The following is a 57,671-nucleotide window of genomic DNA, read 5'->3' as shown; positions in this document are numbered from 1 at the left end:
CCCACATGATTTAAATCTTAAATGTAAATCTTCTGATTGAACTGCTTTAACTTCTGAGTCTAATTGAATGTCATTTGAATCATGTATTAAAATTAACTTGCTTAATTTTTGTCTACCTGCAAATGAAATACTTTCATAAGAAACACCTTCTTGTAAATCTCCATCTCCACATAATACAAATGTATTATGGTTAATTAAATCAGTATTTTTATTAAAAATACTTGCTAAATGCGCTTCAGCCACTGCAAAACCAACTCCCATCGCTATTCCCTGCCCTAATGGACCAGTTGTTACTTCAACACCTTGTGTTAAATGAGATTCAGGATGACCAGGAGTTTTTGAATTTAACTGTCTAAATTGTTTAAGATCATCAATACTCAGATCATAACCAGCTAAATGTAAAGCAGAATATAATAATCCACTACCATGACCAGCTGATAAAATAAATCTATCACGATCAAATCAATTGGGGTTTTTTGGGTTGTGTTTCATAATTTTATTGAACAATGTATAAACTATAGGTGCTGCTCCCAAAACTATACCAGGATGACCTGAATTTGCTTTATTAATAGATTCAATACCTAAAATTCTTAAAGCATTTAAATTATGATTATTTTTATTTATGTTCATTTCTTACCTCTTTAATTTTTTCTGGAGTTATATCTTCTCCTTTTTTATTTACAACTTTAGTATTTAATATTTGTTGTTCTAATCCTGCTCTAAAATTGCTTATATAAACCCTTTTTAAAGCTTCTCTAAAAATATTTTCTTCTTTTGTTAATTCTCTAGACTTTTTTATTGCTGCTAATTCATTAATATTGGCTATAATTTCACTCATTGACATGCTATTTGTATCTTTCATTTAAACCCCCTAATATAAGTATTTTAACCTATTAAATGATGGACCTTCTTAATACAACATCAACTTTATTGTTATCTGTTGGAATATTAATCACGATTTTAAATTCTTTAGTTACTTTAAAACTAATTCAACCTAGTCCTGAAATCACAATATCATATTCTTTATTAAATGATTTTTTATCAAATAAAAATTCATACTTACTAATATTTTTATTTTTTATATTTAAATCTAGTAAAAATTTATTTTTTTCATAATAGTTTAAACTATTTTTTAAACTAGTTCTATGTGTTTTAATATCTTTATTTGTATAAACATGAAAACTATTTTCTATTTCCTTTTCTGATAAAAAGTCAAATCAACATAAAGCTTCATAAAATATTGAATTATTACTGTTTAATTGATATGTTATTTGCTTTAATTCTTTTGTAAAATACATATGTTTTTGTTGTTTATTAGTTGTTAAGTTAGCTATAGAATTTTGCCTGCTTATTCCTGGTGTATCAATTAGTTTAGTCTGACTATCTAACTTAATATCTATAAATTCTAATGTTGTATTAAAATAATTAGAAACTAAAACTTGAGGAATTAAATTATTAGCAGTCATTATAGCGTTAATGATTGATGATTTACCAACATTTGAAGAACCTATAAAATATTTAACTGTTTGTGTTTTTTTCACTTTATTTAAAAGTGAATTAACAAAAATCTTTTTAGTTGTGGTCATTAAAATAATGTCACATTTTTTTAAACTTGTTTTTGCAAAAAGTTCAGTTATATATTTTCTTATTTTACTTAATTTTACAGATTTGGGTAATAGATCAATTTTATTTATAATAATAATTACTTTAAATTTGCTCAACAATTCTTCTAATTCAATAATTCTTGAAGCATTTAAGTCATAAATGTCTAGTATATAGTAAAACTCTGTTGTTGGTTTTTCTGATTTAATAACTTCTTTTAATTTTTCAATAAAATCACTTGCTTTTATTTCTTGAGCAATAAGTTCGTTGTAGTTTTTAATTTTAAAGCATCTTAAACAATAAAGATTATCTATTTTAGCAGCATAACCTGGGTTATTTTGATCTTCTATTTGTTTATAAATTCCACATCCTATGCAATTATTCATCTTTTTTCTCCACAATCTTTCAATATATGTAATTAATAAATTTTATCAACAATAAAATTTTTAAAACATCATTATAACAATGTTTTTTGACATCTTTTATAAATTTTGATAAATATGCATGTTGTTTTTCATCCAACTTTTTTAATGAATAAAACTTTAAGGCTTTTGTACATAAAAATGATATATCTTCTTCTTCAAAATCAACATTAGTATGCAATGTTTTGGTGTAATTAAAAAATTTTTTTAAACTACGAAGAGCTATGGTTTGTTCCTTTTGACCGTTTTTTAAATTGTTTTCATTATAGAATTTATTACCTTCACTGTCAAAGTTAGTGAAACTTAAGGTTTGTTCTAATAAGTCATAAATATCAAAACTATTTAATTTATAAGTATTTGTTTCTTTATTCAAAATAAATAAATCACTTTTTCTATTATGAAATAATGATTTATGTGAATTAATTCAATTCTCTAATATTTTTTTGTCATTATCTTGTCCTGCAAAAATTATTGTTTTAATATTTTTATTAAAACACATGCTCATAAAACTTGCAAACATTGAGTCATGTTGTTTTTTAAAATCATAATTAAGATCATTTGGTTTTCTTTTAATGGATAAATTGTTTATAGATTTAAAATTATTTCTAATTTCTATTTCTTTAAAAGATTTAGCGAATGAATAATTTATTAAATAAACTTGGTCTTTATTTTGTTCATCATATAAATGTGGTTCTGTTTTTTCTAAGTCATGACTTCTGTTAAAAAATTCTGTATCAACAATCAAAACAGGAAATTTAATTTCTGAAATATTTTTTTGAATATTGTTAGTATCAAAAAAAATACTTTGATTATTATTTAAAATAACTTTTTGACCATCAATTTTTAAGTCTTTATATCTCATCACAAATCATTTCTATTAATATAATTTTACTATAATGTTAATTATTATTAATATAAGTTTTTGAAATAAAAAAAATAATAGACTTGTAGGGATACCAAAAAAGTAAGTATTAAATAAAAATTAACAATATTGATAAAAGCACAGTCATAAAATTGAGTTTTTATTATTTATTTAAAATATTTTTGCAAATTTATTGTTCTATATCATTGAGATGATTTTCTTCCTAGAAGAACGGTGTGAAAAAAAGGTTAAATAATATATTGTTTTTCAAGAATAAAAAATTAATATTTTATAAGAAATCTTAATACCGTGATCTTGAATTAATTTTTCTCAAAAATGTAAATAACTAAAATCATAGTAAATTTAAAATCTTAGTTTTAAAATTTTCTTAACTACAAAAATAAGTGTTGGTTATTAGGTTTTTTATTATATTTTTTATGAATAAACCTTTTATGCCATTTTTTTATCTTATTATTTTTGTATTAATCTTTCATATTGTGCAATTAAGTATGATTGCTGATTTTATTTTGTAATCTTGCTCTTCACTATTTGTTCAATAGCTTCGAATACATTCGTCTAACTTTGTTCTCATTTCATAACCTCAATTATAAATTTGAGGCTTTAAGACATTTTACTTTCTAATTAATTGAGGCATTATCACTTAGAATTATGCATTTTGACCATCGATGTAAGTACCTTTTTCTTTTAGTGTTGGTTGTTTTAAAATATCATGTAATATTAAGGTTATAAAGGTGATTAAATGAAATCCTTGATGAGTTAAGCTTTTTAAAAAGTTACTTCTATTTGACATAATTAAAATAATTTTTTAAAGATATTAGTTGTTTTGAAATTTGCTGGTTCTTAATTATTAATATAAAATATTAGTAAATAATTAAATTAAATTAGTAATAAATATTTCGGTATTAGTCAAAATGAAAAAAAGATGAAATACATTTTATCAAAAAACTTATTTGTATATAAAATAAAAAAATATATGACAATTTAAAATTTTAAGACTTTAAAATTTTAAAAATGAATTATAATTTAATAATTTTGTTGAACTTAATTAAGTGCTCCTTTTCAATATGATGAGCAACCATAATAATAGTGAAAGCTTTTTTATCTAATAAATAATTCATTATTAAGCCTGAAGTTTTTTTATCTAATGCAGAGTTAACTTCATCCAAAAACAACCAAGGTTTTTTTGCAACCAAACCTCTCAAAATTGCAAAACGCTGTCTTTCTCCGCCACTCAAATTTTGCATGTTATCTAGAATAATTGTTTCAAGACCAAATTCTAATCTATCAATTAAATGGTTTAATTGCAAAAAATTTAAATAATAATCAACTTCTTCCTTGTTGATTTCAGGATTTGCCAATGTAATATTGTTTCAAATTGTGTCCTTACTTAAAAAAATATCTTGATCAATGTAAACTGCTTGTTTACGAATGTCATAATTTTCACAACTCATATCATTTATGAATATTTCACTTTTTTCTTCAAATAATCTTGGATAAAATAATTGCTTTAGCAAAGTGGATTTACCAACTCCTGATTTTCCCAAAATTAAAACTTTATCACCGTTAATTATTTTTAAATTTATTTTATCCAAAATTGTTGTTTCATCATATTTAAATGTGAAATTTTTAAATATTATTGAATCTAATTTTTCATCAATGACTTTAGTCTTTGTGAAATTTTCTAATTCTTTGATATAGGGTTCATTAATCTCATTATTTGTTTTGCGTAAGTTTAAATATTTAATAAAATGATTTAGAATTATTCCAAATGATTGAATATATTGTGATGTTACTTGTGACAAAGTTACAACAATTGCAACTGTAAAAATATTTTTAAATAAAAAAAATGAAATTAAAGTTATTAAAATAATTTGAATTAAATAAATTGTTATTGTACTTAACATAACTTGCAATCCTTGAAAGTTTTTATTTATCTTATTTTCTTTTTCATAATTATTTGATATTTTCATTAAATCGGACTTAAGTTTATTCGTTTTATTTAAGCTTCAATAATTTCAATATGATTTAACACTATCTTTGCTAAACTGTAAAAAATCATCGTTTGCTTGATTAGAAATTTGTATTTTTTTTTGGGATTTTTTAGTTGTTAAAAAAGGAACTAAAAACACTAAAATTGAAAAAAAAGTTGTTATTATAAAAATTAATCAATTGTAATAAATAACCATAACTATTGATAAAATTAAAAAACAAATTCCATTAAAAATTGAAAAAACACTTTCATAATAAAATATTTCTAATTGAGATATTTTGTTTGATGAATTATTTATAAATTTTCCAGTGTCTATATTACTATTAAATTGATCAGATAAAATTTTGTCATAATATTTTTTACGTAATTCTTGGTTAATTTCCTTAATTATTTTATTTTGAATTAACACTGACAAGTAATCAGAAACAATAGCGATGGTAGTTGTTAGCAAAGCAACAATTATATAAAAAATAAAGCTTTGCAAATCTTTAGAAATTGCAAACTCAATAACTTTACCAAAAAAGTAAGCAAAGAAAAGTGTCCCAATAGATCCAACAATTGTCAAAAATATATTAATTAAAAAAAGTCAAAAATGGTGTTTAATAATTATTTTCATAAACATTTCTCCATCTCTTTTAAATTATAAACTAAAAATATTATTTAACAAATATTAGTTGTTTTTTTATCATAAAAAATAAATTGTATCTAAAATAAAATATGATAAAACTATTAAAGTTATCTATGAAAAATAATGAACAATTGATATTAAAAATGCTAGACAACTTTATAGCAAAAAAAAGGAAGTAAAAGAGAAAACTCTAAACTTTCTCTTTTACTTCCTTTTTGGTATTTATTTTAACTTGCTATTATTCTATTTCTTCTAAAAATTCTGTTAAATCTTCTTCTTCATCTAAAATTTCACTATATTTATTGTTCATTTTATCTAAAAAATCTAAAGCTTCCATTGTATTTGTTGATTTAGTTTTAAACTCTTGTGAATCTTGAAGTGTATTATTAATGTCTTCAGAATCAACTTCTAATAATGTTGAATACTTATCTTCTAGTTGATTTAAAAACTCTAATGCTCCAAGTGTTGAATTCTGATTTTCAGCAAATGTTTGTAGTGTTGAGTCTTCAAACATTGATTGATCAACTGTCTCTTCATCTTCAGAAGTTGTTTCAAATAATGTCTTTTCTTCAGCGTTCAAAATAAACTCTTCTAAAGGCAAATCATCATACTTTCTAATTGTTAAATATGTTTCTTCTTTATCAACCAATATTTGTGATGAAGAATCACTAATTATTGTATCTAAAGCATTTTGTTCAAGTTCAAATTCAGCATAATCTTGACTTTCAATTGATGCTTTTTTTATCTCATTTTCTGTTAAACTTTCAGTTTTTGCTTGTAAGGAAAATTCAACTTTATCATTAGTAGTATTTTGATTATCCAAACTTTTTTCATTTGAATTATAAAGTATGTTTTCATTATTATTAGCCAAAGCTTCAGGAGTTTTTAAACTTGAATCAAAACCTTCTTCTACCAATTGTGATTTATCAATAATAATATCTGAAAATTCTTCTTCAAAACTTCTCAATTCTTCTAGATTAGTTTTAGAAGTGTAATCATCAACAATTATAAAATCTTCATTTGATTCTTCTTGATTTTCTTCTTCAATCATAATTGTGTTACCATCAATTAAATCTTGATTATATGAAATTTCTGGTTCAATTGATGAGTCTTTTGAAATAACATCTTCAAACATAAAATAATCAGATGTTGATATGTCTTCGTCTTTAACATCATCTTCGTTTAGTCTAAATAATTCGCTGTTATTGTTATCAAGTCTTAAATTAATTTCATTTAATATCTCATCAACTGATTTATTAGAACTAAATTGTTTAAATTCTTCTTCCTGTTCTTCGTCTTCTAAGTCAATAATTGGAAGAGCTCTAAATGTTTTTCCGAATGTAGAAGTTTTCTGATCATTTTTTTCGAGTTCATGTAATAAATCTAAAGTTAAAATATCAGTTGATTGAGTTTCTACTTTTGATAAATCTTCTAATTGATCTTCAATTAATTCTTCTGACTCTTTCATTAAATTATTTAAAAGCATTTCATCTAAAGAAGCATTATCTTGAACTGCATTTTCATTTTCTGCAATTTGAATAATATCTTCAAGTTTTGTATCTTCAAGTTTATCTTCAGTTAAAATTGTGTTTAATTCATCATCAAAAATAATTGTTTGATTTAAATCCTCATTAGTTCCCTCGTCCAAAACCAATGATTCTTCAATTAAAGTAGCAATAAAAGTTTCCCCATTAGATAATATAACTTCTTCAAAAGCCATTTGAATATCTTCTTGATCACTAATATGGTCTTTTCATAATTCTTTTGATATTGATTCTAATCTTTTATTATTTTCACGCTTTTGTTTTAAAAGTTTTTCTTGTTCTTCAAAATCTTGAACGATTCTTTGCATTCTTGATTTATTACTTTGTGATGGTAATGAATCTTTAGAGTTTTGTTCTTCTAATCATTCAACACGATTTATATATTTATCTCAAGCATTTTTAGTATCTTTTTGATTATCGTCTAATCACAATAAATACTTTATATACTTTTTAATATGTTCTTGAATGTCATGAGGATACAATTTTATTTCATGATTAATTAAAATTAAAACAGCATCATTTGAAACTTTTTGAATTAAAACATAGTTATTTATTTTTTTAATTAAATCTAAAGAAACTTTTCTCATAAAAACCTTTCAAATTACATTCTTATTTAAATTATAACTTTATTTATTAAATCTTGTTTAGTTTATTGTTGATTAATTCTAATTGAATTTTGTATTGCTCATACTTAGCTTTTTCTTCAACTATTTTATCTGGATTAGCTTTAGCAATAAAGTTAATGTTATTTAACATTTTTTCAGATCTTAAAAGCTCTTGTTCAAGACTCTGTTTTTGAATTATCATTTCTTTTAGCATTTTTTCATTATCAATAAATTCATCATTATTTATTTCAATTGTAAAGTCTTGAATAGGAATAATTGTTTTTTTATTATCATCATTTATATCTAAAATAATTTTGGAATTAACAAATGATAATAAAAATTCATTTATTTGATTTAAATTTTTGTTAATAATTTTATTTTTATCAAAAGTTAAGTTATTAATTTGAAAGACTAAGTGAGTTTTGTTATTTAAATTATTAATTGCCTTAAATTCTCTAATTGAACCAATTAAATCTATAACAATATTAAGATAATCAGTTTCATAACAGTGATTTATTTTTAATCAGTTTTCTTCTAAAATAGAGTCTTTCATATTTAAATTTTGGTATATATGTTCAGTCACAAATGGAATAAATGGATGTAGCATAACTAAAATATTTTTTAAAACATAAACAAGCGTTTGGTTAGATGCTGCTTTTTTAACTGAATCATTTAAATTCACTTTTGACAATTCTATATATCAACTACAATATGTATTTCAAACAAAATCATAAAGTATTTTACCAACAAGAGCAAATTCATATTTATCCATTAATTCACTAACTGATTTTTCAACAATGCTCAATTGTGTAAGAATTCATTTATCAGCATCACTTAGTTTTAATTCATTGTAAAAATTTTTGTTTAAAACAAATGAATCATCAATGTTGATCATTACATATCTGGAAGCATTTCAAAGTTTGTTAATAAAGTTTCAAGCCGAGGTAATTTTTATTTCACTGAATTTAAAATCTAAACCTGGAGTCGAACCATTTAGTAAAAAAAACCTTAAAGCGTCAGCTCCTTTTTCTTCAATAATTTGCATAGGATCAACACCATTCCCAGCAGACTTGCTCATTTTAGCACCATCTTCAGCTCTAACCAAACCATGAATCAAAACATTTTTAAATGGTATTTTATTTGTATATTCTTTAGTTTGAAATATCATCCTTGCAACTCAAAAAAATATAATATCAAATCCAGTTACCATAACACTAATTGGAAAGTATTTTTTAAAGTAAACTGATTGTTCATTTTCGCTGCGCATAGTTGTTACAAAAGGTCATAAACCAGATGAAAATCATGTATCTAAAACGTCTTGATCTTGCACTCAATTTTCAATATCAATTGGAGGTTTTGTTCCTACATAAATTTTTGATTTGTCATCAATATGGTATCAAGCAGGAATTTGATGTCCCCATCATAACTGTCTTGAAATTGTTCAATCATGAACATTCTCCATTCATTTAATCAATACATCATTAAATCTTTTTGGATAAAAAACAATTTCTGGATCATTTTGTTGCATTTCAAGAATCATTTGTTGAAATGGTTTCATATCCACAAATCATTGATCAGACAAGTAAGGTTCTATGATTGCATTACTTCTCTCACTATATCCAACTTGGTGAACTATTTTTTCAGACTTTATAAAAGTATTATCTTTTTTAGTTTGTTCAATAATTTTTTTTCTAGCAGTAAATCTATCTAATCCAGCATAAAGTTCTCCACCCATTTGATTAATCGTTGCATCTTCATTCATACAAATAGGTTTTGCTAAATTATGTCTTTCGCCAATCTCAAAGTCATTTAAGTCATGAGCTGGTGTACATTTCATAACACCAGTTCCAAATTCTATTTCAACATATTCATCAGCAATAATTGGAATAATTTCTTTATTAACTGGATTTATAACATTCTTCCCAATAAACTTAGCATATCTTTGATCATTTGGGTTAACTACAATACATTGGTCAGCAAACATAGTTTCAGGTCTGGTTGTAGCAACTGATAAAAAATTATCTTTTGATTCTAAGAAATATTTAAAATAAAACATTTCTCCTTCAACTTCTTTGTAAATAACTTCAATATTAGAAACAGCTGTTTTTTGAATTGGATCTCAGTTTACAATTCTTTTACCCTTATAAATTAATTTTTTATTATAAAATTCTACAAAAATTTCTTGGACTTTTGCGTTAACATCAGCGTCAAGTGTAAACTTTTCTAAATCATAGTCAAAACCAAGCCCCATTTTAGATCATTGATTTCTTATTGTTAATGCATACTCTTCTTTTCAATCTCAAACATGTTTTAAAAACTCTTCTTTTGAAATATCAAAGCGACTAATTCCTAGTTCTTTTAATTTTGCTTCAACTTTTACTTGAGTACTTATTCCAGCATGATCCATCCCTGGGATAAAAACAGTGTCAAAACCTTTAAATTTTTTGTATCTAATTAATGCATCTTGAATACTAACTCCAAATGCGTGACCAATATGTAATTTACCAGTAACATTTGGTGGTGGCAATATAATTGAAAATGGTTTTTTATTTGAATTAGGATTAGCTTTAAAATATTTTTTATCCATTCATAATTGATACTTATTTTTTTCTACTTCTGCATTGTTATATTTACTCGCTAGCTCTTTTTTTGCCATTATTTCTCCTATTTTACTTATGATAAAGTTTTTAATTATATATATTATATATTATCTAGGATATAAAATTAAACCATTTTAAGATTTGATTTTTTATTCTTTTTTAAATTAGTATAAACTTTAAAGCAAAAATAATTATGACCACTGTTGTTTAAAAAAATGTTGATGATAAAGCTAACTATTAATTAAACTTTTTAAATGTAATAATCAAAAACTTTTTATCATTTTGTAATATTAGATTAAAACGTCAATTAAATGACTATGAACCAATTAAAAAATTTTGTAAAATCATTTTAGCTCTATAAAACATCATAACTAAGTTTAACTTTAATCTCTTTTTTTGATTACAAAAAAAACTAACATTTGTTAGTTTTAAAATTAATTTTTATTTTTTCTAAAAATTTTTCTAGATTTTTTTGATTCTTTTTTAGAAATTTTGTCTTTGATACTTTCAAGTTTTTTTGCAGATATTAATTCTGTTTCATTTTCGAATAAACCCTCTTCTTTAGCAACAAGTGTTGCTGCAAAAACACCACCAGTAACATTTGTAGCTGTTCTACCCATATCAAATAATCCATCAATAGCTCCAAATATTGCATAGACTGGTGCAAAATATGGCCCAAATCCAATTCCGTTTAGCACAGCAGAAGTAACAACTGTAGCTGTTCCAGGAACTCCAGCAATCCCAATGCTTGCAACAACTGTTGTAAATAAACCCATTATAAAGTAAGCAAATATATTCATTTGACTAACTGAATCAGATCCTGTATATAAAACTGACATAATTAAACCAGCTTGAACCCCAGCACAAGCAACTAATCCTAATGAAGTTGAAAGTGGGGCTACTATGCTGACTACTTTATCACTGACTTTCATTTCACTATTCAAAGTTTGCATTGTAATTGGTAAAGTTGCATTTGATGATTGAGTTGAAAAACCTTGTATTAAAGGTCTTCATGCATACTTTCACCATGCTTTTATATTGATACCTGAAACAAATAAGATTAATGTCATAAAACCAAGCATCACAAATAAACCAATGTACCCAACAGCTAAAATTAATCCTATTGATCCAAGAGCACCAATTGCTCTTGTTGTAATTGAAGTTGCCAACATGGACATAACTGCTAATGGCATTATTTTCATAAATATCATTAAGACTGACATTATAATGTCTCATGCTCTATTCATGAAATTCATTAAATTATTCATTGATTCAGGATGTTTTTTTCTAACAAATTTTGTTGCTGTGCCAAATAAAATTGCTAAGACAATTATTGGAAGAACAGCAGCAGCAGAAAACGCTGATACAAAATTTGAAGGGACATAACCTCAAATAATTGAGGGTAAAGATTTAGAATCAGTTGTTCCTGAACCACCCTGTAATTGATTATCAAAATTTAAACCATTTCCTATTTTCAAAAAATATCCCAATCAAAAAGTTATTGTAAATGCAATTGCAACATTTATTAATAATATTGCTACTGCTTTGCCAGATATTCTTCCCAACCCTTTTGTTCCAGGTGTAGCTACAACTTTAAATATAGCAATAAAAACAACAGGCACAGTAATTAATAATATACCATTTATAAAAACTTGCTTTAATAAAGAAGCTCATACATTGAACTCTATAACTCAGTGTACCCCTTGTTTAATTGACTGATCTGATACTATAGCATTAACAAACGCTTCAGTACCATTATTATCAGAAAATATTGTTCCTTTAATTAAATCAGCTGCATTTTCTAAATCAACAATAGAAGAAATTGAAACAAAATCTTCTTCATTAGAAACATAATATTTAGAAATATCTATTCAATTACCATCAATCATTGCTCATGCTGAATTACCACTGTGAGAGAATCATGATCCACCAGGAAAACCTATTATTATTTGTATTGTTATTCCAACAATGAATCCTATAAGCATTCCTATTAAAATTCTGTAAACAAATTTTATTTTAATTTTTTTTAGTCCATATCAAAATCCGCTCATTAAACCAAAAAAGATTAAAATAGCTAATAATGATTGTCATGTGCTGATACTTAAAAACTTTTCTAAAAAAGTTTCTCTAAAACTACTTAATAACATATTTATTACCTTTCTTTACATAACTTACTTAAAGCTATATGTATTATATCTGTTGTTCTTGAAAACGGTGGAGAATATGGTAAATCTATTTGTTCTAAAGAATGATCAACTTTAACTCTTGATCAAATTAAACTAACTAATCCATATATTCTCAAAACAGATTTATTTTTACCTGCTAGTTGAACATTTATAATTTCATTTGTATTATTATCAACTATTATTTTTAGTCATAAATCTTTTTGGTTACTAACATAATTAGTATGATCTTTATCTTTGATTAAAATTTCTCTTGTTTTAATTTTTTGGTTTTCCATAAAAGTTCTGTTTTCTCCACTTCGAGCTAACTCAAGATCAAAAAATCTAATTATAGTTGTACCTAATCCGCCCATAAACTGATTTGACTTTGATTGATTTATATTATCAGCTATTATTTTTGCTTGTTTGTGTGCTATTGTAGCTAAGTAAAAAGTTTTTGTGTTTTTATACAAGAAACTTAAACTACTGCAACAATCACCCCCAGCAAAAACATCTGCTATATTAGTTTCACAATATTGATTAATTTTAATAGCACCATTTAATTCCATTTCTAAATTTGTTTTTTTAAACAATTGCGTATTTGGTAAAACACCAATACTTAAAATAACGCTGTCACATTCAATAGTTTCACCATTTCGTGTCTTAGCATGAGTTACATTGTTTTTATTATCCACTAAAAATTCAATAACTTCATCATTTTTTATAAGAGTAATATTTTTATCGTGAATTTTATTTTCAACTAAATCACTAAACTCCTCATCAAAAATATTTTTAAGAATTTTATCCGCTTTTTCTATAATGGTTATCTTTGAATGCTTACTATTATAAATATTTTCAACCATCTCTAAACCTATTAATCCAGAACCTATAATTAAAACTTTGCTTTCTTTTGTTATTTTATTTTTAATTATTATTCCATCTTCTTTTGAGTTAACAGTGAATATGTTATTTGCATTAACATTTTTAGTGGACGGTATTATAGGTTTGGAACCAACAGCTATAACTAATTTATCATACTTTAAAGATTCATTATTAAAAAATACTTCTTTGTTTTTAAAATTAACATTATCTACTTTAGTATTTTTTATAACCTTAACTCCGGTTTCTTCAAATTTTTCCACTGTTCTAGCAATTAAGGTTTCAGGGTTAGAAAAATTATCACCCACAAAATAAGGTATTCCACAAGCTCCCAGTGATACATATTCTTTGTCTTGAATAACAATAATTTCATTTTTTGGGTCTAATCTTTTAAGTTTTGCAGCAACTCCCATCCCTGTGGCAGATCCTCCAATTATTATGGTTTTCATAAGACTCCTTTTTTTCACGAATATTAACTTATTATAATATTAATACTTTAACCTTACTTTAATGCAATTAAAATGCAAAAAATATAAAAAAACAACAAATTAAATTCGTTGTTTAAAAAATTTATTTTTTCTTTTTGTTATGAAATTCTTTTGTGTCTATTTCAACTAACTCTGCTACAAGTTTTTGATTTTTGTCTCAATTAGCAATTGATAAGTGGTATGAATAAAAAACTATAATGTCAATTAATAAAATACTTATAAATGGTAAAAATGCAATTCCTAAAGCTGAAAATAAAACTCAAACATTATTTGCATTTCATCCTTCACTAGTTCCAAATCCCATTAACTTGAAAACTTTGTCATTAATTAAAGGAATAAACATTACAGCTAAAGATAATACTAAAGCTATTAAAGAAGCATTTATTAAAGGTTTTGAAATTAATAAACTTACTTTTTTATCAGCTTTTCAATTTGACAATTTTATTAAATGAGCAAATAGTAATGGTGAAATCACCATAGTAATAAACATACTTGTTCTACCCGTTATTATATAATCGTCTAATTGTTGAAGTGAATTAATGAGTTTAATTTGTTGTCATCATGATTGCTCTGCTGATAATTCAGTTATTTTTTTTGCTCAATAAACAGTGTCTGTTGCCATCATTCCTATAAAGAAAGATAAAACTGTGAAAACAGCAGATACAATCCCTATTTTTAAAATAGAGAATGCTAGACCTTTTAACAAACCATTTTTACCAACTACTGGTTTTTGCTTCATTAAAGAATTGTCTAATGGACCCATACCAATTGCGATTGCTAAACATGATTCTACAATTAAATTAATAAATAAAATATTTGTAGCTTCTAGAGGAGAAACCTTAATTATTAATGAAATTATTAATATCGATAACACGTTAGCTAAATTAAATCCCATTAATAACGTTATTGATCTTTTTATTTTTTGATAAACATTTCTTCCTTCGTTTACACCAAACATAATTGTTACAAAATTATCATCAGTCAATATTACATCACTTGCTTGTTTGGCAACATCAGTACCTGTAATACCCATAGCAACCCCAATTTCAGCTTTTGATAATGAAGGCGCATCATTAACTCCATCTCCAGTCATAGAGACTATAAAACCTTTATTTTGTAAACAAGATACAATTCTTACTTTATGTTCTGGATTAACTCTTGCAAATACTCTAACATTGACAATTTTATCAGTTAATTCTTCATCACTCATTTTTTCCAATTCATCAGAACTAATAACTTGTGATTTTTCGAATGCCAAACCTAAGTCTCTAGCAATTGCAAGTGCAGTAATAGCATGATCACCTGTAATCATGCAAACATCTATTCCAGCTGACTTAGCTTGTTCAATAGCTCAAACAGCTTCTTTTCTAACTGGATCAATCATAGCAACACCGCCAATAAAAACTAAATCTTCTTCTTTGGCTAAATCATTATTAGTTTCTTTGTAGGCAAAAGCTAAAACTCTAAGAGCATCACTTGATAAATTCATACTTGATTTCAATATTTCGTTTTTGTGTGATTCAGATATAGGTACAATTTTATCTTCAATAATAATTTTTTTACATACTTTCAATAATTGATCAATCGCACCTTTAGTAAAAATTATTTTTTTATCATCTACTTGGTTTAAAGTACTCATTAATTTTCTTTCACTACTAAAAGGTAACTCATGAATTCTTTGATACATTTTTCTATATTTTTGTTCATCAATATTCATTAATTCAGCATAGTCAACTAAAGCTAACTCAGTTGGGTCACCAATTCTTTCTTCACCTTCAGTAACTCCATCATTTGGTAATACAAGTGCTTTTAATAATAAATCTTTTTGCAATTTATTATTTTCTGCAATATACTCTTTAGCATTGACTATTTTATTATTGTAAATAACTTTTTGAACTGTCATTTTATTTTGGGTTAATGTTCCTGTTTTATCAGTACATATAACATTAACTGAACCTAAAGTTTCAACACTAGATAATTTTTTAACAATAACATTATTCTTAGCCATTCTTTTTGTTGAAAAAGATAATGTAATAGAAACAACAGCTGCTAATGATTCAGGAATAACACCAATTGCTAAAGTAATAGAAACCATTAAATAGCTAATTCATGCTCCATTCTCACTTTTACCAGTTGCAAATAAAGAAACAAATACTATAATCCCAATAATCCCAGCAATACATGAAATTCAATAACTAAATTTTGTAAGTTTTTTTTCTAAAGGTGTTTGTTCTTGATCATTATCATTAATAGCTTTAGAAATTTTTCCAATTTCACTTTCTTTTGCTGTTTTAATTACAACACCGATTGCTCTACCAGCTGTTGTAAAAGTAGACATAAAAGCAATATTTTTCATGTCAGCTAACATATTAGTTTCTTTAATTGGATTATGAGTTTTTTCCACAGGAACTGATTCACCAGTTAAAATAGATTCATCAATCATAAAATCAACTGATTCAATGATTCTCAACTCAGCTGGCACATATTTACCAGCTTCTAAAATAACAATATCACCAACGACTAAGTCACTAGCAGCAATTTCTTTTTGATTTCCATTTCTTAAAACTACTGCTCTTGGTTTAGAAAGTGACTTTAAAGCATCAACGCTTTTTCTTGCTTTAACCGTTTGAACAGTTTCTAAAATAGCATCAGCAATAACAATTAACATAATAACTATAAAATCAACAAAATCATGTAATGAAACTTTTCAATTATTAACAGCAGCAGGCGCAATTATAGAAACAATAGCAGCTAGCATTAAAATAACTTGAAGCGGTTCTATAAAAGAATGTAATAAAATCACTCATCATGGAGTTATTTTTTTAACTTCTAATTCATTTTTGCCATCTTTTTCCAGTCTGGATTGCGCTTCTTGTTCTGTTAATCCATTTTTAAAATCACTTTTAAAATGGACTTCAACTTCTTTTATTTTATAACTCTCTATTTTTTTCATTTTAGTTTTCCTTTATTAATCTTATTAAAACTTCAAAACTTTCTTCTAACCCAACTTTGTTTTCATTTGAAACTTTTATGAACGTATGATTTGGATTAAAATTTAAAGTTTCTTTTATTAATTTTTCATTTCTAATAATTTCATTTCTTTTTAACTTATCTAATTTAGTTCCTATTATTAAAACTCTTTTATTAGATGATTTTAAAAAGTGATACATTTCTTGGTCATCATTTGTTGGTTTATGACGCAAGTCAACTAACATGACAATTGCTTTCAAATTTTCTCTTTCATCAAAATACTCTTCCATCATTTCAGCAAATCTCATTTTTGCATCTTTTGCTATTTTTGCATACCCATAACCTGGTGCATCAACCAATCTAAAAAGACTATTGTTTATATCAAAAAAATTTAACAGCCTAGTTTTACCTGGAGTGTTTGCTACTTTTGCTAATTTTTTATTATTTGCTAATGAATTTATAAAACTTGATTTACCAACATTACTTCTACCTACAAAAAGTATCTCAGGAATTTCATCTTCAATTCAACCGCTTTTATCAGCTGCTGATTTAATAAAAACACTTTGTTTAAACATTAAGCTCCTTTTAAATAAAATGATTATTAATTTTATTTTCTATAATAAGATCTTTTAGTTCTCAATTATATTTAATAGTTATTATTGTACCTTTTTTTTCTGTATTAATATAGTGAATTATAATGTTTTTTCTTTTTTCATCATTTGTGATGCTATGTATATCTTCAAATTTTATAACTTGATCATCCACAATAATTTCATCATTTACAATAATAAAATAAATAGATTTGGATCAAATTCTTCAAATAAAATAAGTCATTATTAAACAAATAAAATAAACTGATGTAATAATTGAATTAATAAAAAACATTATTTTAAATTCAATTAAAAACATTAATCCTGCGCTTAATAAAACAAAAACAAAAACAAAAGTAGAAATAAAAACACTTATCAAACAAAACAAAAAAGCTTTTTTGTTAAAAAAATGAATGGCTTTTTGCTGCTCAAATTTATGCAATGTTCATTGTTTTTTAAATTGAATTAAAACACTGTATAGTATAACCCCACTAATACCTATAACTGAAGCTAATAATGCAATTAAATTATATATATCTTTTTTGTCCATTGCTACCACCTAACATTTTGTTTATCATTATTCCTATTGTTAATTCTTCAACTATAAATATAAGTTTTTCTTCTTGTGTTTCAATTAATAGTGTTTTAAAGAGTTCACCAATATGTTGCAATGTATAAAAACTACAAATCAAAACTTTATCTAAAGAAATTATTTTATAATCATCTCTTATTTTAATAACTAATCTTTTATTACTTAAAAAAACGCTGCATTCATCAAAAAAGATTTTTTTAGGTTTATTAAATAATTTATAACTGCTTTTCATAACATTAAAAATATTATTATCAATATCCTTTTGACTTTTTTTTATTTCTTTTTTTGATTTTTGTAATATTTCAACTTTCATTTTCTGAACTAATAAAATGTCTTCACCTATTTTCGTTTCAAAAATACCCTCAACAGGCGTTAGATTATTTTTTAGAACAAAATCATTAAAAGTCTTTATCACTTCATTATGAAACTTTTTATTAAAATTCATAAATGGTTTATGCTTTACATGATACATAAAAGCTAATATTCCAGATATTAAAAGAACTATAAGGTATAAAGATATAACAAAAATCACCATTAAATGCTTGTTTGACATATTAATTTTCTTCTAATTCAAATTCACTTCATAAATCAATTAAAGAAATTAACACATCAGCTTTAACCAAACTTATTAATAATTCTTCTGATTTTAAATCATCATATTTAAAAATAATTTTTAAAATACCAATCAAAAGTTTGCTTGCTTCTCTTAAGTCATTAAGATTTGTTTCTTCTTGAGCTATTTTTAAAATCTTTAAAATTTCATTATCTTGTTTTGGCTGTTGTTCAAAAATAATTAAAGCTTTTGCATATAATTCATTTATTTTAGCAATGATAATAGTTTTATAGTTTTCAAATATTTCATAATCATCATTTACAACTTTACTTTCAATAAGTTTTTGAACTTCTTCAATATGATTAAACAAAAATTCATTTTCATGCAAAAATTCAGAAGTTAGGGTTGCTGAATACAATGAAATTAAAGTTTCGTACTTATCTTCAATTTCAAGTTTTGATATAGTTTTTTTAATTTCAGGTGCTTGTTTTTTTAATTCATCAAATAAATTACGTAGTTCAGACAATTCTTCAACTTCATTGAATTTATCTATTAAATTTATAAAGTCTTTATTAATAGAACTACTTTTTTCTAATTCGTATTCAATTTCTTCTAAGTTTGAAATTATTATTGACAAACTTGGCTCTAAAAAATCTATTTCAACTTCTTTATTCATGATGTACCTCTTTATATTTAAATTATATATAATTATACCAAACAAAACTTTTAAATATTTTAAAGGAGTATTATGATTCAATATTATAAACTGCAAATAACTGATAAAAATGTTTTAGATAATCTTGATAAAGTAACACCGTGATGAACTAGAAAAGTTGATAATAAATTAAAAAAGTCAAGAAATATGATTCTTAAATTTGGGTTAAATCCAAATGACTTTATAAAATTTTCAAAATCTTCTGAAACTGATTATGAAGGTTTAATAGCTGGTGTTAATAATTATTTAAACTTTTATATTCCAAAAATAAAAATAATTGTAAGTAATAGAGTTGCTTTCAAAAAGTTTGATAACTCTATTATTAATTACATGAATTTGAATGGATATGTAAGTGCAATTCAAACAATAGCTGAGTTCTACTATTCAAATAAAGATGACGAATTTAACCAAATAACTAAAATAAATGCTGTTAAGTTTGCAAATAATAAAAATTTTGAAAAATGAAAACGTTATCAAAAAGAAGTTATATCAAATTTTGGTGGAAATGATGAAATTAAAAATAATCTTAAAAAGATTTTTAGTGAGGTTATTGAGTTTAAAAAAGATTTATTTGATCCAAGAGTTATTATTGGTGTTATTGTTAAATATTCTTCAAGACTGTTTAAAGCTAATGAAATTACAGAACAACAATTTTTAAACTTAATGTATTTTTCTTATTTACAATTAAGCTACATTGAAGGTTTTATTGATATTTACATTGTATTTTTAAATAACTTAAAATAATCAAAAAATTAAATTAATTTATTATTATTAAAAAAATCAAAGAGGGAAATTAAAATGTTGCAAAGAAATTTTTTTCATTCATTTTTAGGTTGAGTGATTTTATATTTCTTAACAGAATTTATTTTTTGTTCTATTACATCTTATTTAATATTGCACAGTTTTGAAGAAGGAAAATATAATAAAATGTAATATGATTTTTTAAACCACCTATTTTAGCAATGATTTATGCCATTCCATTGATCTTTTTATTATTTTCATATTTAAAAGTTTTTAAATTAAAAAAGAAAAGCATAATAACTGAATAAATAATAACAAAACAAAAAGTTTTCCTAAATATTGGAAAACTTTTTTAATTTAATTACTTGAATTTACGGTTTTGTTTTTGCTTGTAGATTCTTTTTTCTTTTTTATTCATGTGGTATTCACGTTTTCTAGCTTCAGCTTTTTGAGCAGATGCTACTTTTTGAAAACGCTTAAGTGCTTTTTCAATTGATTCACCTTCATGTACTTTAATACTTGCCATTTAATTATTCACCCGCTTTTCAATAGATTATTAAAATTATATCTTAAATTTTAAAAAAAATTCAAGATATAAAAGTTATTTTTAATTTTATTATATAAATCAAAGTAACTTTTTGTTTTGTTTTTTTCTAACTAATAAAATTGGAATTGTAATTACAAACCCAATTATTAAAAGAATAGTAAAAAAGAAAATCATACAAAACTTATTGGCTTCTTTTCTTAACAATAATTGTTGTTCAATAGTTACTATTTCATAACCATAATAAGCATCAATATTACCTTTTCTTTTGTAATTAAAAATTAGAGCTAAAATGTGAAAAACTATTGTAACTCCCAAGATAACTAAACATATTATCACAGTTGTATTAATGTTTGGTGACTTGATGGCTTGATTAATTCCAAATAAAACACCAGCAATGATACTTGAATATAAATATATTGTTATACATATTCAATTTAAGTAAATGTAATTTTTAATTATTTTTTTATATGTATTTAATAAAAACAAAGGAATTCTTTCTCTTCCCATGATCAATTCAGCTCTATATCTTTTGATATCAGAAGTTAAATGACTCAAGCGAATAAGATTAACAATAATTACAATAATTGGCAGCGCTATGCCTGTAATAGTTATGCCCGGGTGTGGCATTGAACTTTTATTAATGCCTAAAGCAACATCTTTTGTTGCAAAATATAGCGCTAAAAAGAAGGTTGATAAAAATAAAACTATTATGCTTAATAAAATAGAAAGAGTTAACTTATATTTTTCCATTCTAATTTCTTTTGCAATACTTGAATGAATTTCAACACTATCAAGTTCCTCTTTAGAAAAATCTGGTACAACATTTACGTAACGTTCATTTTGATTTTTATTCAAATTAATGTTTTGATCTACAGAATCTTTAAATTGTTTTCCAACTTCCAATGGATTAGATTCTTTATTATCTATGTTCATAAGTTCTTTATCCATTGTCTACCTCTTTTTCTTCTATATTTTTAATTCTATATTTTTTTACAATAGAATTTATTTCTTCATCAATTTTATTTATTTCTAAATCATTTCTACTGCTATCATTAATTCCTTTTTTCTTTTTGAAGATTAAGTTTAAAATAAATATTACTAAAGATAAAACCAACAAACTCATAAAGATAATAAATATTGTTAAAAATGAAATATTTGTTCCGAATATTGTAATAGGTTTAAAGAAATTATTCATGTTACCTCCTTATCATAATTATTTTTTTTGTATTATTTTTAAATAAAGCTCATCGAGTTGTTGTTGTGCAACATTACCTGGGGCATGGTTCATTAAATCATGTGCTTTTGAATTTTTTGGAAAAGCAATTACATCCCTAATTGAGTCAGTATGAGCTAAAATCATAGTTAATCTATCAATTCCAAGTCCAAAACCTGCATGAATTGGAGCCCCATATTTATAAGCATTTATAAATCAACCAAAATTATTGTCGATTGTTTTTTGATCTAGTCCAATAGCTTCAAACATTCTAGTTTGAACTTCAGGATTTGTAATTCGAACAGAGCCACTGCCTAATTCAAATCCATTTAAAACTAAATCATAAGAATCAGCAATTGCATTTTGCTTATCGCTTTCGAAGTTTTCAATAGATGAACTGTGTGGCATTGTAAACGGATTATGAGCTGCTACAAATTTTTGTTCTTCTTCACTTCATTCAAATAAAGGAAAGTCGATAACTCACAAAAATTTATAATCATTTTTGTTAGTTAATCCTAATATTTCTGCTGCTTTATTTCTAACCACACCTAGCATCTCAGATACTTTTTGATATTTACCAAAATTCAACAAAATAGTTGCTTGATCTTTTATTTCAAATACCTTAATTAATTCTTCTTTTTCTTGATCACTTAAACTTGAAGCTAATGACCCAGATCAATTACCATTATCATGCTTAATAAAAGCAAGTGAATTAAATCCTTTTTGGTTAGCTGCTTCATTTAGTATTTCTAAATCTTTTTTAGACAATAAACTTTCAACCATAATTCCTCTAATAGAGTCAATAGATTTTATATTAGAAAAAAAATGAATATTAGTTGATTTGAATATTTCAGTTAAAGTTTTAAGATGTAAATTAAATCTTAAATCAGGCTTATCAACTCCATATACATCAATAGCTTCTTTGTAAGTCATTTTTAAAAACGCTTCATTGATATCAACATTAACTGTATTTTTAATAACTTTTTTAACAACCTTTTCAATAATTTCTTGAACTTGTGATGCACTTGAAAACGACATTTCCATATCTAATTGAGAAAATTCTGGTTGTCTATCAATTCTTAAATCTTCATCTCTAAAACATCTAGCAATTTGATAATATTTATCAAAACCACCAATCATCAATAGTTGTTTGTATAGCTGAGGTGATTGGGGTAAAGCATAAAAATTATTTGGATTAAGTCTTGAAGGAACTAAAAAATCTCTTGCACCCTCTGGAGTAGATTTACCAAATATAGGTGTCTCAACTTCTATAAAGCCAAGATTGTCAAATTCATTTCTAATAGTCTTATTTACTGTAGATCTTAAAATTAAATTTTTTTGAATAACAGGTCTTCTTAAATCTAAATATCTGTAAGACATTCTTGTATCTTCATTAACTTGAACTTCATCTTCAATAAGAAATGGTGTAATTTCACTCTTATTTATAATTTCTAATTCTTTTAATTCTATTTCAATTTCACCAGTGCTTAAGTTTAAATTTTTTGATTTTCTTTCAATTACAGTTCCAATGATTTTAATAACATACTCTGATTTTAAATCACTAAGCAAATCTTTTTTATGATCACTAACTAATATTTGAGTAACACCATACATGTCCTTTAAATCAATAAATGCCACTTGTCCAATATTACGAACTTTTTTAACTCATCCTTGAAGAATAACTTCTTCACCTTTATTTTTTATGCTAAGTTCACCACAATTGTGTGTTCGGTTCATTATTATTTACACCCTTTCTCTAATTTTAAATATGAGATTATTTCATCATATTTTACTTTTACAATTTTGTCTGATACTTTTGATTTTATTTCATATGAATTAGTACATATGCTTTCATCACCAATTATTATAAGATTTTTTGTTAAAACTTTTTCTGAAGCTTTAAATCCATTTTTAAGTTTAGAAATATTTCAGTTAGTATCAACAATTATACTTTCATCTCTCATTTCATTCATTAATTTATTAGTTATGATTCTTCCTTTATCTGAAATAGGAATAATAAAAACATCTAATTCATTATCCTCTATTTTTAAAGTTTGATTTTCTTCAATTAAAATCAGCATTCTTTCTCAACCAACTGCAAATCCAATAGCAGGGATTGAAGGTCCACCCATGTTTTCTACTAAATTATTATATCTTCCACCAGCAATAACTGCTTGACTAGTTTTGACATTTGTTACTTCAAAAACAATACCTGTATAATAGTCTAAACCTCGAACTAATTTTTCATTTATTTTGACGTTTACATTTAATGCTTTTAATTGGCTAACTATTTGTTCAAATCTTAACTTGTCTGTTTCATTAATGTACTTAGACATTTTAGGCAACTGTTTGTATTTGTAACCATCTATTTTACAATCTAAAACTCTTAAAATATTTTTTTCTTTTCTAGCTTCACAATCAGCACAAATTTCTTTAATTTTATTTACTTCGTCTAACAATGCGATTTCATATTTTTTTCTAGCATCACCACTAATCAAATAATTTATTTCAATAGATAATAATTGATCAACTTTACAAGTTTTAATGAATTTATTTGCTAATAAAATAATTTCAATATCTTGTTCTAGTGAATCATTGCCAAAAACTTCAATCCCAAATTGATTGAATTGCCTGTATCTTCCAGCTTGAGGTCTTTCATATCTAAAAGCTGGACCATTATAAAAGAATTTCAAAGGTAAATTTTCATTAGCATACATTTTGTTTTCAATAAAAGACCTAACAACTGGGGCTGTTAATTCAGGTCTTAAAACATTGATTCTTTTAGACTTATCTTCAAATTCAAACATTTCTTTTTGTACAACATCAGTTTCACTCCCAACACCACGAACAAAAACTTCTTTTGATTCAAAAATAGGAGTTATTATTTCATTAAAATTGTATTTTTTTAATACATCAATAAATTCATTGGATAATCATCTTCATTTTTTTGCTTCTTTTAAAAAAATATCTTGTGTCCCTTTTGGTTTTTGCATGAAAACTCCTTTTTAACTTACATTATTATAACATGGAGCTCTTTTAAAACAAAGATACTATATAAACGAATTTAGCCAAAATTAAAAATTATTCATGTTTTTAATAAATAAGTATTCAGCTATGTTTTCTTTATCAATATTTTGATTAATAATTCCTTTTTGTATTGTGTAAATTAACTTAATTTTTTCATTTAAAGATGCAACATTTAGATTGTTTGATAAAGCCAACTTAACTCTAAATGGGTGAGCCTTTAAACTAGATATTATTTCTTCTTTTGATAATAATTTTTCTTTTAAAATTTTTACATCTCTGAAAAAAACTAAATTAGTGTGTATCAAAGCAATTAAACCGATAATATCATCATTGATTAATAAATAATCTTTATACAAATTAATGAATTTTTTATTATCATTTTTAACAAAACTTTCTGCAAGTTCAAAAACATCATTTTCAATATATTTGCTAATATTAGCGTTTATTGTTTGCTTATTTATTTCAATCACTTCTAAATTTGATAGTTTATTTAATTCGTTAGAAAGACTCTGCATATCATTTGGGACTTTATTGTAAAGATAAGTTGCATTTTCTAAATCAATTTGTTTACCTTGTTTGAATAAAAACGTTTTAATATATTGAATAACTTGTGAATCATCCATCTTCTTAATGTGCATTAATTCTGCTTTTTGTTCAATATATTTACTTAATTTTAATCTTTTAGATATCTTATCAGTATTAAGTGTAAAAATTACAATATTGTCTGTAATGCTATCAATTATTTGATATATAAATTCTTCAGAATATGATTTATTTAAAGTTACTTTTTCTTCTGTAAAACATCATGCATCTTCAATTATTATTATTTTTTTATAACCAAATAAAGAAATCGTAACTAAACTATTGTAGATTTCATTTAAATTGTTGTAAATCAAAGAAAACTTTTCAACTTCATAACTTTGATCATTGTTTAATTGCTTAAGTAGTTTATTAAGAGTTTTTGATAACAAAAAGTGATCACTAGAATAAATGAAATGCATAACCCCTCCTTATATAAAATTATTTTAACTTATTATCATCATTTAATAATATAAAAAAATCATTTTGAGTTATTTTTCTCTATTTCATTTATGAATTTGTTATACTTTATATTGACTTAAAATAAAAATATTGAAAAGGAGTTGAAACTATGCCAAATATTAAATCACAAAAAAAACGTGTTTTAACTAATGAAAAATCAAGAGTAGAAAATAAAGCTATTAGATCAGAAATTAGAAGAGCAATTAAACATGCTAAACACGCTAAAAGTGAAGGAGCAGCTGATGCTCAAACTAAAATTACTCATGCTGTAAGCCTAATTGACAAAGGTTTAAAAAAAGGGATTTTAAAAGACAATAAAGCTGCTAGAGAAAAATCACGTTTAATGTCTGCTTAATTTTATAAGCATTTTATTTAAATTTAAAAAATAAGGTTAGTTCCTTATTTTTTTGTTATAGATTTACTTAAAATATTGAAAAATCAATTATTTTTACTTTGTGTAATAAAATAAGGAATTTTTAAAAAATTAAGATTATCAATAGTTTGCTTATGAGGAAAAATTTTATTTCCACCTTCATCAGTTCCACTTATAAATGCATTTTTTGGATTTATAAATTTTAAAAATTCTAAAGATGATGATGTTTTACTTCCGTGATGTCCAACTTGTAGTAAATCCACTCTTTTTAAATTTAAATAATTTATAAAATCTATTCTGTGCATTAAATGGTTTTCAGTGGGTTGTTCTGCATCACCCATAAATAAAGCTCTAAAGTTACCAACGTCTATAAAAGGAATGATGCTTTGATTATTTTCACTACTAGCTGATGGGTCATTAAAAAACCTTATAATAACATTTTTAATTTTATAAACTTCTTTGAAATTATCCTTATTTACAAATAAATTTATTTTGAAATTTTCTTGCAAACTAAATAAATTATTGTAATGGTCTTCGTGATAATGGGATATAGCAATCATATCTATTTTATTGATTCCATAATATTTTAAAAAACTTGTAACAAGTTCTGTACTTTTATTTTTTCCTGTCCCTGCATCAAAAATAATGGTCACATTATTTCATTTATTGTGATATACAAAAGAATTAGCGTTACCAACATTTAACATCGCAAGATTATGATTAGGTTTTAATAAATAAAGCAAAGATATTGCTAAAATGATTGTTATAAAGCTTATTATATTTGTTTTTAAATCTAGCAATTGTTTGTTGAATAAAACAGTCAAAACAATCATATAAGTTAATATAAATCAAATTTCTATTTTTCCAATATTAAAATTAATACCAAATTTTGTAATTCAACTAACAAGTCTGAATAAACTCAAATATAAGGCATTGTTGTTTACACCTATACCATCAAAAATTAAACTACAAACTCCAAAGATATTAAATATTGGTATTAGAATTAAAGCTATAAAGTTAGTCATGGGATTAATATTATAGTTAAAATACATATTTAAACCCATAAATAAAAAATAGAAAAAAATAAAGTTTAAATACTTTTTGTTTTTTTTAGGTAAAAAGCAAGATAAAGTATAAATAACACTTATATAGATAAAACCTGTTGAAAAAATATAATTTGGTTTTAAACAAATCATTAAATATATAGTTAGCAAATTTAAAATTTTATTACTTTTATTTTTATAGAGTGATTTTAAGATTCAAAATATTAAAATTCTTAACAATAACAAATTTTCTAATTGTAAATAAATTACAAGAGCTATAACTGTTAATATAATATTTTTAAAGTTAAATAATTTGTTTTTAGTTTTTTTAAAGCTAAGATTAATTAAAGGAATAAGTAATAAAATACAGGAATTTGAAATATAAGAAATATTATTTTCTATTAATAAGTTATTTAATTCTTTGGATTTAAATTTTTCTGGTAACCAAAAAAATCTAGTTAGATCTGAAAAACTAACTCTATTAAAAAGTCAAAAAATTACAGTTTTTAAATTTTTGCTTTCCACTTTTTTTATATCAGAAACTTTTAATTCATAAAAAACAAATTTTTTATTTAAAAATTTTACGAAATCAAATTCATAATAGTTGCTATTAGAAACAAGTTTTTTTACAAAACCATCAAATTTAAATTGATCGCCTATTTTTAAATCAACTGCTTTTGGTTTAGATAAATAAAAGTCAAAACTATTTCAACCAATAACAATGTAAGATTCTTTTACTTGTTTGATTTTGCATATACCTTCTATTTTTGTGTTATCTACATAATTAACGCTTTTTATTTTGAATAAAATAAAAAAAATAAATACAGGTAATAAAAAAACTAATAATGATTTAATTTTATTTTCCCCAATTGTTAAGTAGCCAATAAAAGTCACAATTCAAATTACCAAAAAATAAAAAGAATTATTAAATATAAAGCTATTAAAACAAAAAACTGAAATTAATAAAAAAATAGCCTTTCACACATTAGAATGAAATAATTTTACTAATTCCTTTTTCAAACAAAAATGGGTAGTTTTTTTCATCACAAAATTCCTTTACTTTATTTTTGATTTCATCACTTTGAATTTTTAATTTTAAAATTTGAAAAAGCTGATATTGCTCATAACTTGATAATAAAAAAATACTTAAGTGCTTCATTTCTAGTGAATCTAATCTTTTTTTAATTACAAATTTACTTTTGATGTCTAAATATATAGAATTAGTATTTAAATCAATTTTTAAAGGCTCAAATCAAGTTAAACTACTTTTGTGTTCAGCAAAATCTAGTCAATAAAATTTATATCTTTTTTTTAAAAGCTTTTCAGGGTACGAAAAATTTCTTATATTATGATTAAACTTATATCGCAATTCAAAGTAGTTGTAAGAATTATTTTTTACATAAATTTGAAATGGTAAAAATGAAAACATAATTAAAAGGGTAACAATGATCAATAAATTTTTTTTTCATATAGAATTATTAAAGAAATAAAAAAAATAACTACAACTAAGCAATTATTTTTTAATAATTTATTTTGATATTTTTGGAATAAATTAAGATTATTAAAAGAAAAAATATAAAATAAGTTTACAAATAATGCAAAAATGCATTGTCATACTGATTAAAGCAATTTTATTTTTGCAAACATTTTTTCTACATTTACAAAATTGATCATTTGAAAACTCTTTATTTTATTTATATTAATTTAGACAAAGTAGAAAGCTTTAAAAATATTTAAATTTTTAATTTCACTATTTAAAAATTCTTATTAAATTGTTTTGATTTAAAACATTAATAAGGTTTATAATTAATTTATAAAAGGAGATTTATGAGCAAAATTTATGAAGCAGAAATAAAAAATACAGGTGGTAGAACTGGTGAAGTATCATCACCTGATAATAAATTTAATTTAAAAGTTTCTTCACCAACTTTAAATGTCGAAGGCACAACTAACCCAGAACAATTATTTGCAGCTGGCTATAGTGCTTGTTTCAACGGGGCTTTACAAGCAGTTATGAATAAAAATAATTCAGTTTTTCCAAGCAATGTAACTGCTAAAGTATCATTACATCATAACGGAGATTTAAACTTCAATTTATCAGTTGAAATTATTGTTGAAATTGTGGGTATAGATCAAGAAATTGGGGAGAGATTAATGCATGAAGCAGATTTAGTTTGTCCTTATTCCAAAGCATTAAGAAATAATGTTGAAGTTAAATTACAATTAAAATAAAAAAGTTTCAAAGAAGAGAGTGCTATTAAAATAGTAAGAAAAAAATCATTACATTTTTATGTGAATACATTTTCCCAGTATACAAAGCATTTTTTTTAATAATAATTTATTCCATTTGTAAAATAGCTTTTTGTTTCGTTTAAGTAGCTGTAAGTTTGACAGTTGGATTTAGATTTAATTATAATGTAGTTGTAGTAATTTATATAGTTTTCACCAATTTGCTTAATTACATTCAAATCTTTTTATTGAAATACTTATGGTATTTCTTTTTAAGATCTAAAAGAACTTTTCAGAAGCTGTATTTTATTTATTGTTAGTTTTTGTTATTAACTCACTAAATAATAAAACTTTTTTCAGGTATGGGCTAAATATTTTCTGTTTAAGTTGCTTTTGAAAAATAGCTTTAACTTATATTTTGTACCAAGAGATCTAGATAAAGACTTTACTTGTTTACCATTTTGTTTTGTTGTTTAACTTTCTAGGGCAAAAAGTACATATATTCAAGATCTCAGCATCATAATCTAATTGCTTGAATAAGAAACTTTGTATTTATTTGATAACTACGAAAAAGATAATTTTATTTTCAAAATTTTCTTTTACTATATTTTTTTGTCTAGTTGATAAGATAAATGACTTACTTCGTTTAATATTTTAGATAAAAAAATCTCTTTATATACATTTTTAATGATAATGTTTTCTTTTATCATTTTGTATACTTAGAGAAATATATTCATATTTATTTATTAACACCTTTATTTCATTGTTGAATTAGTAATTATATTTTGTATTTATACCAGCAAAATTAATTTTACCTATTGTTCCTTTTTTATACTTTGGTTGAATTCCAATAAAAATGTTTTCTTCATCTGATTCATCCAACTCTCTTATATAATATCTATTTTGAGTTGTCTGACCAACTCTATATCAACTATTTTTATCAGTCGAATAATAAACTTGATAGTAATCAACTGCATCTTGGTTTTTATCTTCTCAATTAAATCTAATATTTACATTATTTTTTACTGATTCTCTCTTTACAACATATTCATTTTCGATAAAACTAATTCCATCATTAATAACATTATCAGTTTTGTTGGAATTTTTGTCAATTTTAAATCCACCTACATTAAAAATAAATTGATTCTCTGAACCTGTTGTGCCTGGATTAATTTGTATTCCTAATTTTGCAATTCTTTTGTCCTTTGAAATATTTTGTAGTTGAGATAGATTAGATGATATTTTAAATCAGCCATTTTTTTCCTCTTCAACTGTTGTTTCTAATACTAATGGTTTAGCATCATTATTTTCAGTAGTAGGATCAGATGTAATCGCAGTTATTTTAGTATTTTTGGCAATATTTTTAATATCTTCATTTGATGAACTTTCATTTGAGTCTTTATCAGTTGCTTTAACATAAAAACAAACTGTATAATCGTTTTTTTGTAAGTTTGTACCCATTATATTTCAATAATAAGGATTATTGATTCAATTTCCTGGTTTTACTGTTCCTTCTTTATCAAAATCATAACCATATCCAATTGCAAGTGAATTTCCTTTTTGGTATGCATCATAATAATCATAATATCCTGTTAATTGACCTGAATCAGTTATTTTACTTACATTTTTATCTCCGTCTGAGGTTGATATTTTAGTTGTGTCATCATTTTTTTCACTTGATCAAAAATCCCACTGATAAGTTGGCGCAACATCAGCTAATCGTGAATTAGTTCATGGGTAAATTTCTTGATTCATTATAGAACCATTAAGATCTCTATTAATAAATTGAATACCTGACCCAGTTGAAAAATAAGTTTCCAAAGTAGGGTCATTTTCAACTTCTTTTGTTTTTTCTTTATCTAGTTCACTATAATCATTTGGGATTATAGAATCTGCTATAACTGTTTTTTCTCAAAAAGCATTCCCTACACCATAACTATTGATTTTTTTACCTTCATTGCCTTTTTCTTTTTCACCCAAAGAAAACTCAGGTCGAGTTATTTTGTTTTTATCTTTTGCAAACTTAGTATATGAAAGTCTAGGATCATTTTGATAGATTCCTGCCACAGATTGCACACTTTGTGAAATTAATGTGTCATATCCATCAGCATCATTTTCTAAATAACTGTTACTTCCAAAAAATTGATACCCAGAGTATAGGTTAGCAACTTCTTGTTGCATTAAAAAAACTTTGTATTCATCAGTTTTGTTTTCAGAAGCATTTAAGTAGTAGTTTTTGAAATCTTTTGCATATTCATTGGCTCCACCTGAACCAAAAATTGAAAACGAGTTATTAGCTTTACCAAAACCAACATCATTTCCATTGGCATCTTTTGATTTTTGAAAGACTAAATTTCTTACATCATAATTACCTACACCTGGAATATTGGTGCTTTCATTTAAAAGTGAATAAATTGTTTTTCTTTTTGACTGATCACCATTTCAAACATTTGTTAAATATGCGTCATAATCAGAAACTAGATTATCATGATTAAAATCAAGCTGAATTTCACTTGCATACCTTGCTGCGTCAACAGTTTTTTTAGAAGTTGGTTTATTGTTTAAATGATCATAATCTAAAGAACCACTATTAGTATAGTGTACAATATTTAGTCTTTTGTTTAATTGAGGTTCTAAATCAATCGCTGTTTTATTGAAATCATCCATTATTTCATTAATTTCTGAGTTTTTAATAACATATCCATCACCTTGAGAACCATTTGCTTCATTATTAATCATTCATCCATCAAAATTGTATTTTAAACATTGTTCAATTAAGATATCAACTATTTTAAAATGTCCTGTAGAATCTTTTTCCAGTAAGTTTTTTAGAGATTCACGAGTTAAATCTTCTCAACCTGACATATATCAAAGACCTAATACAGGTATACCATTTTTATGCATATAATCTGTGTAATCAGCAAACGAAGCTGTTATTCAACCTTTATTTGTAATTGCAGGTCATGTGTACATTTCGTGAATGTATGAAAGGTTAGTTAGATTACCACCAAATGGGTTCTTAGTACCAACTATTGAACTTGAAGCATTTGAAGGATCATGAAACATATTAAAGAAGGTTTCTTTTTGTTGTGATTTAACGCTACTTTTTGCTACATAATTTCTCCCACGCAAACCATAAGAAGCTTGATTATATGATAAATCTAAATCTGAACCATCATTTCAGTTTAAAATAGAATTTATATATGAATGTTTTCTAGATTTTGAACTTAAACCAAAGTCTGATCACTTATTACCATTAGGTCTATATGATTTAATAACAGGTGCTCCTGTTGTTGCCTGTTTTTTAACAAAATTTGCTCCCTTATATGATGTTGAATATTTATCATAATTAAAAATTTTGTCAACAGGCCCTTGAATTGACGAAACTTCATTAATTTGCGAATTTTCCAGTTTCATTCCGTTTTTAATAAAATCATCATATTTTCAATTATACCCATCACCATCTTGAGTTTGACCTTTTGACCAATCAAAATCATCAAAGGCCTCTAGATAATTTCTTGTTGATGAATCCCCTATATCACATGCAAGAACATTAAGGGCAGTACTTGATATAATAAAAGTTGCTGTAATTAAAGAAAGTAGTTTTTTCATTATTCTTTACCTTTCTTATTAGAATTTTGAATTAGCAAGAAAAAAGCTAAAGTTCAAATTGTAGAAAAAATTGATGTCACAGGTAGGATCATTCATGTTTTATTAGTTAAAAATGTATAAGGAACTTCAAGGTTTGGGCTAACTATTGTTTCTAATAAATTGTAGCCTGCAAATGTAGTATTAGTAAATAATGAAATGAATAATCATTGAAAAGATTTAGTTGGTGTTAAATAACCAAAAATATTATAAATCATTTGTGCATATTTATTTGTCACTAAATTTACATCTAATACGACATCACCTAAAGCAAAGAATAATATTATTATAATAAAATTTATAGCTTGTATTAAAACTATTGATTTTATTTTTAGTGAACTAATATAACAGATATTAAATATTAAAAACAAATACAATGTAAAAAAGACTATCAATAATGTTATAGCAAATATTAGGTTTAAATATTCAATAAATTTCCCTTTTATTATGTAAAATCCTGCCATGTTTCAAAAAGTCATTGAAAAATTTTTGATTTCTAAAAAGCTATCAACTGTAAATAATGCCAATATTGAGCAAATAAGCGAAATTAATGTAAGTGTTGATATTGAAATAAAAATTGAAAAATAAATTTTAATCTTGCTTATTGAAAATATTTTTGATTGTTTTACTAAAACACTTTCTTTTCAATTGACTAAAGTTGAAGAAAAAGCAAATAAAGAAAAAGTAAAAGGTATTATTAACAGATTGTATATTTGGCCAGACTTTTCTCTATAATCACTTTGTCCAAAAGAAGTCTTTATTAGATAGATGGCTAAAATAATAAAAACTGGCAATATTATTGAAAATAAATAATTTCTAAAAGACTTAAAAGTTGATTTAAAAGTATAACGTAATACATTTTGAAATGGTATTTTATCTTTCATGTTTTTTCCTCTCTTATTTTCATTTGAAAAATTTCACTGATAAGTAATAAGTTGCAAGTATAAATATTATTGAAACTGTTAACAGAATTCATAAATTTGAAACAAATAGAGTTGTTTCACTATGAGATTCATCAAAAATTATTTGTTGTATTCCACCACTAAAATCAACAAAAGAATATGATGAAACAATTAATAAACTTCAAACTACATATTTTGAAATAAAAGCATACCCAAAATAATTAAATGTACCTCATCTAGCTGAAATAAATGAAGGGATAATTGTATCTGACATCACCAAGAACAGCAGAAAAATTATTAATGGTACTGATGTTCTAACATTTTTACTTTTAAATAAATCCGCTATTGCTGAAGAAAATAAAAATGAAGAACAAACACAAAGAAAAGATAAAGAAAAGAATCATATTCACATTCATCAATTTAAATCTATGATGTAGTAAAATTTTATTCTTATAAATATTAAGGATAATAAAAAAGTTGTAAATATTACAATAATTTCAGAAATAAATGCAAAGAAAACAGCACATAACATAAACGAAAATATTATTGATCACTTTTTAATACCTAAGAATTTGATTCTTTTTAAAAGTGAAGTGTCTTTTCACTCAATTAAAAATATAACAAAATATGCTGCCGAAACAAAAGAAGGAATGATAAATATCGCTAACATTTGAGGTGGTAATAATTCATATGTTCTAGAAAAAGTTGAATACCCTACAAAGCAAATAATTGTAATTATTAGTGAGCCAAGAATTATGAAAACTCATGCTCTTTCATTTTTAATTGAAGAAATAAAACTAGCTCTAAATACTTTTCTAAAGTTGTTAGAACTGCTCTTAAAAAATTCACTATAACTTGCTTTAGTCATTTATCTTTCCCTCAAAATATAAAGTTAAGAAATTTCTAATTGATCCATATTGCTTTTTTATTTCATTTACCGTTTTATCGATAAATATAGTTCCTTTATTTAGTACAACTATTCTTTTACAGATTTGTTCTATTTCTTCTGGAATATGAGATATAACTATTAAAGTAATTTTTTCATTTTTTCTCATTTTATCAAAGAAATTAATTAATTTAATTTGCATTTTTAAATCTAAACCTGTAATCAATTCGTCTAATATGAGCACACTTGGTTTATTAATAATGGATAGCATTGAATTAAATCTTTGTTGCTCCCCACTTGAACAATAAGATATTCTTTTTTTAATAATTGTAGTAACTTCGAATATATCTAATAAATTTTCAATATATTTATCTTTCTTTCAATTTTTACCAACAAAAAGATTTAATAAGTCAACTCCTCTAGTGTTGAAAGGCCAACTGCCACTTTGAAATTGCATACCGATTTTTTCTTGTAGTGAGTTATCTTTTTCGTTTTCTGAATTGTAGAAATTAATTTCTCCATTTGAAAAGTCACTAACTCCAGAAATTATTTCAACTAATGTTGTTTTACCTGCTCCATTAGCTCCTAAAATACCAATAGATTCTCCATCCTTAATATTTAAGTTAATTCCATCAAGAACAACATTTTGTCCATATTTTTTAGTAAGATTTTTTATTTCTATCATACTAGCTCATTTCCTCCATCGTAAACATTAATAAGTCTCAAGTTTTTTCAACAAAAGCACGCATTGATTTATTTAAATCAATTCAAGGATTAAACGATAGTCTTTCTCTATTTTCTATATTATTTTTTGTATCTTTTAAGTGTTCATCAACAATAGGTTTATTACTACTTTTGTCATATTCAATTTCATTATTTTGATCATAGCTTATATAAACTATTCTTTGATTATTATTTGCAACTGTAAAAACAAATATTCTTAAATCATAATATGCATTATATTTGTATGCATAATATAAAAGCGAACCGGGTGTTGTTCCTGAATATTTAAATGGATCATTAGCATCAGTTAAAGGACTACCTTTTTGATGATAGTTTGGAGATAGCGGATCAATAAAATCAATGTAATTTAAAGCGATTTCACAATAAATCTTAATAAAGTTATTTGCTATGTAGCAATTTAAATCAAGATCATTTGAATTATATTGATTTCAATCTCATAATTTATATTGAATATATTCCTCAGAATCAGATGATCTTACTTGAATTTCCAATTTATTTCTTCCATAGAATGGGTCATATAAATCAAGTATCTCATTATCTTTTTTTGCTTTAAAATATACTGGAATGTCACTATTTGGCTGGTTTACTACATTTTCACTTGTTATTAATTCTGTGGTTTTAAAGAAAATATTATCCGTTCCCTTTTTATTATTTAACTTAACATAATTTCTATTTTCGCCATCGGTGAAAGTATCATTTTCATCTGTGTATAAAATTTCAAGTCTCTTATCACTGTTACTTACATAAATAGTATAACCTGCATTTTCAAGTGCCGTAAAGTTGGCTATTTCATATCTACCAATTTCATGCATCTCTGTAGCTGTTGGTTTATTATGGCCCATAACTTGTAAACCTAAATAAACAGCATCAGTTAATTTTGTTTTTGTTGAAATCGGTTTTTTCTTAAAGTCGGCATTCATTATATTAATATCCTTATTTAAGATTCGATTTAATAATGATTCCATTTTTAGTTTGTATTTTCAATCATAAATAGCAGAAAATGAATCAGAATCACTTATCAATTTTTCTCAACTTTTCCTGTATAAAGGTGATAAAGGAATATCATTAAAATTTAAAAGGTTTTTCAACTGATTACCTGAAAATTTTCCTTCTTTTTTCACTGAGTTTTGTATTATAAAGTATATTGAATATATAGGTGAAGAACTTAAAATAAAAAATGCAGCCATAGTTGTTATTAAAAATTTATTTTTAAACATTTTATTTCCACCTTTTTAATAATTTTTAAGTTTAATTTTAACCATTAAAGATTATACAAAAAAAGTGATTAAAAATGGTAAGTATGATATAAAAAATTAAAAAGCGCTAGATTTTACTATTCAACTCTTAAACTTAACATTTTCTTAAGTCTTTGAAAAGGGTTGGGGTTTCCAACCATAAGTACAGAATTTATAAGTGTGAAGTGGAAATGATTTTTGGGTTTAAACCATTTAAAATGAAGTTATTTTGTTTTAAATACTCTATAAAAAAAGGATTTCTTTATGAAAAGCCAGCTTTTTAGATATTATAATAATTTTTTGGTACATGCAGTATTTACTTTTTTATTATCTTTTTGAAAGACTAAAAGAGAATTTATAAAAAACCAAAATCAAGAGATAAATAAAGATTTTTGAAAATAGATATTTTAAATTAGTAATGAAAAATAATCTATATAGAGTGTTACTAAAAAAGTAAGTGCTTAAAAAGTCGCCTATTTTTCTTATATATTTTTATAATGATTAATTTTTAACTTTTTTTAAAATCTCTTCAATTCTGTTTGCATTTTCCAAACTTGTATCATATTCAAATTTTAATTCAGGAACTGTTCTAGTATCTAATTTTTTAGATAATTTCATTCTAATTAATTTAATATTAGTGTCTAATTCATTTTGGATTAATTCTTTTGTTATTCCTTTTATTGGTAAAAACGATCAAAATACTTTTGCAATTTCACTATCATTTGTTAGTCTAACTTCAGCAATCGATACTGCACTTAGAACATCATTTTTTAGTTCTCTTTCCAAAATCATTGTTAATTCTCTTAAGATTGTAGATTCTTTTCTACCTTTAATTTTATTGTTAGCCATAAAACACCTTTTTCTATTTAAATTAATTATATAAGATTTTTAACTACATTCAAAATTTCATTACCAGCTATTTTTATAAATTCGTTAAATTGCACTGCATTACTATCTTCTGTACCAATAACATCACTTATTACCTTTATTGAAATAAATGGTTTTTGGTAAATATAAGCTGTTTGTGCATACCCAAAACATTCCATGTCTAGTACACTTATCATGCTTGGTATTTTTTTTATATGTTTGTTTACTTGTTCAATATCATTAATAAAAATATCTGATGACGCAATATTTTTATTAATATATTTTTCTTTCAAATCATTGCTTGCAGATTCATAGAATTTAGGCATTTTTGGGATTTGTCCATAATCATAACCAAAAACTGTAGCATCAGCTGCGCTATTAAAAATTTTATTTATTCAAACTATATCTTTTTGTTTTAAACTTGAATCACAAGCTCCACTAGTTCCAATATTTATAACTTGTGATATTTCATAATTGTTTAATACATAGCTTAAGCCCACAGCTGCATTAATTAAACCAATTCCTGTAACACAAAATAATATTTTTTCATTTTCATATATATTACAAATTGAATTTTCGATTTTTTTAGCTTTGAAATAATCAATACTTGTTTGAAGTTCTTCAAACATAGCTCCAATAATTAATTTCATCTTTTATCCCCTTTTAAATATTTTTTAGCTGTTTTTAAAATATTTTTTCCTAAGTTATTAACATCTTGATTTTTAGTTGCATTTATTAATTGTTGTTCTAATAATAACTTAAATCCGTTTTTTAAATCTTTAAAACATTCTGCTCTAAAGAAATTAACATTTTCATAATTACGTTCCTTTGATATTTTATCAGCACAAAATACAACCATATCTAAATCAGTCATTTTATCACTTCCAACAGTGTGATTAAAAACTGCGTTTAAGATTTCTTGGTCTGTGATCAATCAATCATATTTTAAATGAAGAGCTCCAGTATATGAATGTCAAACAGGAAATGGTTCTGCTATTAATTCTGGGTTATACTTGTTTAAATATTCTAATTGTCTATCTTTGGGTCATCTTTTGGTAACATCATGCAAAGTTCCTGCAATTCTTGCTTTGTGTACATTTACTTTGTGTTTAATTGCCAACAAATAAGCCATATCCCCAACATTTATACAATGCTGGTATCTTTCTTCATCTAAAAACGGTTCTAGTCTTTTATTCAAATAAAGTAAATGATCGTTTATATACTGATTAATTCTTTTATCTTGGTTTTTGATATCAACTAATTTGCGAATGTTAGTTGAGCTTAAAAAAGTGTTTTTAAAATCATATATTTTAAAGTTATATTTTTTTGCAATATTACTTTTAAAATTTTCACTTCTTTTGAAAACAACAAATTCAACTAAATCAATTAGCTCATAAAAATTATTTCACTCTTCTAATCTATCCAAGTTATCAGTCCCAATAACAAAAGCAAACTCATATTCAGGATAAATACTTTTAAAGTGCTTCACAGTCTCAATTGTTGGGGTTGGCTTATTATTATTAATTTCAAATTCTTGTATTTTAATAAAATCATAACCTTCAATCATAATATTTAACATTTCAATTCTATGTTTGTTCGTTGTATTAACAGATATTTTAAAAGGTGATAAAAACGTTGGGATCATTCAAATTTCATCAAATTTTAAATCTTCTTTACAAGCTAAAGCCATGCTTAAATGATCAGTGTGTACTGGATCAAAACTTCCCCCAAACAATGCAATTCTTTTTTTTGTATTATTTTTCATTTCTTCACTCTTCGTTCATTATATAATCAGCACCTTTTTGAACTTCTGTTTTACTCAAACCTGGATAATCTCATTGTCTTAATATTTCATAAACAACAATACCTACAGTATTAGCTAAATTAATACTTCTGGTTTGCTCTGACATAGGTAATCTAAATGTTTTATCAAAGTTCTCTTTAAGGATTTGTTTATCAATTCCTGTTGATTCTTTCCCAAACATTACAAAAACTTCTTCATTATTTTCATTAAAATCATAATCACTGTGTGTGTTTTTACCATATCTTGAAATACAATATAAATTTATATTTTTATTTTGTGATTCAAAATCGTTTCAGTCATCATAAAGTTTATAGTCAACTAAATCAAATGTTCCAGCACTAGCACGATTAAGTTCTTCTTTTTTAAAAATAAAACCTAATGGTTCAATAATATGCAAAACAGAATTAGTAGCTACACAAGTTCTAATAATTGCTGCTACATTTTGTGCAATTTCAGGTTCAAATAAAACAACATTAACTTTTTTATTAATACTCATATTCAAATTCCTTACTTTCTATAAAGTCTATTAACTTTTTTACAGCAATACCTCTTGCTGATATTTTTCTTTTTAATTCACTTGATAATTCTGCAAAATAAACATTAAACTGATCTGGTTTAAAAATTCAATCATATGCAAAAGTATCATTACCTTTTATTATTTTATCACCTAGTTGACCTTCACACAAACCAGTGAAAATGTATTGTTTATTTAAAGTGTGATTATATAAAACTAAACAAGTTGTAAAATTGGCTTTTAAATTACTCATATTTGTTTCTTTTTTAATTTTTGCCAATAATAATTCACACAATTTTTCATCATCACTTACAGGATATGCCCACCTTTTAGAAAGAACTCCTGGAAATCCATTTAAAGCATCAACACAAAAACCAGAATCATCTGATATAACTCACCCGTCAACAACTTCACTTAAGCTCTTAGCTTTTATTATTGCATTAGCTTCAAATGTATCACCATTTTCTTCTGGTTCCACATAATCAGGCAATTCATCTAAGAACTTAATATCAAACAAGCCCAAAAGACTTTTAATATCTTTTATTTTACCTTTATTGGAGCTAGCAAATCATAATGTTTTCTTATTCATTTAATTCCTTTTTGTCTATTAAATATATAATATATATTTTAGAGGTTAATATGAATAAAAATAAAATATTAGGACTAACAAATAAAATAAATGTTAAAAATAACATCCTTTACAAAGAATCTCATATTTTTTGTGATGATTATTTAAATAGAAATAATGAAATAGCAATTTATGATCAGTTAAATAAAATAAAAAATAAGTATGTTATTATCCCTTTTGCTTATCAAAAAGAAACTTTATTTACTTCTCAAACCCATTTTTTTAAAAATGTTAAAACACTTAGTCAAGTAAATATATGCACTAATAAAATGCTAACAATTATCAATATTATAAAAAATATTCATAATTTAAAATTAGAAAATATTGCAGTATTTAAACCACTTGATTTTTTGATGTTTTTTAAATCTAACGTTCAAAAAGAAATTCAACAACTAAAAGTTTTTGACTCAAGAATAATTAAAATTTTAAATAATTATTGAGATGATGGTTCTTATCCTGTTTTTTCTCATAATGATTTAGTTTTAAATAACTTTATTAATTTCAAAAAGGGATGAAAAGTTATTGATTTTGAATATGCTTCATATAATCATTACTTATTTGATTATGCAAGTTTTATTAGCGAGTCATTGCCTGTTAAAAAACATGATAAATTTATTGAGTTATTAAATTTAACAGAAAAAGAAAAAAAGAAATTAAATGATTTAATTTTGTTTCAAAATTATTTATGAGGTTATTGAGCTTTATACATGTTTGAAAAAACAAATAATAGTATTTTTGTAAATATTATGAACGACAAAATTAATGCTTTGTTTAGAACAAGAAGTTAAATATCGTCAATAAAAAATTATTTTAGAAATGAGTATTTTGTGACTGGACCAACAAATGTAAACCTTTTTTCAAATCTATAAGATAATTTTGAATAATGCTTTCTGGCTTAGTATTTCTAAGCTTTTTTAAATAATTTATTATTTGTTTATTAATAGTAAAACTTCAACTGTATTTATCAAAATTTTTCAACTATTTTTTTATTTAAAATAGTTAATCAGGTCAAACCTGATTAAATTTACTTTAAAATAGCATTTCAAAAAGATAGTTATTATCGTGACTAACAATGCACATTTCATTATCATGTAACTATTTAAAACATCATTATTTGATCAATCTGGTTTGTAAAATTTTCATCTTATTTACTTTTTCATTTTAAAATACAAAGAATTTAATAAAACTAAAATTGATGATAAGAACATCGCTAACATTCCAATGTGTGGTGATAATACACCAAATAAAGCTAAAGGTATTATTATTAAATTATAAGTGAATGCTCAAAATAAATTTGAATAAATAATTTTTTTAGTATTTTTAACTTCATTTATAGTGTCAACTATTAAACTAATTTTTGAATCTAACAAAGCAATATCTGCATCAAGATCTAAATAAGTGCTTTTAGTAATAACAGCAATTGATAAATCAGCTTGTTTAATAGCCAAAGCATCATTTAAGCCATCACCTGCAAAAAGAACTTTTTCCCCATTCATTTGCATTTCTTTAATTAAAAGAAGCTTTTTATCTGGTGTCATATTTGCATATACATGTTTTATTTTTAATGAACTAGCAACCTTTTTAGCAACTCCAATATTATCCCCAGTAATCATTACAACTTTAAAACCCTGTACCATCAACTCTTGAATTTTATCATCTACTCCTTCTCTCAACTTATCTTCAAAAAATATTTGAGCTACAAGATTTTTGTTTTTAAACAATAATGAGCTTGTATTTGTAGTCTGTCTAAAATTAATTTCAGGTGCTGATCCTGCACTTTTAAAATTACTATATTTAATTATTTGATAATGATCATCTAAGTATGTGAATGTTAAAAAATCTTTATCAATTTGACGTAATTTTATGTTACAGTCAATATTTTTTTTATTGAGATAATTAACAATTCCCGAAGCAATTGGATGTTTTATGTTTAATTGAAATGAACCAATTATTGGTAAATATTTTTCATCACCAATATAATCTTTAACTTCAATTTCGCCTTTAGTTAAGGTACCAGTTTTATCAAAAACAACTGTTGAAATTGTATGCAGTTTACTAAAAGATTCAGGTTTATTAAATATAACGCCCTTTTTAGCAGCCCTGCTAGCACCTATTAAAATAGCTAATGGTGTTGCTAAACCTATAGCACAAGGGCATGCGGAAACTAAAACAGTTATAGAAACTTTTAAGGATAACAAAAAACTACCATTTTCAAAAAAGAAATAAGATATGAAAAAACCTAAAATAGATAAAACTAAAACAACTGGTGTAAATCACAAAAGTACTCTATCAACAATTGTTTGAATTCCTTTTTTTTCAGTTTGAATTTGATTTATTTTCTTAACCATTTTATTAATTAAATTATCTTTTACTAAACCTGTAGCTTCAATTGAAAATTCCTCACCCATATTCCTCATTCCTGCAAATACATTATCTTTATATGATATTTCCAAACCATGATTTTCACCATTAATAAGTTGTGAATCAACAAGTGCTTGTTTAGATATTAAAATACCATCCATTGGAACATTGTAACCAATAGGTACTTTAATAATATCACCAGCACTAATTTGATTTACGTTTACTTTTATATATTCTTCATTTCTCAATAAAAATGCATTTTTAGATTGAAGTGATTGAATTTTTTTTAAGTCATTCCCAATTTTTGATTTTATGTAGTCATTTATCAAATCACCTATTTTTACAAAGATAATTACAAAAATTGGAATTTCTATTAAATGTAATTCTAAATAATCACCACGATTTAAATAATAAATAATTTCTATTAAACTATAAATTAAAGATATTTGAGTTGATGCAAATACTAAAAAGTTCATCCCTATTCTTTTTCACTTAAATATTTCAAAATATGTTCTTTCTATATATTTTCAACCTATAAAATAAGTGTTAATAATAGCTAACGGGACAAAACCAAAAAACACCATATATAAATTATTACTTATGGTTGAGTTTAAATTAATAATCGATAAAGAAAGCGCTAGTAAAATATCTATTAAAAAAACCAGTTGTTTTAAAAACTTTTTAGTTTTAACTTTCGCTAACAATTGTGCCTTTATATCCTGATTTTTTTAATATTTTTCTAATCTCTTTGGCGTTAGTTTCATTTTCATCGTAAACAACTTCTATTTCTTTTTCAAGTAATGAAACTGTATAATCTTTTATAAAATTATTTCGAAGTGATTTTCCAACAGAAGAAACACAACTTGCACAATCTAATGAATCTACATGTAATAATACAGTTTTTGCCATAAATAAAAACTCCTTTTTTTCGATATATAAATTATATATCTTGAATAGGAGTTTTTAAATTAAAAAGTGCTTGTTTTTATAAATTTACGAGTTACCATTTTGTTATTTATGCAATTGTATAAGAAACTAAAGCTAAAAAGTATTACAACAACTAAAACAAAGGCAATTGCGAATCATCCATATCCAGGAATTCCCATAGGTCCTACTTTGTGAACATTTAAGAAAAAGTAAGGATAAAGAATACTTTCTGTGTAACCAGATTTAAGTCTTAATTCACCTCTAAACATTGCAAATAAACAATATGCTAAAGTCATTGTGAATGGAATTCAGAATTTTTTTAGAATGTATTCTTTTTTAATAACGATTTCTTTGTTTTCCATCATGAAGTTTACATAAATTACAAATATAATTGGTGTGATTACATGATTTATTATTGAAGTTATTCAACTAAATGTTTGTGTTGGAAAACCTTGAACAGGAATTAAAACAAAATTATAGATTATAAAAGTTAAAGTAATTAATGTTGCTAAAGTATTTGCGGTTGTATGACCTAATAATTTGCTTTTACCTTCTTGTTTATAATTGATCCCTGCTGCAATTAATCATGCATGAACTAGAACATTTGAAAGTAATGTAAAAGTAGTAAAATAATCTATTGTAAAAGTCTCATAGTTTCCATTATATACGTCTATAATATCATTATTATTAAAAATTCCTCATACATAATACGCAATCATTACAGTAAATGATAGTAGTCCAAAAAATAGTTTATACGATATTTTAAATTTTGTCATTTTTTTATTTCTCCTTAACATGTTTTAATTAAAACTTAATTTTAACCAATTCTCTTCTAGCTGAAGTTAGAAGTTTATAACCTTTATTTGTTACTAATAAGTCATCTTCAATTCTTACACCACCAATTTCAGGGATATAAATCCCAGGTTCAATAGTGATAGTCATATTAGGTTCAAGTGTTCTATTACCTGTGGGTGAAGTGTATGGCTCTTCATGAATTTCAACACCATAACCATGACCCAAACCATGTGTAAAGTAACCAGCATAACCACGCTCATCAATATATTTGGCAACAGCTTTATGAATTTCACCAGCATCTTCACCAGCTTTAACTAAACTTATACCTAAACTTTGAGCTTCAAACACTGTATTGTAAATGTCTTCTAACTTTTTATCAATTTCTCCCATTGCAAAAGTTCTAGTTTGATCAGAACAATAGCCATTGTAATAACAACCCATATCCAAAGTGACTAATTCACCTAATTGAATTTTTTTATCACTTGGAACAGCATGTGGCATTGCACCATTAATTCCACTAGCGACAATAGTATCAAAAGAGATTTTATCAGCACCTAAAACTAAAAATTCATTATCAACAAATCTTTGTAATTCTTTTTCAGTCATTCCAGGTTTAACAAATTTTAAAACTGATTCAAATACCTCATTAGTTATATCACATGCTTTTTGAATTTGTTTTATTTCTCATTCATCTTTAATAATTCTAATTGACGAAGTATCAACTGGTTTTAAAGTTAGTTCTTTAAAGATTGTTTTATATTGTTCATATTCTGAATAATGAACTCAATCTGATTCAAAAGCTAATGTTTTAATATTTTCATTTTTCAACACGTCTTTAATTGAGTCTCATAATCCTTTATTAAAACCTGAAATTTTAATATCACTTGGAATATTTTTATTATTTAAAGCAGCAGTAATATATCTACCATCTAAAAATAAATAACTATTTTCTTTAGTTACAATTAAATACCCTAGTGAAGAATGAAATCTTGAAAATCAGTATCTATTTTGTGGTGAATATAATAATATTGCATCAGCATTATTTTTTTCTAATAAATTTTTTATAATTTTTTGTTTTGACATAAAATCTCCTTTTAATAAAAAATTATTTAAATAAATTATACCAATATTATATGATACGATTTTTATTTAGTTTCAGAATATCTAAATAATTTTCTGCATTTTTAGAAAATTATTTTTTAGTATTGTTTTAGCTAATATATATAAAACAATCATTTTTCTTGCAAATAATCTTTACTTTTTCTTGCTAACTTTATTTTATGGAATGATTTATTTTGTAAAATATTAAAAGCAATCAAAATATAAAAATTAGTATTAACTATTTTTTTTGTTTATGAACTTCATGTTTGTTACATTTACTACAGAATTTTTTAACTTCTATTTTTTCTTTTTTCTTGTCGTTTCTACCAATGTAGTTTTCATTTTTACATTCAGTACAACGTAGAATATATTTTTCACGCATAAACTTTCACCTCGCTGCTCATTTAAATTGTTTTGTTTTTTTAAGACAATCTATAATAAATAATATCACAGATTTGTAAAACATTTTTATATATTAATAAATATTTAAATAATTTTTATTTGTTATAAAATCAGTTTTATAGTAAAATATATTTAATATATCTTATAGGAGAAAACATGAAGAAATTATTGATCATTTTGGGAGCATTAACGTTAACAGCAACACCTAGTTTAGTTGTTGTTTCTTGTTCTAATAATGTTGCAGAAACAGTTAATCAATTTATTGAATTAGCTGATGGTACAAGACCAACTTTTAAAGGGGTAAATGAAATAGATAAAAAAGGTTCAACGCTAGTTTATTATATAGGTGGGGCTGACAACTACTCTTCTTTATCATTTGAATATGCTTTAAAACAAGCAACAAACACTGAAAATTTAACAGATGCTTTTGCAGTTTTAAATAATGGTACAGATGCAAGTACTGGTCCTGTTAAAGCTTTTAAAGATCTTGGAAAATTAACTTCTCTTGGAAATGATGCTGGAATTCAAGAAGTTTCAACAAAATGAAATAAATCAAATTCTAGACATGAGTTTATAAATAAAACTGAAAATGTTATTTTTTCAAAAGAAGCACTTGGAACAGATATTAAAATTGCAGGCTATCAAGCTTCTTCAATTGATAACTTATGAACAAGCAAAGTTACTAAAAAAATATTAAGTGATTGATTAACTCCTTCAATAGCTAGAATGACTTATGACATTACTTTAGAAACAAACAATCAAAAGTTAGCTGAAGCTAATACTAAAACTAAAAAAAATGAGTTATTTGATGGAGCTCAAACATTAATTGAAACAAAAGTTAAAGAGCTTAGCGAGTCGAAAGGGCCTATTTTCTTAATTATAAGAAATGGTGAGCTAATAGGCTATTTAAATGGCTATACAGTTTACAATGAAGTTGATAAAGTTATTCTTCAAAAAGACCAAGATGCTTTTAAAAATAAAGGTAGATCATATGATTCAAAAGATATTGAAAATATGTTTAAAACTTGAAATGAAACATTAGCTTTTAGTAATGTTGAAAGTAATAATAAATCAATTTTACAAGATATCTATAAAAAAGAAGGAACATCTAAATTTTCTTTTAACGATAGTGGTCTAGAACCTTATAAAAAATTGATTGATAAATGAGATGAAGGTGTTTTAAATAGAATTCCTGATTAAACTAACTTTTTTAAGTTAGTTTTTTTATTATTAATATTATTTAAAAAAAAAAAAAAAACAACCTTAATGGTTGTATTATTTTAAAATGGTCCCCAAGGCCAGACTTGAACTGGCACAGGATATAAAGCCCGGCGGATTTTAAGTCCGCTGCGTCTACCGATTCCGCCACTTGGGGATAATTAATGGTGACTCGCCGCAGGCTCGAACTGCGGACCCACTGGTTAAAAGCCAGTTGCTCTACCGACTGAGCTAGCGAGTCATAGTTGGTTGGGCCAGCAGGATTCGAACCGGCGCATGAAGGAGTCAAAGTCCTTTGCCTTACCGCTTGGCTATGGCCCAATAAATGGTGGAGGGGGAGGGATTCGAACCCCCGAACCAAAGGAAGTGGGTTACAGCCACCCGCGTTTGACCGCTTCGCTACCCCTCCATTTATATGGTGCTGACTAAAGGAGTTGAACCTTCGACCTATTGATTACTAGTCAATTGCTCTACCATCTGAGCTAAGTCAGCATTACCTTTAGATATGCATCCTTATTCTAACAAGGACAATATTTATTTTATCTTAAAGACAAAAAATAAACAAGTAAAAATAAGAAATTTTGAAAATTTTTTGTAATAAAAAAACAAGTAGTTTTAACACACTTGTTATTAGTCAACTACATTGAAAATATCTTTAAGTTTTTTCTTTTGTTTTTTTGGTGAAGGGTTAGTTTTTTTCTTAATTGATTCTCTAATTTCTTCTTCATTTTTAGGATTAATTTTATTTATAGTTTTGTAATCTCAAATCAAATCTTTATCCTTGTATTTTTCCATGTTTTCTGAGATAACTTTTCTTACATTATTTGATAAATCTTCTGTTTTTAAAGATATATGTTTACTTGGCATTATTGGTTTACCAAAAATAACTTTTACTTCAACTTTTTTTGGTCTATCTTTTTTAAATATTTGATAGGCATTAATAATTGTTACAGGAATAACAGGTGCATTAGCCATTTGAGCTATTTTAAGTGCTGCTGGATGAAAATCTTTTATTTCTTGTGACTTACTTCTAGTACCTTCTGGAAAAATCACTAAAGATCTCTTATAATCAACAACAAGTTCTTTAGCTTCTTTAAATGCTTCTAAAGCATTTCTTGGACTTTCTCTATCTAAAGGAATACAGTCAATAATTCTTACAAATCTACCTAATTTTTTATCATTTCACAATTCTTTTTTAGCAATAAATGCCATAGGTTGATTCAAGTAAAAATTGTTTAAAGCAAAAAGAATAGTTGGATCAAAATTTGACTGATGGTTAGCTGCCAAAATAACTCCACGATCTAATCAATTTTCATACCCTTCAACTGTAATATTTATATTTGAAGCTTTTAAAATTCTATTAGCTGATTTTTTAGCAAAATTATAAGCATACTCTTCTGAATAAAAACCAGGAGTTTTGTAATTTTTTTTACTAATTTTTTTGGCTTTAGTCATCATTCTTCAAATTGGAAACCATAAATAAATAATTTTTAGTTTACTAATTTTTAAACTGCGCTCATTATCGTTTATTTTATTTTCTGATAATTCATGATTTGTTAATTCTTTATTAGTTGTCATCTTTTCTCCTTGTAAAATATTCAATATAAAAGTCTTTGTACTCAACTACATTTATTTTATCAAATTTAGTTAAATTTACTTCATCTATGTAAACATTACCTTCATATTCTTCTTTTATAATAGTTCGGATTAATTGATCAGCAGAATCAATCATTTTACTAAAAACTGAATTTCCACCAATAACATATAGATCTTTTTCATTAGTTTGATATTCTTCAATTAGTGAATCAACATTATTTATAAAAAATAAGCCATCTTGATTGTCTTTATAAGAATCAAGATTTTTTGTCAAAACATAATTAATTCTATTAGGTAGTTTTTTATTATTCATTGATGTAAAAGTTTTTCGGCCCATCAAGACACTAGAATTAATTGTAGTTTTTTTAAAATGCTTCATTTCTTCAGGTATATTCCATGGTAATTTTGCGTCTTTTCCTATTACCCCACTTTTTGTTTGAGCCCATATTATCTTAATCATAAATATTAATAGCCATTCCTATGGAATACTTTTTTTCATGAGATATTGAAATTAATATTTTACTTAATTCTAGATTAGTTATTATAGGGCTTTGATTATCATAACCAACATTAATTTTATTAAAACTTATTTTTTGTTTTGAATTAAGAGATTTAAATATAGCTTCTTTAACAGCTCATCTACCAGCAATAAAGTTTATTTTTGCTTTTTTAGAAATAATACTTTCTAAAAGCACTTTTTCTTCTATTGTTAAAACTTTATCAATAAATTTTTGTTTTATTTTAATGCGTTTATTTTCAATAATGTCAATTCCGATTCTTTGCATAAATATTCTCTTTCATTTTTGTATATTTATCATTTAATAAAAAATAGCCATTAAGACTACTTAGTAACTTCAACAATAATATCATTTATTTTTTTAGTTGTGATATTAGCAGCTTTTAACATTCTAATAGAAGCTTGGGCTTCTTTAGAATCTATATTTTTATCCCCTGTATAAAAAACTTCTTTAATACCTGCTTGAATAATAATTTTGGCACACTCATTGCATGGAAACAAAGTTATGTATAAACTGCAATCTGATAAGTCTGCTCTTGCGTTTACAATTGCATTTAGTTCAGCATGCACCACAAATGGATATTTAGTATTTTTTCATTCTACTTCTTGACTTTTTGTTCAAGGAAACTCATTATCATCAATTCCTCTTGGGAAACCATTATAACCAGTAGCTATTATTTGTTTTAAAGGATTAACAATAACAGCGCCGACCTGAGTTGAAGGGTCTTTACTTCTCATTGCACAAACCTTAGCTACGCTAACAAAAAAACTCTCTCAACTTAAATAGCCTTGCCTTTTCATATTAGACACCTGTTATAATTCCGGGTTGTCATACTCAACCAATATCAGCAGAAAGCACAGACCCCATTCAACCAATTTTATTGACAACTAAATTAGTCGCGTATCCATCACTAATAATTCCTTTATTTAAATAAAAGTTTATAGCAGCTAAAATATTATTATTGTATGCAGGAATTGTTTTTAAAACAAATAAAAACACAATTCCAACAACAATAAATAAAACTAATAAAAACAACATAATTTTTTCAGATATTTTTCATTCATTTGCACCTTTGCTTGTTAATGCATAAGTTATTGAACCAAAAACCATTCCTAAAAAAGCAATTGAGAATGAACTCATTGTATCATTTGATGAAGATGCAACTAAGATAATGATCAATATTGGTCAAACTGATTTTGTTTTTGCAAAAATTGATACTGGTGTTTTATCACCAGAAACATTCATTAGCATTATTCCTATCATGATAGATAAAATAGGAAGAGGACCAGAAGTTATTGAATATGGCATAGTTGTTGATGTAATAAATCCTAATAAAATGTAACTAACAACAAATGGTATTGCTATTTTTTTTACAGAACCGTTTACTATTTCAGTCATTCTTGATGTAGAAAAAAGAGCAGAGCAAACAAAGAATAATATAAGCAAATCAAACAATAATCCACTTTTACTATTTTCCATAGCACTAAATCCATATGTTAAAATTCTTCAATACTGACCACCATTTATTGTTATCGTCCTGTTTGTACCGCCAAATACTATTTGTGCAGCACCTGATGTTCAACTTCTATGTACTATGTTTGGTGCGTTGATTGTGGTTTCATCTAATCAATTTATATTTAACACACTTCCAAGTATTGTTGCTATTGAAGGTAAAATAATAAATAAAACCAATATAGCTCAAGTAAAAGAAATTTTGTTATTTTTAATTTTAGCCATAAATGAATTAAAGTTTTTTACCTTGATCTCGTTTTGTTCTTGAATTGACATGTTAGAATTTTCTGGTTTAGTTTCTTCTATTTGATAAAGGTTTAATTTATGAATATCACCAAAAATTTGAATTAAATCACTTTGAACTTTTTCATTATTTGTTTGAATTGATCAAATACCATTAATTTGCTGTAAAGGTCTTGGCACATTATTAGAAAAAGTAATTTTTAAAATTGAATCTTTATCAATTGATGAATCATTGTATAAAATATTTTCACTAGTTAGATCATTAGCACTTTGATCATTATCTAAAATTATAATTTGATATTTATAAATTCTGTTAACTAAAAATACTTTATTTTCTTTTGCTGGGATTTTTTTTAATTCTTTATATTTGTATTCTTTTTTTAAAAAAGAAATAAAAGACTTAAACATTTGAATGTTTTTATCACTCATGCTTTGCTCCTCCTTCTTTTTTAATTCTATCTAAAAATTCTTTAGGTAGTTCTGTTTTTAATTTTACCATTTCTTTTTTAATGGGGTGTATAAATTGCAATTTATAAGCATGAAGCATTTGACCAAATTCATCAGTTTTATCAGATAATCTACCATATATAGGATCATTTACAATTGGAAACTTAATAAAATTGAAATGAACTCTGATTTGATGTGTTCTTCCAGTCTCTATTCAACATTTAACTAAAGTTGTATTTTCAAATCTTTCAAGTACTTCAAAATTAGTTTTTGCATACTTAGAGTTTTTATTCGTCACCATCATTTTTTTTCTATCATTTTGATGTCTACCAATAGGTGCGTCAATGACACCTTTTTCTTCTTCAATATTACCTCACACTAACGCGATATACTCTTTGTAGACTTTATGATCTTTTAATTGATTGGATAATTCTTGATGAGTTTTATCATTTTTGGCAACAATAACTAGACCTGTTGTTTGTTTATCTAAACGATGAACAATCCCTGGTCTTTCAACACCACCAATATTACTTAGATTTATTTCTTCTCTTCCAAGTAAAGCATTAACTAATGTGCCATCAGGGTTACCAGCACCTGGATGAACGACCATGTTATTAGCTTTATTAATTACTAATAAATGTTCATCTTCATAAACTATATTTAAATCAATTTTTTCACCTTTAAGTTCGGATTTTTTAATTTCAGGAAAATTAATTTCAACTTTATCACTAACTTGTAAATTTGTATTAGATTTTGTTTGCATTTCGCCATTAACTAAAATATTCCCATCTTTAATTAACTTTTGGATATAACTTCTCGAATATTCTTGGTCTTTGTTTAATTCTTCGACTAAAAACTTATCTAATCTATTTTTAAATTCGTTAATTAATATTTTAGTCATGTAATTCCTTTTTGTTTTTCTTGGCCTCTAAAAACATTTGTATCAATTCTATAATAAAACAAACCCCCATTAAAGGTATACCAACACAAACCCAAACATCTGCTAAATTAAATATATAAGATTTTGAAAATATAAGGAAATCAAAATCTCACACCAACAAATCAACAACACCACCATGCACACCATCAGCATTCATTGGAGCTCAAGATCTGGCCAATACGTTAGCAAATGCACCTGAAAATAACATGGCTATTGGTATTATTCATTTTTTGGAATTTACAAATATAAATACAACCAATATTAATATTGTGAATATTGCTGCAAAAGATATATTTTTTGCTAAACTTGCAGAATCATTGTTTTCACCTCAAGCTCTTCCTAAATTAATTATGTAATTAAGGTTTAAAAAACCTGGTAAGAAATCTTTTGATTGACCCAATGTCATATTAGAAGTAACTATTCCTTTTGAAATTCAATCTAAGGCTACTAAAATAATAATAATTGGCACACCTACTATTAATTTCATTTTTCATTCATAATTATATTTTTTTAAAAATGACCAAAAATTATTAATCCTATTTTTAAGTATCATACTTTCACCCTTTATTCTTATTAAGTTTATTTTAAACTATTCACAACATTATTACATCTTGTACAGACTTGATAGTTAACTAAAGTGTCAAAAATTGCTCAACATCTTTGACATTTTTCTCCAGTTTTTAATTTAACACTGATAACTGATGTTTTTAATTCTAATCCTTGTTCTAAGCTCACAAAATTTATTTTATTAACTATAAATATTTGATTTAAATCTTTTATAGTTTCAAGTTCTTTGTAATCACTTTTCAAATCAATATTTAGAATAGCTTCAAAACCTTTACTAATTATTTTTTCTTCTCTTGCTATTTCTAAAGCTTTATTTACATCTTCTCTTAATAATTGTAATTTATTTCATCTATTAACAAACTCATTATTTTGAGTAAAATTTTGTTCTTTAATATCAACAAGATGGACTGACTTAGATTTATTTTCTATATTAAATTCTTGATATACCTCTTCAATTGTATGAGGAATAATCGGTCTTAAAGCATCAATTAACATAATTAATTGTTCATATAAAACAGTTTGAACTTGACGTCTTCTTGTGGAATTTGCACCTTCAATATATAATATATCTTTAATAAAATCTAGATAAAATGATGATAAATCTTTTGTCACATAATTTAAAGATGTGCTGTAAACTTGATTAAATGCAAAATTTTCATAAGCTTCAATTATCTTATTTTTATTTAAAGTTAAATTATGTAAAGCATATCTATCAACCTCTTCTAAATTTGTCTGATAATGTTTAATTGAATCAAAATCAAACAAGTTAGCTAAAATAAATCTAATTGTATTTCTAATTTTTCTGTAACTTTCTCCAATTTGTTTAATAATATCATTACCAATTTTTTGATCATCTGAATAATCAGTTGAACTAACTCATAATCTTAAAATATCAGTTCCTTGAGTATTTGCAAATTCTATTGGGTCAATTCCATTGCCTAGTGACTTACTCATTTTATTGCCTTTTTCATCAACAGTCATTCCGTGAGAAATTAATTTTTTGTAAGGTGCATTATTTGAATAAATTGTAGAGTTAATCATAGAAGCATTGAACCAACCTCTGTACTGATCGCTTCCTTCTAAATACACATCATATGGCAATTTAAATTCTTTATACTTCTCACTTAAAGCAATTGCAGAAGATCCTGAATCAAATCATACATCTAAAATATCTTTTTCTTTTACAAAATTTTGACTATGATATTTTTCAGGTAAAAATACATTTGCTGGTTTTTCAAACCAAGAATTAGTTCCTAAATTTTCAATTTGTTTAATAGCAAAATCTAAAATTTCATCATTAATAACTAATTCCTTATCTTGATTATAAAAAGCAACAATAGGAACACCTCATAGTCTTTGTCTTGATATAGTTCAATCAACACGGTCTTCTAAAACTTGATAAAGTCTTTTTTTTGCTCATTCAGGTCTTGTTGTAATGCTATCAACATTTTTTAAAATGTCGGATTTAACTTTTTCTAGATTAATAAATCATTGATAAGTACAACGGTAAATTACTGGTTTTTTAGTTCTTCAATCATGTGGATATGAATGAGAAACAAACTTCAACTTTAATAATCTATTTTTTTCTTGTAATTGCATACCAACAATTTTGTTAGCATCTTCATAAAAAACATTTACTAGTTGTTCATCATATTGAGCTATTTCTTTTGTAAATTTACCTTGGTCATCAATTGGTGCAAATGGTTCTATATTATTTTTTTTAGCAATAATGAAGTCATCTTCTCCAAAACCTCCAGCAATATGAACAATTCCTGTTCCAGCTTCATCTGTTACATGATGCCCTAAAACAACTTTATTAATTTTTTTGTCATACAAAGGGTGTGCATATTTAACATCTATTAATTTGTCCCCATAAAAATTATTTATAATTTTATAATCACCTCAACCAATTTGATTAGAGATACTTTCAAGAAGGTTTTTAGCCACTATGAATCTTCTTGACTCTACTTTAACTAAAACATATTCAATGTTTTCAGAAACAGCTGCTAGTTGATTTGATGGGATAGTTCATGGAGTGGTAGTTCAAATAACAATTTCATCACCAACACTAACAAATTCATTACCTTCAGTTATTTTCATAGCAACAAAAATAGTTGGTGATTTAACATCTTGATATTCAATTTCTGATTCAGCTAAGGCTGACTCACTTGAGGGTGATCAATAAATTGGTTTTAAGGCTTTATAAACTAAACCTTTTTCAAACATTTTTTGAAACAATCTTAATTCACTCATTTCAAATTCATGTTGTAAAGTTATGTATTTAAGATCAGTATTAGTAAACACTCCAAGTCTTTTAAATTGTTTTGCTTGATTGTCAACTTGTTTTAAAGCATACTTTTCACATAATTTTCTAAATTCTACAACTGGTGTGGTTTTTCTGTCAATCCCACTTTTAGTAACAACAGTTTCAATTGGCAATCCATGAGTATCTCAACCACAAATAAATGGTGCTTTAAAGCCACTAGAGTTTTTAAATCTAATGATAAAGTCTTTCAACGTTTTATTAAGTGCATGACCTAAATGTAAATCACCATTTGCATATGGTGGTCCATCATGTAACATAAATAATGGTTTATCTCTATTAATATTTAACTTTTTATTATAAATATCTTCATCTTCTCAAAATGCTTGAATAGTAGGTTCTTTTTCCTTTAAATTTGCTCTCATGTCAAATTTTGTTTGCCCTATTAACAGTGTGTCTTTATAGTTATTGCTCATGTGTTTCCTTTCAAAAAATAAAATCGCCCCTTGAATAAGGAGCGATTAAAAACGCGGTACCATCCTAATTAACAAAATCTTTTGATTTGTTATCTTTAAAGTTTTAACGGTTCCACCGCAGAATTCTACTCAACTTATAGTTTTTCTTTTCTGTTAAAAAAAGGTGATATTAGAATAACGTTTATTATCGAATTTCAGCAAACTTCGACTCTCTTTAAATAAACTATTATATAACTTGTCCTTTAGTTTTATACAATAATATTTTATCTTATTTTGATTCTAATTGGTGTTTTTTAACAAATTCTAAAGTTCTATTTGTATAGTCTTTTGTAAATTTAATAATGGATTTTGTATGATTATAACCTTCATCATAAATGATTAACTCATTTTGGTCACTATGTTCGATATTATTTTTAATCTCTTGCATTTTGAAACTGTCTAAAAAATTAGTCACTCGATCAAATCGATTATGTATAAACATTATTGGTATATAATTGTGTCCTTTTTGAATCAACTTAATAAAATCTAAACCTTTAAAATCAACTTTATACTCTTGTTTATAAATTTTTAATACATCTTCTAAAATATTTTGAGCATAAGTTTCAATTAGTTTAAAAGCATTATCAGAAATCATTTCTGAAATCATGTTATTAACAGACATATATGCTGAATCAGATACTAACCACCTTATTTTATTTTCTTCAATAAAACCTTGTTCAGTCATTAAAGTATAAATGCAAGTAAAAGCTCCCATGCTTGTTCCAACTAAGCCTATTTGAGAAATAATATAATTTTTAGTTAATCATTCTATTACTGACATAAGATCTCATTTTTCTTTATATCCCCATGAAACAATGTCATTTTCGCTGGCCCCATGATTTCTAAAATCAAATGTTAAAATATTATATCCAAGAGCGCGATAATGTCATGTTAAATATAAAACATCAAACCTTGATGAGTTAAACCCATGAACACCAACTACTCATTTGTCAGACACTTTTGGATTCAATCAAACACTAGCAACAATTTTTAAACCATCTTTTGATGTAATAATTGTATTACCAGTAGGTTTTTTATACTCCTTTATTTTCATTTTTTTATTTGAGTTACGATTAGTTGGTTTAATACTATTAAATGTCTTAACATAATTAAATTTAACATTTTTTCTATCTGTTCTTATAAAGAAAGTTTTAGTAAAACTAGAGTTTCACATATTAATGATAGTTCTTGCGATTGGTGAATATTCTGCCATGAAACTCCTTTAATTTAAATCTATTTTACTATAAAAAAAGAAAATAGAGAAATCTATTTCCTAATTATTAATTTATATATTTCTTTTTCTAATTTTTTTTGTGATCCATCATTTATATAAATAACACCTGAAATGAAGTCAATCACTCTTCTTTTATCGTCGCTTTTTAGTTGAGATAAATCAACTAATGCGATTTTATTACTTTTTAACTCATCTGCAACATTTTTAACATCATTAAAAATCTTTGGAACAAAAATCTCTGTTCTTTTAGATAAAATATCTTTTTCTATAGTTAAATTGTCTTTACTATTTTCTTTCAATAATTCTGATTCATTTTCATCGTACATATCATATTCTTTTAAATCATTATGAATATTTTCATTTTTGG

General features: G+C 24.9%; 53 protein-coding genes and 5 tRNA genes (2 of these 58 running past the window's edge). 5 read left to right on the top strand and 53 right to left on the bottom strand.

The window, feature by feature from the left end:
* From tkt to MCORR_RS03235, 15 genes are all read right to left on the bottom strand, one after another.
* Positions 1-630 carry the start of a transketolase gene (tkt, locus tag MCORR_RS03300; protein ID WP_104208148.1) on the bottom strand. The gene continues 1,341 nt to the left of window position 1, outside the view, so only the first 630 of its 1,971 coding nucleotides appear in the window; its start codon is at positions 628-630; the stop codon falls past the left edge of the window.
* Complete coding sequence (locus MCORR_RS03295) at positions 617-844, bottom strand: DUF896 domain-containing protein (RefSeq protein ID WP_104208180.1); 228 nt, start codon at positions 842-844, stop codon at positions 617-619. Before MCORR_RS03295 ends, tkt begins: the two co-directional genes overlap by 14 nt.
* 49 nt (positions 845-893) lie before the next feature.
* Complete coding sequence (gene yqeH / locus MCORR_RS03290; RefSeq protein WP_104208147.1) at positions 894-1,988, bottom strand: ribosome biogenesis GTPase YqeH; 1,095 nt, start codon at positions 1,986-1,988, stop codon at positions 894-896.
* Positions 1,981-2,886, bottom strand: coding sequence for a hypothetical protein (locus MCORR_RS03285; RefSeq protein ID WP_104208146.1), 906 nt, complete (start codon positions 2,884-2,886; stop codon positions 1,981-1,983). Before MCORR_RS03285 ends, yqeH begins: the two co-directional genes overlap by 8 nt.
* A gap of 667 nt (positions 2,887-3,553) precedes the next feature.
* Positions 3,554-3,697, bottom strand: coding sequence for a hypothetical protein (locus MCORR_RS03805; protein ID WP_181021224.1), 144 nt, complete (start codon positions 3,695-3,697; stop codon positions 3,554-3,556).
* 226 nt (positions 3,698-3,923) lie between these two features.
* Positions 3,924-5,513 carry an ABC transporter transmembrane domain-containing protein gene (locus MCORR_RS03280; protein WP_104208145.1) on the bottom strand — a complete coding sequence of 530 codons (1,590 nt, stop codon included), beginning with the start codon at positions 5,511-5,513 and terminating at the stop codon, positions 3,924-3,926.
* A gap of 250 nt (positions 5,514-5,763) precedes the next feature.
* Entirely contained in the window at positions 5,764-7,656 is a 1,893-nt protein-coding gene (locus MCORR_RS03275) for a hypothetical protein (protein WP_104208144.1), read from the bottom strand.
* 46 nt (positions 7,657-7,702) lie between these two features.
* On the bottom strand, positions 7,703-10,330 hold the full coding sequence (locus tag MCORR_RS03270; RefSeq protein ID WP_104208143.1) for a valine--tRNA ligase: 2,628 nt from the start codon (positions 10,328-10,330) through the stop codon (positions 7,703-7,705).
* A gap of 378 nt (positions 10,331-10,708) precedes the next feature.
* Complete coding sequence (locus MCORR_RS03265; protein ID WP_104208142.1) at positions 10,709-12,421, bottom strand: dicarboxylate/amino acid:cation symporter; 1,713 nt, start codon at positions 12,419-12,421, stop codon at positions 10,709-10,711.
* Between the two features lie 5 nt (positions 12,422-12,426).
* Complete coding sequence (locus tag MCORR_RS03260; RefSeq protein ID WP_104208141.1) at positions 12,427-13,764, bottom strand: FAD-dependent oxidoreductase; 1,338 nt, start codon at positions 13,762-13,764, stop codon at positions 12,427-12,429.
* A gap of 121 nt (positions 13,765-13,885) precedes the next feature.
* Complete coding sequence (locus MCORR_RS03255; protein ID WP_104208140.1) at positions 13,886-16,756, bottom strand: cation-translocating P-type ATPase; 2,871 nt, start codon at positions 16,754-16,756, stop codon at positions 13,886-13,888.
* Position 16,757: 1 nt separating this feature from the next.
* Entirely contained in the window at positions 16,758-17,348 is a 591-nt protein-coding gene (gene yihA, locus MCORR_RS03250) for a ribosome biogenesis GTP-binding protein YihA/YsxC (RefSeq protein WP_104208139.1), read from the bottom strand.
* 10 nt (positions 17,349-17,358) lie between these two features.
* Positions 17,359-17,913 (bottom strand): hypothetical protein, encoded by a 555-nt coding sequence (locus MCORR_RS03245; protein WP_104208138.1) that lies wholly within the window; start codon positions 17,911-17,913, stop codon positions 17,359-17,361.
* Positions 17,891-18,508: a hypothetical protein gene (locus MCORR_RS03240; RefSeq protein ID WP_104208137.1), complete on the bottom strand. Its 618-nt coding sequence runs from the start codon at positions 18,506-18,508 to the stop codon at positions 17,891-17,893. The genes MCORR_RS03245 and MCORR_RS03240 overlap by 23 nt, the downstream gene beginning before the upstream one ends.
* A 1-nt stretch (position 18,509) precedes the next feature.
* Positions 18,510-19,184 carry a hypothetical protein gene (locus MCORR_RS03235; RefSeq protein ID WP_104208136.1) on the bottom strand — a complete coding sequence of 225 codons (675 nt, stop codon included), beginning with the start codon at positions 19,182-19,184 and terminating at the stop codon, positions 18,510-18,512.
* 72 nt (positions 19,185-19,256) lie between these two features.
* On the opposite strand from MCORR_RS03235, the gene MCORR_RS03230 reads away from it, so the two are divergent.
* Entirely contained in the window at positions 19,257-19,967 is a 711-nt protein-coding gene (locus MCORR_RS03230) for a hypothetical protein (RefSeq protein ID WP_104208135.1), read from the top strand.
* 358 nt (positions 19,968-20,325) lie between these two features.
* Here MCORR_RS03230 and rpsU read toward each other — a convergent pair whose 3' ends face one another.
* The 6 genes from rpsU to holA all read right to left on the bottom strand — a co-directional run bounded on the left by rpsU (position 20,326) and on the right by holA (position 25,752).
* Complete coding sequence (gene rpsU, locus MCORR_RS03225; RefSeq protein WP_104205679.1) at positions 20,326-20,490, bottom strand: 30S ribosomal protein S21; 165 nt, start codon at positions 20,488-20,490, stop codon at positions 20,326-20,328.
* Positions 20,491-20,580: 90 nt separating this feature from the next.
* The gene (locus MCORR_RS03220) at positions 20,581-21,459 is read right to left on the bottom strand and encodes an MSC_0882 family membrane protein (protein ID WP_104208134.1); all 879 of its coding nucleotides are present in this window, start codon (positions 21,457-21,459) and stop codon (positions 20,581-20,583) included.
* Complete coding sequence (locus tag MCORR_RS03215) at positions 21,452-21,706, bottom strand: TIGR04561 family membrane protein (RefSeq protein WP_104208133.1); 255 nt, start codon at positions 21,704-21,706, stop codon at positions 21,452-21,454. Before MCORR_RS03215 ends, MCORR_RS03220 begins: the two co-directional genes overlap by 8 nt.
* Before the next feature lie 18 nt (positions 21,707-21,724).
* Entirely contained in the window at positions 21,725-23,461 is a 1,737-nt protein-coding gene (aspS, locus tag MCORR_RS03210) for an aspartate--tRNA ligase (protein ID WP_104208132.1), read from the bottom strand.
* Positions 23,462-23,463: 2 nt separating this feature from the next.
* Positions 23,464-24,717 (bottom strand): histidine--tRNA ligase, encoded by a 1,254-nt coding sequence (hisS, locus tag MCORR_RS03205; protein ID WP_104208131.1) that lies wholly within the window; start codon positions 24,715-24,717, stop codon positions 23,464-23,466.
* Positions 24,718-24,798: 81 nt separating this feature from the next.
* A complete protein-coding gene (holA, locus tag MCORR_RS03200; protein WP_104208130.1) occupies positions 24,799-25,752 on the bottom strand; it encodes a DNA polymerase III subunit delta in 954 nt (317 codons plus the stop codon).
* 149 nt (positions 25,753-25,901) lie between these two features.
* On the opposite strand from holA, the gene rpsT reads away from it, so the two are divergent.
* The gene (rpsT, locus tag MCORR_RS03195; RefSeq protein ID WP_104208129.1) at positions 25,902-26,147 is read left to right on the top strand and encodes a 30S ribosomal protein S20; all 246 of its coding nucleotides are present in this window, start codon (positions 25,902-25,904) and stop codon (positions 26,145-26,147) included.
* Between the two features lie 44 nt (positions 26,148-26,191).
* Here rpsT and MCORR_RS03190 read toward each other — a convergent pair whose 3' ends face one another.
* Positions 26,192-28,102 carry an MBL fold metallo-hydrolase gene (locus tag MCORR_RS03190; RefSeq protein ID WP_181021223.1) on the bottom strand — a complete coding sequence of 637 codons (1,911 nt, stop codon included), beginning with the start codon at positions 28,100-28,102 and terminating at the stop codon, positions 26,192-26,194.
* A 91-nt stretch (positions 28,103-28,193) separates the two neighbouring features.
* The gene (locus MCORR_RS03800) at positions 28,194-28,637 is read right to left on the bottom strand and encodes a hypothetical protein (RefSeq protein ID WP_104208127.1); all 444 of its coding nucleotides are present in this window, start codon (positions 28,635-28,637) and stop codon (positions 28,194-28,196) included.
* 398 nt (positions 28,638-29,035) lie between these two features.
* Here MCORR_RS03800 and MCORR_RS03180 point away from each other — a divergent pair, with 398 nt between their 5' ends.
* Entirely contained in the window at positions 29,036-29,440 is a 405-nt protein-coding gene (locus tag MCORR_RS03180; protein ID WP_104205670.1) for an organic hydroperoxide resistance protein, read from the top strand.
* A 768-nt stretch (positions 29,441-30,208) separates the two neighbouring features.
* On the opposite strand, the gene MCORR_RS03175 is transcribed toward MCORR_RS03180, so the two are convergent.
* The 10 genes from MCORR_RS03175 to MCORR_RS03130 form a co-directional block, all read right to left on the bottom strand.
* On the bottom strand, positions 30,209-33,049 hold the full coding sequence (locus MCORR_RS03175) for an endo-beta-N-acetylglucosaminidase (RefSeq protein WP_104208126.1): 2,841 nt from the start codon (positions 33,047-33,049) through the stop codon (positions 30,209-30,211).
* On the bottom strand, positions 33,049-33,969 hold the full coding sequence (locus tag MCORR_RS03170) for a hypothetical protein (RefSeq protein ID WP_104208125.1): 921 nt from the start codon (positions 33,967-33,969) through the stop codon (positions 33,049-33,051). The genes MCORR_RS03175 and MCORR_RS03170 overlap by 1 nt, the downstream gene beginning before the upstream one ends.
* Before the next feature lie 13 nt (positions 33,970-33,982).
* Positions 33,983-34,855: a hypothetical protein gene (locus MCORR_RS03165; protein ID WP_104208124.1), complete on the bottom strand. Its 873-nt coding sequence runs from the start codon at positions 34,853-34,855 to the stop codon at positions 33,983-33,985.
* Entirely contained in the window at positions 34,848-35,558 is a 711-nt protein-coding gene (locus MCORR_RS03160) for an ATP-binding cassette domain-containing protein (protein WP_104205666.1), read from the bottom strand. Before MCORR_RS03160 ends, MCORR_RS03165 begins: the two co-directional genes overlap by 8 nt.
* 1 nt (position 35,559) lies before the next feature.
* Positions 35,560-36,834, bottom strand: coding sequence for a hypothetical protein (locus tag MCORR_RS03155; protein WP_104208123.1), 1,275 nt, complete (start codon positions 36,832-36,834; stop codon positions 35,560-35,562).
* Between the two features lie 519 nt (positions 36,835-37,353).
* Positions 37,354-37,701 carry a 30S ribosome-binding factor RbfA gene (gene rbfA / locus MCORR_RS03150; RefSeq protein WP_104208122.1) on the bottom strand — a complete coding sequence of 116 codons (348 nt, stop codon included), beginning with the start codon at positions 37,699-37,701 and terminating at the stop codon, positions 37,354-37,356.
* A 26-nt stretch (positions 37,702-37,727) separates the two neighbouring features.
* The gene (gene mtnN, locus MCORR_RS03145; RefSeq protein WP_104208121.1) at positions 37,728-38,369 is read right to left on the bottom strand and encodes a 5'-methylthioadenosine/S-adenosylhomocysteine nucleosidase; all 642 of its coding nucleotides are present in this window, start codon (positions 38,367-38,369) and stop codon (positions 37,728-37,730) included.
* A complete protein-coding gene (locus MCORR_RS03140; RefSeq protein WP_104208120.1) occupies positions 38,360-39,484 on the bottom strand; it encodes a nicotinate-nucleotide adenylyltransferase in 1,125 nt (374 codons plus the stop codon). Before MCORR_RS03140 ends, mtnN begins: the two co-directional genes overlap by 10 nt.
* On the bottom strand, positions 39,474-40,019 hold the full coding sequence (locus MCORR_RS03135) for a tRNA (cytidine(34)-2'-O)-methyltransferase (protein ID WP_219818484.1): 546 nt from the start codon (positions 40,017-40,019) through the stop codon (positions 39,474-39,476). The genes MCORR_RS03140 and MCORR_RS03135 overlap by 11 nt, the downstream gene beginning before the upstream one ends.
* The gene (locus tag MCORR_RS03130; RefSeq protein ID WP_104205661.1) at positions 40,009-40,626 is read right to left on the bottom strand and encodes a non-canonical purine NTP pyrophosphatase; all 618 of its coding nucleotides are present in this window, start codon (positions 40,624-40,626) and stop codon (positions 40,009-40,011) included. Before MCORR_RS03130 ends, MCORR_RS03135 begins: the two co-directional genes overlap by 11 nt.
* 50 nt (positions 40,627-40,676) lie before the next feature.
* Here MCORR_RS03130 and MCORR_RS03125 point away from each other — a divergent pair, with 50 nt between their 5' ends.
* Complete coding sequence (locus tag MCORR_RS03125) at positions 40,677-41,453, top strand: phosphotransferase family protein (protein ID WP_104208119.1); 777 nt, start codon at positions 40,677-40,679, stop codon at positions 41,451-41,453.
* 360 nt (positions 41,454-41,813) lie between these two features.
* Here MCORR_RS03125 and MCORR_RS03120 read toward each other — a convergent pair whose 3' ends face one another.
* The 5 genes from MCORR_RS03120 to rpmG all read right to left on the bottom strand — a co-directional run bounded on the left by MCORR_RS03120 (position 41,814) and on the right by rpmG (position 46,231).
* On the bottom strand, positions 41,814-43,730 hold the full coding sequence (locus MCORR_RS03120; protein ID WP_104208118.1) for a heavy metal translocating P-type ATPase: 1,917 nt from the start codon (positions 43,728-43,730) through the stop codon (positions 41,814-41,816).
* Positions 43,714-43,935 carry a heavy-metal-associated domain-containing protein gene (locus MCORR_RS03115; RefSeq protein ID WP_104208117.1) on the bottom strand — a complete coding sequence of 74 codons (222 nt, stop codon included), beginning with the start codon at positions 43,933-43,935 and terminating at the stop codon, positions 43,714-43,716. Before MCORR_RS03115 ends, MCORR_RS03120 begins: the two co-directional genes overlap by 17 nt.
* A 59-nt stretch (positions 43,936-43,994) precedes the next feature.
* Positions 43,995-44,729: a Pr6Pr family membrane protein gene (locus MCORR_RS03110; protein WP_104208116.1), complete on the bottom strand. Its 735-nt coding sequence runs from the start codon at positions 44,727-44,729 to the stop codon at positions 43,995-43,997.
* A 28-nt stretch (positions 44,730-44,757) separates the two neighbouring features.
* A complete protein-coding gene (locus tag MCORR_RS03105) occupies positions 44,758-45,831 on the bottom strand; it encodes a M24 family metallopeptidase (RefSeq protein ID WP_104208115.1) in 1,074 nt (357 codons plus the stop codon).
* Between the two features lie 256 nt (positions 45,832-46,087).
* Positions 46,088-46,231, bottom strand: coding sequence for a 50S ribosomal protein L33 (gene rpmG / locus MCORR_RS03100; protein ID WP_104205655.1), 144 nt, complete (start codon positions 46,229-46,231; stop codon positions 46,088-46,090).
* A 176-nt stretch (positions 46,232-46,407) separates the two neighbouring features.
* Here rpmG and MCORR_RS03095 point away from each other — a divergent pair, with 176 nt between their 5' ends.
* Positions 46,408-47,451 carry a lipoprotein gene (locus tag MCORR_RS03095; protein ID WP_104208114.1) on the top strand — a complete coding sequence of 348 codons (1,044 nt, stop codon included), beginning with the start codon at positions 46,408-46,410 and terminating at the stop codon, positions 47,449-47,451.
* Positions 47,452-47,537: 86 nt separating this feature from the next.
* On the opposite strand, the gene MCORR_RS03090 is transcribed toward MCORR_RS03095, so the two are convergent.
* The 15 genes from MCORR_RS03090 to sepF all read right to left on the bottom strand — a co-directional run.
* Positions 47,538-47,626: transfer RNA gene (locus MCORR_RS03090), tRNA-Leu, on the bottom strand.
* An 8-nt stretch (positions 47,627-47,634) separates the two neighbouring features.
* Positions 47,635-47,710, bottom strand: a tRNA-Lys gene (locus MCORR_RS03085).
* Positions 47,711-47,715: 5 nt separating this feature from the next.
* Positions 47,716-47,790 (bottom strand) — tRNA-Gln (locus MCORR_RS03080).
* Positions 47,791-47,795: 5 nt separating this feature from the next.
* Positions 47,796-47,878 (bottom strand) — tRNA-Tyr (locus MCORR_RS03075).
* A gap of 7 nt (positions 47,879-47,885) precedes the next feature.
* Positions 47,886-47,961 (bottom strand) — tRNA-Thr (locus MCORR_RS03070).
* 138 nt (positions 47,962-48,099) lie between these two features.
* On the bottom strand, positions 48,100-49,047 hold the full coding sequence (locus MCORR_RS03065; RefSeq protein ID WP_104208113.1) for a lysophospholipid acyltransferase family protein: 948 nt from the start codon (positions 49,045-49,047) through the stop codon (positions 48,100-48,102).
* Positions 49,037-49,525: a dihydrofolate reductase gene (locus MCORR_RS03060; protein WP_104208112.1), complete on the bottom strand. Its 489-nt coding sequence runs from the start codon at positions 49,523-49,525 to the stop codon at positions 49,037-49,039. Before MCORR_RS03060 ends, MCORR_RS03065 begins: the two co-directional genes overlap by 11 nt.
* Positions 49,518-49,850: a holo-ACP synthase gene (locus MCORR_RS03055; protein WP_104205651.1), complete on the bottom strand. Its 333-nt coding sequence runs from the start codon at positions 49,848-49,850 to the stop codon at positions 49,518-49,520. Before MCORR_RS03055 ends, MCORR_RS03060 begins: the two co-directional genes overlap by 8 nt.
* 56 nt (positions 49,851-49,906) lie before the next feature.
* Positions 49,907-50,383, bottom strand: a complete 477-nt coding sequence (locus MCORR_RS03050) for a deoxycytidylate deaminase (protein WP_104208111.1) — start codon at positions 50,381-50,383, stop codon at positions 49,907-49,909.
* Position 50,384: 1 nt separating this feature from the next.
* Positions 50,385-51,767, bottom strand: a complete 1,383-nt coding sequence (locus MCORR_RS03045; protein ID WP_104208110.1) for a hypothetical protein — start codon at positions 51,765-51,767, stop codon at positions 50,385-50,387.
* Positions 51,757-52,686: an RluA family pseudouridine synthase gene (locus MCORR_RS03040; protein WP_104208109.1), complete on the bottom strand. Its 930-nt coding sequence runs from the start codon at positions 52,684-52,686 to the stop codon at positions 51,757-51,759. Before MCORR_RS03040 ends, MCORR_RS03045 begins: the two co-directional genes overlap by 11 nt.
* The gene (locus MCORR_RS03035; RefSeq protein ID WP_104208108.1) at positions 52,679-53,278 is read right to left on the bottom strand and encodes a signal peptidase II; all 600 of its coding nucleotides are present in this window, start codon (positions 53,276-53,278) and stop codon (positions 52,679-52,681) included. Before MCORR_RS03035 ends, MCORR_RS03040 begins: the two co-directional genes overlap by 8 nt.
* A gap of 26 nt (positions 53,279-53,304) precedes the next feature.
* Positions 53,305-56,031, bottom strand: coding sequence for an isoleucine--tRNA ligase (gene ileS / locus MCORR_RS03030; protein WP_104208107.1), 2,727 nt, complete (start codon positions 56,029-56,031; stop codon positions 53,305-53,307).
* A 268-nt stretch (positions 56,032-56,299) separates the two neighbouring features.
* The gene (locus MCORR_RS03025) at positions 56,300-57,283 is read right to left on the bottom strand and encodes an alpha/beta hydrolase (protein WP_104208106.1); all 984 of its coding nucleotides are present in this window, start codon (positions 57,281-57,283) and stop codon (positions 56,300-56,302) included.
* A 53-nt stretch (positions 57,284-57,336) separates the two neighbouring features.
* Positions 57,337-57,671: the 3' portion of a cell division protein SepF gene (sepF, locus tag MCORR_RS03020; RefSeq protein WP_104208105.1), read on the bottom strand. The gene runs 40 nt beyond the window's last position; the window shows 335 of its 375 coding nt (coding positions 41-375); its start codon lies off the right edge, out of view; it ends in the stop codon at positions 57,337-57,339.

The organism is Mesoplasma corruscae, from assembly GCF_002930145.1.
Taxonomy (GTDB): Bacteria; Bacillota_I; Bacilli_A; order Mycoplasmatales; family Mycoplasmataceae; genus Entomoplasma; species Entomoplasma ellychniae.
Note: the sequence above shows the minus strand (reverse complement) of the source record. Positions and strands in the feature narration are given on the sequence as shown.